The sequence below is a fragment of the Amycolatopsis saalfeldensis genome (assembly GCF_900110575.1).
In the GTDB taxonomy this organism is placed as follows: Bacteria; Actinomycetota; Actinomycetes; order Mycobacteriales; family Pseudonocardiaceae; genus Amycolatopsis; species Amycolatopsis saalfeldensis.
In genome coordinates this window covers 1-57,671 of sequence record NZ_FOEF01000021.1, presented here as the reverse complement: position 1 = coordinate 57,671, position 57,671 = coordinate 1, and the positions used below count along the sequence as shown (strand labels likewise).

Annotated in this window: 50 protein-coding genes and 1 other RNA gene (1 of these 51 running past the window's edge); 37 read left to right on the top strand and 14 right to left on the bottom strand. The window is 71.8% G+C overall.

Features of this window, described 5'->3' with window-relative positions:
• On the bottom strand, positions 1–357 hold the 5' portion of the coding sequence (locus tag BMY97_RS35690) for a siderophore-interacting protein (protein WP_091626084.1). The gene continues 462 nt to the left of window position 1, outside the view; only the first 357 of its 819 coding nucleotides appear in the window; the start codon lies at positions 355–357; the stop codon falls past the left edge of the window.
• Between the two features lie 14 nt (positions 358–371).
• On the bottom strand, positions 372–698 hold the full coding sequence (locus tag BMY97_RS35685) for an MGMT family protein (RefSeq protein ID WP_091626081.1): 327 nt from the start codon (positions 696–698) through the stop codon (positions 372–374).
• Positions 699–854: 156 nt separating this feature from the next.
• Here BMY97_RS35685 and BMY97_RS35680 point away from each other — a divergent pair, with 156 nt between their 5' ends.
• From BMY97_RS35680 to BMY97_RS35670, 3 genes are read left to right on the top strand one after another with little or no spacing between them, the layout of a single operon-like run.
• Entirely contained in the window at positions 855–4,028 is a 3,174-nt protein-coding gene (locus BMY97_RS35680; protein WP_091626078.1) for an ATP-dependent helicase, read from the top strand.
• A gap of 5 nt (positions 4,029–4,033) precedes the next feature.
• The gene (locus BMY97_RS35675) at positions 4,034–7,435 is read left to right on the top strand and encodes an ATP-dependent helicase (protein ID WP_091626387.1); all 3,402 of its coding nucleotides are present in this window, start codon (positions 4,034–4,036) and stop codon (positions 7,433–7,435) included.
• Between the two features lie 24 nt (positions 7,436–7,459).
• Entirely contained in the window at positions 7,460–7,810 is a 351-nt protein-coding gene (locus BMY97_RS35670; RefSeq protein ID WP_091626075.1) for a VOC family protein, read from the top strand.
• Positions 7,811–7,813: 3 nt separating this feature from the next.
• Here the strand turns inward: BMY97_RS35670 and BMY97_RS35665 are convergent, their stop codons facing one another.
• Positions 7,814–8,197: a DoxX family protein gene (locus tag BMY97_RS35665; protein ID WP_091626073.1), complete on the bottom strand. Its 384-nt coding sequence runs from the start codon at positions 8,195–8,197 to the stop codon at positions 7,814–7,816.
• A 95-nt stretch (positions 8,198–8,292) separates the two neighbouring features.
• On the opposite strand from BMY97_RS35665, the gene BMY97_RS35660 reads away from it, so the two are divergent.
• Positions 8,293–9,375, top strand: a complete 1,083-nt coding sequence (locus BMY97_RS35660; RefSeq protein ID WP_091626070.1) for a potassium channel family protein — start codon at positions 8,293–8,295, stop codon at positions 9,373–9,375.
• Between the two features lie 81 nt (positions 9,376–9,456).
• Positions 9,457–9,930 (top strand): hypothetical protein, encoded by a 474-nt coding sequence (locus tag BMY97_RS35655; RefSeq protein ID WP_245787672.1) that lies wholly within the window; start codon positions 9,457–9,459, stop codon positions 9,928–9,930.
• On the opposite strand, the gene BMY97_RS35650 is transcribed toward BMY97_RS35655, so the two are convergent.
• The gene (locus tag BMY97_RS35650) at positions 9,923–10,873 is read right to left on the bottom strand and encodes a neutral zinc metallopeptidase (protein WP_245787680.1); all 951 of its coding nucleotides are present in this window, start codon (positions 10,871–10,873) and stop codon (positions 9,923–9,925) included. The two genes, BMY97_RS35655 and BMY97_RS35650, sit on opposite strands and share 8 nt — an antisense overlap.
• A 489-nt stretch (positions 10,874–11,362) precedes the next feature.
• Here BMY97_RS35650 and BMY97_RS35645 point away from each other — a divergent pair, with 489 nt between their 5' ends.
• From BMY97_RS35645 to BMY97_RS35625, 5 genes are read left to right on the top strand one after another with little or no spacing between them, the layout of a single operon-like run.
• On the top strand, positions 11,363–12,754 hold the full coding sequence (locus tag BMY97_RS35645; RefSeq protein WP_091626068.1) for a DUF7847 domain-containing protein: 1,392 nt from the start codon (positions 11,363–11,365) through the stop codon (positions 12,752–12,754).
• Positions 12,748–13,383, top strand: a complete 636-nt coding sequence (locus BMY97_RS35640) for a DUF4129 domain-containing protein (RefSeq protein WP_091626065.1) — start codon at positions 12,748–12,750, stop codon at positions 13,381–13,383. The genes BMY97_RS35645 and BMY97_RS35640 overlap by 7 nt, the downstream gene beginning before the upstream one ends.
• The gene (locus BMY97_RS35635) at positions 13,380–14,519 is read left to right on the top strand and encodes a DUF4350 domain-containing protein (protein ID WP_091626062.1); all 1,140 of its coding nucleotides are present in this window, start codon (positions 13,380–13,382) and stop codon (positions 14,517–14,519) included. The genes BMY97_RS35640 and BMY97_RS35635 overlap by 4 nt, the downstream gene beginning before the upstream one ends.
• Positions 14,516–15,490, top strand: coding sequence for an AAA family ATPase (locus BMY97_RS35630; RefSeq protein ID WP_091626060.1), 975 nt, complete (start codon positions 14,516–14,518; stop codon positions 15,488–15,490). Before BMY97_RS35635 ends, BMY97_RS35630 begins: the two co-directional genes overlap by 4 nt.
• Positions 15,491–15,494: 4 nt before the next feature.
• Entirely contained in the window at positions 15,495–16,787 is a 1,293-nt protein-coding gene (locus BMY97_RS35625; protein WP_091626057.1) for a DUF58 domain-containing protein, read from the top strand.
• Positions 16,788–17,118: 331 nt separating this feature from the next.
• Here the strand turns inward: BMY97_RS35625 and BMY97_RS35620 are convergent, their stop codons facing one another.
• The gene (locus BMY97_RS35620) at positions 17,119–18,123 is read right to left on the bottom strand and encodes a stage II sporulation protein M (RefSeq protein ID WP_091626055.1); all 1,005 of its coding nucleotides are present in this window, start codon (positions 18,121–18,123) and stop codon (positions 17,119–17,121) included.
• Positions 18,124–18,175: 52 nt separating this feature from the next.
• Here BMY97_RS35620 and BMY97_RS35615 point away from each other — a divergent pair, with 52 nt between their 5' ends.
• The 12 genes from BMY97_RS35615 (at position 18,176) to BMY97_RS35560 (ending at position 32,611) form a co-directional block, all read left to right on the top strand.
• Entirely contained in the window at positions 18,176–19,033 is an 858-nt protein-coding gene (locus BMY97_RS35615; protein WP_091626053.1) for an RDD family protein, read from the top strand.
• Between the two features lie 22 nt (positions 19,034–19,055).
• The gene (locus tag BMY97_RS35610; RefSeq protein WP_245787671.1) at positions 19,056–20,318 is read left to right on the top strand and encodes a DUF2207 domain-containing protein; all 1,263 of its coding nucleotides are present in this window, start codon (positions 19,056–19,058) and stop codon (positions 20,316–20,318) included.
• Positions 20,315–21,904, top strand: coding sequence for a DUF2207 family protein (locus tag BMY97_RS35605; RefSeq protein ID WP_091626051.1), 1,590 nt, complete (start codon positions 20,315–20,317; stop codon positions 21,902–21,904). Before BMY97_RS35610 ends, BMY97_RS35605 begins: the two co-directional genes overlap by 4 nt.
• Positions 21,905–21,913: 9 nt before the next feature.
• Positions 21,914–23,209 carry a M16 family metallopeptidase gene (locus BMY97_RS35600; protein ID WP_091626048.1) on the top strand — a complete coding sequence of 432 codons (1,296 nt, stop codon included), beginning with the start codon at positions 21,914–21,916 and terminating at the stop codon, positions 23,207–23,209.
• Positions 23,206–24,585: a M16 family metallopeptidase gene (locus BMY97_RS35595; protein WP_091626045.1), complete on the top strand. Its 1,380-nt coding sequence runs from the start codon at positions 23,206–23,208 to the stop codon at positions 24,583–24,585. The genes BMY97_RS35600 and BMY97_RS35595 overlap by 4 nt, the downstream gene beginning before the upstream one ends.
• Positions 24,585–25,604 carry an NAD(+) diphosphatase gene (nudC, locus tag BMY97_RS35590; RefSeq protein WP_091626043.1) on the top strand — a complete coding sequence of 340 codons (1,020 nt, stop codon included), beginning with the start codon at positions 24,585–24,587 and terminating at the stop codon, positions 25,602–25,604. The genes BMY97_RS35595 and nudC overlap by 1 nt, the downstream gene beginning before the upstream one ends.
• 278 nt (positions 25,605–25,882) lie before the next feature.
• A complete protein-coding gene (locus tag BMY97_RS35585; protein WP_091626040.1) occupies positions 25,883–27,094 on the top strand; it encodes an ROK family transcriptional regulator in 1,212 nt (403 codons plus the stop codon).
• Positions 27,095–27,131: 37 nt separating this feature from the next.
• Entirely contained in the window at positions 27,132–28,505 is a 1,374-nt protein-coding gene (locus BMY97_RS35580) for an extracellular solute-binding protein (RefSeq protein ID WP_091626037.1), read from the top strand.
• Entirely contained in the window at positions 28,502–29,491 is a 990-nt protein-coding gene (locus BMY97_RS35575) for a carbohydrate ABC transporter permease (RefSeq protein ID WP_177231695.1), read from the top strand. Before BMY97_RS35580 ends, BMY97_RS35575 begins: the two co-directional genes overlap by 4 nt.
• Complete coding sequence (locus BMY97_RS35570; RefSeq protein WP_091626034.1) at positions 29,488–30,378, top strand: carbohydrate ABC transporter permease; 891 nt, start codon at positions 29,488–29,490, stop codon at positions 30,376–30,378. The genes BMY97_RS35575 and BMY97_RS35570 overlap by 4 nt, the downstream gene beginning before the upstream one ends.
• Positions 30,375–31,634 carry a 6-phospho-beta-glucosidase gene (locus BMY97_RS35565; RefSeq protein WP_091626031.1) on the top strand — a complete coding sequence of 420 codons (1,260 nt, stop codon included), beginning with the start codon at positions 30,375–30,377 and terminating at the stop codon, positions 31,632–31,634. The genes BMY97_RS35570 and BMY97_RS35565 overlap by 4 nt, the downstream gene beginning before the upstream one ends.
• Positions 31,631–32,611 (top strand): N-acetylglucosamine kinase, encoded by a 981-nt coding sequence (locus tag BMY97_RS35560; RefSeq protein ID WP_091626371.1) that lies wholly within the window; start codon positions 31,631–31,633, stop codon positions 32,609–32,611. Before BMY97_RS35565 ends, BMY97_RS35560 begins: the two co-directional genes overlap by 4 nt.
• Before the next feature lie 57 nt (positions 32,612–32,668).
• On the opposite strand, the gene BMY97_RS35555 is transcribed toward BMY97_RS35560, so the two are convergent.
• The 4 genes from BMY97_RS35555 to BMY97_RS35540 all read right to left on the bottom strand — a co-directional run bounded on the left by BMY97_RS35555 (position 32,669) and on the right by BMY97_RS35540 (position 35,448).
• Positions 32,669–33,181 (bottom strand): SRPBCC domain-containing protein, encoded by a 513-nt coding sequence (locus BMY97_RS35555; RefSeq protein WP_091626029.1) that lies wholly within the window; start codon positions 33,179–33,181, stop codon positions 32,669–32,671.
• Positions 33,178–33,504 (bottom strand): ArsR/SmtB family transcription factor, encoded by a 327-nt coding sequence (locus BMY97_RS35550; protein ID WP_091626027.1) that lies wholly within the window; start codon positions 33,502–33,504, stop codon positions 33,178–33,180. The genes BMY97_RS35555 and BMY97_RS35550 overlap by 4 nt, the downstream gene beginning before the upstream one ends.
• An 85-nt stretch (positions 33,505–33,589) precedes the next feature.
• Entirely contained in the window at positions 33,590–34,957 is a 1,368-nt protein-coding gene (locus tag BMY97_RS35545; protein WP_091626024.1) for a GntT/GntP/DsdX family permease, read from the bottom strand.
• Entirely contained in the window at positions 34,954–35,448 is a 495-nt protein-coding gene (locus BMY97_RS35540) for a gluconokinase (RefSeq protein WP_177231694.1), read from the bottom strand. The genes BMY97_RS35545 and BMY97_RS35540 overlap by 4 nt, the downstream gene beginning before the upstream one ends.
• Positions 35,449–35,550: 102 nt before the next feature.
• On the opposite strand from BMY97_RS35540, the gene BMY97_RS35535 reads away from it, so the two are divergent.
• Entirely contained in the window at positions 35,551–36,246 is a 696-nt protein-coding gene (locus tag BMY97_RS35535) for a FadR/GntR family transcriptional regulator (RefSeq protein WP_091626020.1), read from the top strand.
• A 43-nt stretch (positions 36,247–36,289) separates the two neighbouring features.
• Entirely contained in the window at positions 36,290–37,216 is a 927-nt protein-coding gene (locus BMY97_RS35530) for a cobalamin biosynthesis protein CobD/CbiB (protein WP_091626017.1), read from the top strand.
• 5 nt (positions 37,217–37,221) lie between these two features.
• Here BMY97_RS35530 and BMY97_RS35525 read toward each other — a convergent pair whose 3' ends face one another.
• The 3 genes from BMY97_RS35525 to BMY97_RS35515 form a co-directional block, all read right to left on the bottom strand.
• Positions 37,222–37,650 carry a hypothetical protein gene (locus BMY97_RS35525; protein ID WP_091626015.1) on the bottom strand — a complete coding sequence of 143 codons (429 nt, stop codon included), beginning with the start codon at positions 37,648–37,650 and terminating at the stop codon, positions 37,222–37,224.
• 452 nt (positions 37,651–38,102) lie between these two features.
• Entirely contained in the window at positions 38,103–38,933 is an 831-nt protein-coding gene (locus BMY97_RS35520) for an SURF1 family cytochrome oxidase biogenesis protein (RefSeq protein WP_091626012.1), read from the bottom strand.
• Positions 38,934–39,011: 78 nt separating this feature from the next.
• Positions 39,012–39,473, bottom strand: a complete 462-nt coding sequence (locus BMY97_RS35515; RefSeq protein WP_091626009.1) for a low molecular weight protein-tyrosine-phosphatase — start codon at positions 39,471–39,473, stop codon at positions 39,012–39,014.
• A 44-nt stretch (positions 39,474–39,517) separates the two neighbouring features.
• Here BMY97_RS35515 and BMY97_RS35510 point away from each other — a divergent pair, with 44 nt between their 5' ends.
• The 4 genes from BMY97_RS35510 to BMY97_RS35495 all read left to right on the top strand — a co-directional run bounded on the left by BMY97_RS35510 (position 39,518) and on the right by BMY97_RS35495 (position 44,122).
• Complete coding sequence (locus tag BMY97_RS35510) at positions 39,518–40,345, top strand: Nif3-like dinuclear metal center hexameric protein (RefSeq protein ID WP_091626368.1); 828 nt, start codon at positions 39,518–39,520, stop codon at positions 40,343–40,345.
• Positions 40,342–41,079 carry a zinc ribbon domain-containing protein gene (locus BMY97_RS35505; RefSeq protein ID WP_091626006.1) on the top strand — a complete coding sequence of 246 codons (738 nt, stop codon included), beginning with the start codon at positions 40,342–40,344 and terminating at the stop codon, positions 41,077–41,079. The genes BMY97_RS35510 and BMY97_RS35505 overlap by 4 nt, the downstream gene beginning before the upstream one ends.
• Before the next feature lie 8 nt (positions 41,080–41,087).
• A complete protein-coding gene (locus BMY97_RS35500) occupies positions 41,088–42,197 on the top strand; it encodes a bifunctional RNase H/acid phosphatase (RefSeq protein WP_091626365.1) in 1,110 nt (369 codons plus the stop codon).
• Between the two features lie 182 nt (positions 42,198–42,379).
• The gene (locus BMY97_RS35495; protein ID WP_091626002.1) at positions 42,380–44,122 is read left to right on the top strand and encodes a glycosyltransferase family protein; all 1,743 of its coding nucleotides are present in this window, start codon (positions 42,380–42,382) and stop codon (positions 44,120–44,122) included.
• 4 nt (positions 44,123–44,126) lie between these two features.
• On the opposite strand, the gene BMY97_RS35490 is transcribed toward BMY97_RS35495, so the two are convergent.
• Together BMY97_RS35490 and sfnG are read right to left on the bottom strand one after the other, a co-directional pair.
• Positions 44,127–45,371: an SLC13 family permease gene (locus BMY97_RS35490; protein ID WP_091625999.1), complete on the bottom strand. Its 1,245-nt coding sequence runs from the start codon at positions 45,369–45,371 to the stop codon at positions 44,127–44,129.
• Between the two features lie 412 nt (positions 45,372–45,783).
• Entirely contained in the window at positions 45,784–46,911 is a 1,128-nt protein-coding gene (sfnG, locus tag BMY97_RS35485; RefSeq protein ID WP_091625996.1) for a dimethylsulfone monooxygenase SfnG, read from the bottom strand.
• 77 nt (positions 46,912–46,988) lie between these two features.
• Between sfnG and rnpB the strand changes: the two genes are divergently transcribed.
• From rnpB to BMY97_RS47365, 9 genes are all read left to right on the top strand, one after another.
• Positions 46,989–47,393, top strand: an RNA gene (gene rnpB / locus BMY97_RS35480) — RNase P RNA component class A.
• Positions 47,394–47,478: 85 nt separating this feature from the next.
• Positions 47,479–48,339, top strand: coding sequence for an SCO6745 family protein (locus BMY97_RS35475; RefSeq protein ID WP_091625993.1), 861 nt, complete (start codon positions 47,479–47,481; stop codon positions 48,337–48,339).
• 636 nt (positions 48,340–48,975) lie between these two features.
• Positions 48,976–49,242, top strand: coding sequence for a hypothetical protein (locus BMY97_RS35470; RefSeq protein WP_091625991.1), 267 nt, complete (start codon positions 48,976–48,978; stop codon positions 49,240–49,242).
• Positions 49,243–49,254: 12 nt separating this feature from the next.
• Positions 49,255–49,743, top strand: coding sequence for a hypothetical protein (locus BMY97_RS35465; RefSeq protein ID WP_091625988.1), 489 nt, complete (start codon positions 49,255–49,257; stop codon positions 49,741–49,743).
• Between the two features lie 3 nt (positions 49,744–49,746).
• The gene (locus BMY97_RS35460) at positions 49,747–52,731 is read left to right on the top strand and encodes an ATP-binding protein (RefSeq protein WP_091625986.1); all 2,985 of its coding nucleotides are present in this window, start codon (positions 49,747–49,749) and stop codon (positions 52,729–52,731) included.
• Positions 52,732–52,867: 136 nt separating this feature from the next.
• Positions 52,868–54,946, top strand: a complete 2,079-nt coding sequence (locus tag BMY97_RS35455) for a hypothetical protein (protein ID WP_091625983.1) — start codon at positions 52,868–52,870, stop codon at positions 54,944–54,946.
• Positions 54,947–54,949: 3 nt separating this feature from the next.
• The gene (locus BMY97_RS35450) at positions 54,950–55,543 is read left to right on the top strand and encodes a hypothetical protein (protein WP_091625981.1); all 594 of its coding nucleotides are present in this window, start codon (positions 54,950–54,952) and stop codon (positions 55,541–55,543) included.
• 5 nt (positions 55,544–55,548) lie between these two features.
• Positions 55,549–56,547: a C40 family peptidase gene (locus tag BMY97_RS35445; RefSeq protein ID WP_091625979.1), complete on the top strand. Its 999-nt coding sequence runs from the start codon at positions 55,549–55,551 to the stop codon at positions 56,545–56,547.
• A 744-nt stretch (positions 56,548–57,291) separates the two neighbouring features.
• The coding region (locus tag BMY97_RS47365) for a hypothetical protein (protein WP_177231693.1) at positions 57,292–57,671 on the top strand (380 nt) is incomplete at its 3' end.

Here is a 57,671-nt window from a genome sequence, read left to right as displayed (position 1 = left end):
GGCCCGCGCCGCCCACACCGATGCCGGGCCGCCGTCGTCCTCGTGCAGCACGAAGTCGACGTCCACCTCGCCGGTGCCGGGGCGGGCGGCGCGCACGGTGTACGTGCGCATCGGCGGCCGCACGTCGTCGGGCATCGCCAGGTAACTGCCGCGGTACCAGGACCCCACCTCGCCGTTGACCGGCGGCGGCAGGCGAGGCTCGGCTTCGCCGGGGAGCGGGAAGAAGACCTTCAGGTACCCGTCGGGCGCGACCGGTCCCGCCGAGGCGAGGCTCGGGGCGGCGAACGTGATCCTGGCCATGTGCGGAGTCAGCCGGCGGACCGCGGTGACCCGGGCGCGATGGTAATCCAAGCTCATTAGGCGAGCCTAACCTAAAACAAACCGTCCGGGCCATCCTCCTCGGCGACGCCGTCCGGGCGCCAGCGGTACTTGCGCAGGTCGACGCGCTGGCCGTCGGCGAGCACGCCCTCGCCGCGCAGGCGCTCCAGCTGCTCGTGCGCCAGGTGGGGAGCCGGGGTGCCGTTCGCGCGCAGGATCCGTTGCCACGGCAGGTCGTGGCCGTCCTCCGCGAGGACCCGGCCGACCAGCCGGGGTGAAGGCGCGCCCGAAAGCGCCGCGATGTCCCCGTAGGTAGCGACGGTCCCCGCCGGCACGTCCGCGATCACCGAGCGGATCCGCTCGTGCAGTTCGTCGTCCATGACCACGCACTCTGCCGCACCACACCGACACTCTGTCGGGCAACACCGTGCCGCACCGGCCCGCCAAGTGCGTGCCGGTGCACCACCCCGGCCGAGCGGCGTGGTTCCATCGCTGGTGTGAACGGGCGGAGAACGGCGCAGGGACAGGCGCGGCTGGTGCGCCCGCCCGTCGTCGGCGCGCCGTCGTTCACCTGGGACGCGGGCGCCCGGCGAGTCCTCGCGGCGCCCGCCGGTTTCGTGCGGGTGCTCGGCGGGCCGGGCACCGGGAAGACCTCGCTGCTCGCCTCCGCGGCGGCGCGGCGGATCGCCGACGGCGCGGACCCGGAGAGCGTGCTCGTGCTGACCACCTCACGCAAGGCCGCGGACACGGTGCGTGCCGACATCACCCGGCGGCTCACCGCCGACCCCGACCAGGCGTCGCCGTTGCCGCGCACGGTGAGTGAACCGCTGGTGCGCACTGTGCACTCGTACGCGTTCTCATTGCTGCGCCTGGAGGCGCGCGCCGAAGAGCTGCCCGCGCCCCGCCTGCTGGCCGGTGCCGAGCAGGACGTCGTCGTGCGCGAGCTGCTCGAGGGCGACCTGGAGTCGGGCGCGCTCGATTGGCCCGAGCAGCTGCGCCCGGCGCTGGTGGTGCCCGGGTTCGCCGAGGAGCTGCGTGACCTGCTGATGCGCGCGGCCGAGCGCGGCCTCGGCCCCGGGGACCTCGAAGAGCTGGGGCACCGCAAGGACCGTGAGGAGTGGGTGGCCGCCGGGCGGTTCTGGGCGCAGTACGAGGAGGTCACGCAGCTGCAAGGCGCGGGCGGCAACGCGCTCGGCGTCCGCGGCGCGCCGGCCCTCGACGCGGCCGAGCTGGTCACGTCCGCGCTGCTCGCGCTGGAGGACGACGACGAGCTGCGCGACCGTGAGCGCGCCCGCGTGCGGCACCTTTTCATCGACGACGCGCACCACCTCGACCCGCTGCAGACCCAGCTGATCCGGCTGATCGGGCACACCGCGGCCGAGTTCGTGGTGGCCGGGGACCCGGACCAGTCCGTGTTCTCCTTCCGCGGCGCCGACCCGAGCCTGTTCGCCGACGCGGACACCGACGGCGACTGCACGGTCATGCTGACGACCTCGCACCGGCTCGCCCCGACCGTGCGCGAGGCCGTGACGCGGCTCGGCGCCACGCTGCCCGGCGCGTCTCAGCATCGGAAACTCGTTACACCGCAAGGAAAGCGCGGCGGCAAGGTGCGCGTGCGACTGATGCCGACACCGGCCGCGGAGGCCAGCTGGATCGCCGACCAGCTTCGCCGCGCCCACCTCGTCGACGGGGTGCCGTGGACCGAGATGGCCGTGCTGGTGCGCTCGCCCGCGCGGACTTTCCTGGTGCTGCAACGAGCCCTGCGAGCCGCGGGGGTGCCGATCGGCTCGGCGACCGAGGAGCTGCCGCTGGCCCGGCACTCCGCCGTCCGCCCGTTGCTCGCCGTGCTGCGGATCGCCGCCGAGCCGGAGCTGCTGGACGTGGACCTCGCCGAAATGCTGCTCTCGTCGGCGCTCGGCGGCGCGGACCCGCTGGCGCTGCGGCGGCTGCGACGCGGCCTGCGCCGGCTGGAGCTGGCCGGCGGCGGGCAGCGCTCCAGTGACGAACTGCTCGTGGAAGCCCTGCGCGGCGGCGACATCCTGGCCGGGCTCGCCGATGCGGAAGCCCTGCCCGTGCGCCGCGTCGGCTCGCTGCTGAGCGTCACGAACCAAGCGGTGCAACGCGGCGACGGCGTCGAGCAGGTGCTGTGGGAGCTGTGGCAGGCCAGCGGGCTGCAGGAGCGGCTGCTTCGGATGGTCGAGCGCGGCGGTTCGCTGGGCGCGCAGGCCGACCGCGACCTCGACGCCGTGGTCGCGCTGTTCGACTCGGCCGGTCGTTATGTCGACCGGCTGCCGCGTGCGAGCGTCGCGGCGTTCGCCGACTACCTGTCCTCGCAGAACATCGCGGGTGACACCCTCGCGCCCGCCGCGATCCCGGGTGACGGTGTCTCGCTGCTCACCGCGCACGCCTCGGCCGGTCGCGAATGGACAGTGGTCGCCGTCGCCGGCGTGCAGGAGGGCGCGTGGCCGGACCTGCGGTTGCGGGGTTCGCTGCTGGGCGTGGAACGGCTCGTCGACCTGCTGTCCGGAGTGGACGACAACGACAAGGTCTCCGCCATCGCGCCGATCCTCGCCGAGGAGCGGCGGCTGTTCTACCTGGCCGCCAGCCGCGCGCGCCGGACGCTGCTGGTCACCGCCGTCGCGGGGGAGGACGAGCAGCCCTCGCGCTTCCTCGACGACCTGGAGGAGAACGGCGCCGACGACGGCGCGCTCGATTCCCGGATGAAGCCGGCCGGCCGGTCGCTGGTGCTGGCCGAGCTGGTCGGCGAGCTGCGCGAGGTGGTCTGCGACGACAAGTCCGAGCCCTCGCGCCGGGCCCGCGCGGCGAAACAGCTGGCGCGGCTGGCGAACGCCGGGGTGCCCGGCGCGCACCCGAGCACCTGGTACGGCCTGCTGCCGCCGTCCACCGACCGGCCGGTGCACGGGCCCGGCGACCTGATGCGGATCTCACCGTCCACTGTGGAGATCCTGGTCAAATGCCCGTTGCGCTGGCTGATCGAGCGGCACGGCGGCAGCGACCCGGCGCAGCTCGCCGCCGTCACGGGCACGCTGGTGCACGGCCTCGCGCAGGCCGTCGCGGGCGGCAGCACCGACGACCAGATCCAGGCGGCGCTCGACGACGCGTGGGTGCGCGTGGACGCCGGGGCCCCGTGGTTCTCCCGTCGCGAGCGCGGCCGGGTGGAGAAGATGCTGCGCAACTTCGTCACCTGGCTGGAAACCAGCCGCCGGGAGCTGATCGAGGCCGGGGTCGAGCAGGACATCGAGGTCGAGCTGCCGATGGGCGACGACGAGGTGCGGGTGCTGCTGCGCGGGCGCGTCGACCGGGTCGAGCTCGACAAGGACGGCCGGCCGGTGATCGTCGACATCAAGACCGGCAAGGTGCCCGTGTCCGCCGCCGACGCCGAGCAGCACCCGCAGCTCGCGGCGTATCAGCTGGCTGTGCTGCTCGGCGCGATCGAGGGCAAGAACACGCCGGGAGGCGCGCGGCTGGTGTACGTCGCGAAGTCCAACAAGCAGACCGGCTCGACCCAGCGCGACCAGCTGCCGCTCGACGAAGACGGCGGCAAGCAGTGGCTCGAGCTGGTGCGCTCGGCGGCGAACGCCGCGGCCGGGCCGGACTACCAGGCCAGCGAGAACCCGGACTGCGACCGCTGCCCGGCGCGCGGCTGCTGCCCGCTGCGCCCGGAGGGCCGGCAGGTGACCGGACCGTGAGCCCGTTGAGCCCGCTGCTGATCGCGAACCCGGTGGAGCCGGCGGAGATCGCCGACGCGCTGGGGCTGCACCGTCCGACGCCGGAGCAGGCGACGGTGATCGCGTCGCCGGTCGAGCCGTCGCTGGTGGTCGCGGGCGCCGGCGCGGGCAAGACCGAGACGATGGCCGCACGGGTGGTCTGGCTGGTGACCAACGGGATCGTCAGCCCGGAACGCGTGCTGGGCCTGACGTTCACGCGCAAGGCCGCACGGCAGCTCGGTGAACGCGTGCGGGCGCGGCTGCGGCGGCTGGCCGGATCGGGGCTGCTGGAGCGGCTCGACCCGACGGGCGGGCTGCGCGCCACCGTCGTCGCCGGTGAGCCGACGGTGCTGACCTACCACGCGTACGCGGGCCGCCTGCTGAGCGAGCACGGGCTGCGGCTGCCGGTGCAGCCCGGCGTGCGGCTGCTTTCGGAGACGTCCTCGTGGCAGCTGGCGCACCGCGTGGTGTCCACATGGGACAATGACCTGGAGACCGACCGGGTGCCGTCCTCGGTCACCGCGCAGCTGCTCGCGCTGGCCGGGGAATTGGGCGAGCACCTGGTGTCCACCGAGCGGCTGGGCGAGTACACGTCGTGGCTGTGCGAGGTGATCGAGAACGCGCCGCGCGCGAAGGGGCAGCGGGCGTCGCTGCCGGTGAAGCTCATGGAAGTGATGGCGGCGCAACGGTTCCGGCTCGAATTGCTGCCACTCGTCGAGGCGTACCACCGGCGTAAACGGGCCGAGGGCGCGCTCGACTTCGCCGACCAGATGTCGCTGGCGGCGCAGCTCGCCGACCACTACCCGGCGGTGGTGACCGGCGAGCGGGAGCGGTACGGCGCCGTGCTGCTCGACGAGTACCAGGACACCGGCCACGCGCAGCGCGTGCTGCTGCGCTCGCTGTTCGGCGGCGGCGGGCACCGGCCGATGCCGGTCACCGCGGTCGGCGACCCGGCCCAGGCGATCTACGGCTGGCGTGGCGCGAGCGCGGCCAACCTGCCGCGGTTCACCACCGACTTCCCGCGGCACAGCGGGGAAAGATTGGAGCCCGCACACGAATTCGGGCTGCTGACCAGCTTCCGGAACCCGCCCGAGATCCTGGAGCTGGCCAACGCCGTGGCCGAGCCGCTGCGGGCACGCGGGCTGGGCGTCGAGCGGCTGCGGGCGCGAGAAGGCGCCGGGCCGGCGGACATCGCCGTCTCACTGCAGCCGGACGTGCGCGCCGAACGCGAGTGGGTCGCGGACGCGCTGGCTCGCCGCTGGTTCGCGGAGAAAGAGGAGTCCGGCAAGCCGCCGACCGCCGCGGTGCTGGTGCGCCGTCGTGCGGACATGGCGCCGATCGCGAGCGAGCTGCGAATGCGCGGGCTGCCCGTGGAGGTCGTCGGCCTCGGCGGGCTGCTGGACGAGCCCGAGGTCGCCGACCTGGTCAGCACGCTGCGGGTGCTGGCCGACCCGCTCGCGGGCAGCGCGGCCGCGCGGCTGCTGACCGGCGCTCGCTGGCGGCTCGCGGCGGCGGACCTGGCGGCGTTGTGGCGTCGGGCCAACGAACTTTCCTCGCCGGCACCGTCCGGTGGCGCCGGCGAAGAGCCGACGCTGGTCATGGAACGCGCCGAACAGGCGGGTCTGATCGACGCCGTGGACGAACCGGGCTCACCCGAGCGTTACTCCGAGGACGGCTACCGGCGGATCCGGCGCGTCGGCGCCGAGCTGGCGGCGTTGCGGCGGCGGCTGGACCAGTCGCTGCCCGAGCTGGTGGCCGACGTCGAGCGGACGCTGCTGCTGGACGTCGAGTCACTGGCGCGGCCGGGCTCGGCGGGGCGGGCGCACCTGGACGCGTTCGCCGAGGTGGTCACCGACTACGCCGAGACGGCGCCGACCGCCACATTGTTGTCCTTTGTGGACTACCTGAACACGGCCGCGCACGCGGAGGACGGCCTGACGCCCGGCGAGGTCGAGGTGGTGCCGGACCGCGTGCAGGTGCTCACCGTCCACTCGGCGAAGGGGCTGGAGTGGGAGGTCGTCGCCGTTCCGCACCTGGTGGCCGACGTGTTCCCGAGCAAACGGCGCTCGTCCTCGTGGCTGCGCACATCCACGGCGCTGCCCGCGATTCTGCGCGGCGACTCGGCGGACCTGCCGGAGCTGCGCGTCTCCGAAGGCTTTGACCGCAAGGAAGTCCAGGAAGCGCTGGAGCTGCACGAGGAGGGCTTCGCCGAACGGGAAGCCGACGAGGAGCGGCGGCTCTGCTACGTGGCGCTCACTCGCTCCGAGCGCGCGCTGATCGTTTCCGGGCATTGGTGGAACGAGAGCAGCACGCGGCCCAAGGGGCCTTCGGTGTTCCTGACCGACATCGCGGAGGTGCTGCGCGCTTCGGACCCGCCGATCGGCTCGCTCGCGTCGTGGGCCGAAGAACCGGCTGCGGACGACGAGAACCCGCTGGTCGCGGACTCCCGGACCGGCCGCTGGCCGCTCGACCCGCTGGGCGACCGGCGGACCGGGGTGTCGACGGGGGTGGAGCTGGTCTTCGCGGAGATGGCCGCCGCGCCGCCGGAGCCGGACCCGGCAACTCCGGTCGCGCCGGTCGAAACGCCGGTCGAGACGGCCGCCGCGGACTCGGACGAAGAATGGCCACTGCCGCCGGAGCCGGAGGAGTTCTCCGAGGAAGAACCGTTCGAAGAGTCCGAAGAGGACCCTTCCGACGAGGTCGACCCGGAGGACCCGGACGGCTGGGCGTCGGACACCGACGTCCTGCTTGCCGAGCGCGCCCGGGCTCGGGCCACTGTGGACCGCGTGGTGCTGCCGTCGCAGCTGTCGGTGAGCCAGCTGGTGGAGCTGGCGGCCGACGCGGACGCGCTCGCGCAACGCCTGCGTCGCCCGCTTCCGTTGCCGCCCAACAGTTTCGCTCGCCGCGGCACGGCCTTCCACGGCTGGCTGGAGCAGCGCTTCTCCGGCGACCGCCTGCTGGAGATCGACGACCTGCCCGGCGCCGCCGACTTCGGCGAGGCCCCGGACAGCGACTTCGAGGAACTGCAAGAAGCCTTCGAACGCAGCGAATGGGCCGAGCGCGTCCCGCTGGCCGTCGAGATCCCGTTCTCGGCCGATGTCGAAGGCATCACCGTCCGCGGCCGGATGGACGCCGTGTACGCCGACGCCGACGGCGGCTGGACCGTGGTGGACTGGAAGACCGGCGGGGTGCCGTCCGCCGAGCGGCTGCCCGCGCTCGCCGTGCAGCTGGCCGCGTACCGGCTCGCGTGGGCGGCGCTCAAGGGCGTGCCGGTCGAACGCGTGCGCGCGGCCTTCCACTACGTCCGCCCCGGCCACACGCTGCGCCCGGCGGACCTGCTGGACGCCGAAGGCCTGCGTGACCTGCTGCGGAACGTGCCCTCGGAGTAGCCCCGGAGGACTTATCCTGGCTGCGTGATCAATGGTGCGCACGTCATCGTTTACAGCCGTGACGCGGAAGCGGACCGGGCCTTCTTCCGGGAGGTGCTGGACTTCCCGCACGTGGACGCGGGCGGCGGCTGGCTGATCTTCAAGCTCCCACCGGCCGAGGTCGCCGTGCATCCCACGGAGGGCCCGGATGCGCAGGAGCTTTACCTGATGTGTGACGACGTCGACGCGACCGTGGCGGACCTGGCCGCGAAGGGCGTCGAGTTCACGGAGCCGGTCACGGACGCGCGCTGGGGACGGCTGACCAGGCTTCGTCTGCCGGGCGGCGGCGAAGTGGGGCTGTACGAACCCCGCCACGAGCGAGCCACCGAGCTGTAAGGCTCAGCCGCGGTCGCGGACCGTCAAGGCCCACCGGACCAGCGGCCACTGCACCGGCAGCCGCAGCCAGGCGATGGCGCGGTCACGGGCCGGGCGGCCGTGGCGCTGGGAGTCGAGCGCCATCTTGACGTTGCCCGGGAACACGCCGACGAACAGCAGCGCCGCCGCCAGCCCGCCGAGACGCCGGGTGCGCGGCATCACGATGCCCGCCGCCACGCCCAGCTCGGCGACCCCCGAGCCGTACGTCCAGGCACGGCGCGTGCCGGGCAGCTCCTTCGGGATCAGCGCGTCGAACGGCTTCGGGCGAAGGAAGTGCAGGGCGCCGGACGTCGCGAGCAGGCCGGCGAGGAGGTAGGCGGGCCGTTGCGAACCGCGGGAATCGGGCATGCCCTCACCCTGCCACAGCGACGGGTGTGCGGCGGGTGACCTTGGGCTAGGCTCCCCGACGTGAGTGACGCCGAACACCCGCGGGGAGCCGGTGCATGAAGGCCCTCAAACGGCTACCGCTGAACGTCCGGCTGAACGACCGCCCCGATCACGAGCTCGTCGGCGTGATCCGGATGCCGGAACTGACCGTCAGCCCGATGCGCTCGATCGTCAAGCGGGTCATCGGCGCGCTGCTCGCGCTGCTGGCGACGGTGCTGATCGTGTACGCCGACCGCGGCGGCTACCGCGACGTCAACGGGGACGGCGTTTCGTTCCTGGACGCCATCTACTACTCCACCGTCTCGCTTTCGACCACCGGCTACGGCGACATCGCGCCGGCCTCGGCGACGGCGCGGCTGGTCAACATCGTGGTCATCACCCCGCTGCGGGTGCTGTTCCTCATCGTCCTCGTCGGCACCACGCTGGAAGTGCTCACCGAGCGCTCCCGGCAGGCATTCAAGATCCAGAAGTGGAGGACGAAGGTGCGCGACCACACCGTCGTCGTCGGGTTCGGCACCAAGGGCCGGTCGGCCGTCAACGCGCTGCTCGGCGACGAGGAGGTCCAGCCGAGCCGGATCGTGGTGGTCGACACCGACCAGCAGGCGCTGGACGCGGCGAGCGCGCTCGGCCTGGTCACCGTGCACGGCTCCGCGACCCGCGCGGACGTGCTGCGGGTGGCGGGCGTGCAGCACGCGCGGGCCGTGGTCGTCGCGCCGAACCGTGACGACACCGCCGTGCTGGTCACGCTGACCGCGCGTGAGCTGGCGCCGAAGTCGCACATCGTGGCGTCGGTGCGGGAGGCGGAGAACGTCCACCTGCTCAAGCAGTCCGGGGCCAGCCAGGTGGTGGTGTCCAGCGAGACCGCGGGACGGCTGCTCGGCCTGGCCACGTCCACCCCGCTGGTGGTCGACATGGTCGAAGACCTGCTGACGCCGGAGTCGGGCCTGGCCATCGCGGAACGCGCGGTGGAGCCGTCCGAGGAGGGCGGCTCCCCGCGGCACCTGCCGGACATCGTGCTGGGCGTGGTCCGCGATGGCGTGCTCTACCGCGTGGACGCCCCGCAGTCCGACGCCATCGAGCCCGGCGACAGGCTGCTGTACGTCAAGAAGGTCACCCAGGTCGACAAGGTGGAACGCTAAGGTCCCGCAGGCCGGCGCGGGGGTCACCCGGGGCAGGCGTCACCTTCACTGGGTTTTGCCAGTGCTATCTGGAACCATGGCGTGGTGCTGTCTTCCGACCCGGCGAGAAAGACCTCCCTGCAGCGCTGGCTGCAGGTGGGCATCCCCACGGCCGCCGGTGTGCTTGTCGTCGTGCTGGCCTGGTTCGCCGGGCCCGGCCTCTTCGGCATCACCGTGAACGACGGGGGAGTGCCCACGCCGGCGGAGGTCACCAAGCCGGCGGCCTGCACGGCCGCGAACCCGGTGGAGACGGTCAAGTTCACCCTCGGTGGCAAGCCGCGCGAGGGCACGCTGAACGCCTGCGGTCACGCCCAGGGCGACCACGTCGAGGTCGGCGTCCCCTCGGACGCCCCGGCGAGCGGCCCCATCACCCTCCGCGCGTCCGACACCTCGGCCGGTTCGCAGGACTTGCGCGGCCCGATCGCGTTGGTGCTGCTGGTCTTCGCCTGCTTCGCGGGCGGGATGTACGCGTTCCTGGTGATCAAGGGGCCCGGCCGGCTGGCCCTGCTCAGCTGACGTCGGAGGCCGGGGCCGCGAAGGTGTTGCAGTCCGCGATCCGGTTGCTGCGCGCGCCGGCCCGCCACCACTGCGCGTAGTGGGCGTTGGTGCCGTGGTCGTGGCTGTGCGAGGTGTTGTCGCCGCGGGTTTCCTGGTCGTTCCAGGCCTTGTTGTACATGTCGCGGGTGACGGTGCCGCCCTGGTCGACGTGCGCGCCGAGGAACATGCCCGAGAAGCACTGGGCCTGCAGCTCCTTGCGGCGCGACATGTCCAGGCCGTCCGGGCTGTTCTGGCCGGCCGCGTAGATCTTCTGCCACGCGGCGTCCATGATCCCGGCGACCTCTTGCACGTGGTGGCCGTACTCGTGCGCGAACAGGGCCAGGTACACGCCCGGGTTGTTGCCGTACTGGTCGGTCTGCAGGCCCTTGAACGGCACGTACAGGTTGTTCTCGCAGTAGTACGCGGCCGTCGCGATGCCGACCTGGATGGTGCCGCATTCGGTCTCGAAGCTCGGCCCGGTCGGGAAGTGCAGCGCGGGCGAGGTGAACGGCAGGTTGTAGGCCTGGAGGAACGGGCCCCACGCGGCGTCCAGGCACTTGCTGGCCGCGGTGAAAAACGCCTCGGCGCCGTCCTGCGTGCTCACCCACGGCGGCAGGTTGCAGACGCGGTTCTGCAGCCCGGCGTTCGGGTCCTGGAGGATCGGGTGGTCGGCGAGCTTGAGGATCTTCTGCGGGCCGGTCGAGCTGGGCGCGCTGCTGGGCGCGTCCGAAGTCGACGGCTCCGACGACGGGGTCGACGAGCCGTTGTTCGGCGGCAGCTCGAACGGGCTGCTCGGCACGGGCGTCGGGGTGTTCTGGTAGCCGGCGTTGGTGACGTCGGAGCCGGACCCGTTCAGCGAGACGATCCCGACCACGCCCAGCACCAGCACGGCCACCGCGCCGAGGCAGAGCCCGACGATCAGGCCGGTCGAGCGCCGCTTCGGCGGCGGGAAGTCGTGCTGCTGCTGACCCCACGGCGCCTGCGGCGGCGGGCCCTGGTTGTACGGGCCGGGCTGCCCCTGCGGAGCGCCCTGATACTGCTGGCCCGGGTACTGCTGACCGGGGTACTGCTGCTGGCCGGGGTACTGCTGGCCCTGGTAGGGCGGCTGGCCCGGCGGCCCCTGAGGCGGCTGGACCGGCCCACGGCCCGGTACCGGGGGCGGTTGAACGGTCCCGCGTGGCGGCACTGGGCCGTAGGGCGGTTGCGTCATCAGGGCAGTCCCGGTGGGTCTCGGCGGGAAGCCGGGCGGCCCCCGGCTTCCGTTCAGCATATCGGGGGAACGGGCCGCTTCCCCAGCACTTGCCGAGACTGGTCACCCGTCCCGGTCGTCACCCCAGGTCTGGCCGGGTTTGGGGGGCTCTGGAAGAGTGAGCGGGGAGTTGATGACGGGTCGTGAGGACTAGGGGTTTCGATGACAGACACACCCGGCTCGCCCGGGCCCGGTGCGGACGACGAAACGCCCACCCCGAGCCAGGGCTTCCCGAGGCCCGAAGTTCCCCCCGCGACCGCCCCGGCCGAAGCCGGCGGGCCTGCCCCGGTCACGCCGCAGCAGGGCACGGCGGGCGACGGCTCCGGCCCGGCGCCGCAGGTGACGCCCGGCAGCGCGACCTCGCCGTCCGGCGCGACCGCTGAGTCCGCGTCCGGCGCGAGCACTGAGGCGGCGGCTTCCGGCGCGAGCACCGAGACCGGCGACGACGCCAAGACTCCGCCTTCGGGTCTCCCGCAGCAGGCGCCGCCGTCCGGGAGCACCCCGGTGCCGCCGCAGGCCCCGCCGTCGTTCGGCGCCCAGAGCAGCGCGCCCGGTCAGCCGAGCGGGCAATGGCAGTCACCCGGCCAGCAGTCGATGCCGCACTACCCCGGTGGCGCGTACGGCCGGCCCGGCGGTGGCTGGAACCCGCAAGGACTCGGCAAACCCGGCGTGATCGCGTTGCGCCCGCTCAACATCGGCGACATCCTCGACGGCTCCATCACCGCCATCCGCCGCTACCCGTTGCTGGTGCTGGGGGTTTCGGCGGTCGTCGCGGTGGTCGTGGCGGCGCTGAACCTGCTGATCTCGCTGACGCTGCTGCCGGACGTCACGCGGGTGAGCACCCTCGGCCCCGGCGCGACCCAGCAGGAGCAGCTCGACGCGGTGTACAACCTGCTCGGCAGCACCCTGCTCACGCTGATCCCGGCGTTGATCATCACGATCCTCGGCCAGACGTTCCTCACCGGCTTCCTGACCGTGGTGATGGGCAAGGCCGTGCTCGGCCGTCCGGTCGACTTCCGCACGGCGATGCGCGAGGCCGGCCCGCGGCTGCTGCCGCTGCTGGCCCTGACCCTGCTGTACACGCTGGCCACCATGGTCGCCGCGATCTTCTGCCTGCTGCCGGCGGTGATCCCGTACGTGTTCTGGGCGCTGGCCGGTCCGGCGCTGGTGCTGGAGCGCGGCACGATCCGCCAGGCGTTCGGGCGCTCGCGCCGGCTGGTGTCGGGCTCGTTCTGGCGGGTGCTCGGCATCCTGCTGCTGGCGGCCCTGATCGGCTGGCTGATCACCTCGATCATCAGCGTGCCGTTCAGCCTCGGCTCGGGCGCGTTCTCCGGGCTGTTCGACCCGCAGGCCGGGGTGCCGAAGCAGAGCACCGGCGGCCTGGTGCTGCAGTCGGTGGGCACGGTGATCGCGTCGACGATCGTCACGCCGTTCACCGCGCTGGTCACCGTGGTGCTCTACATCGACCAGCGGATGCGGCGCGAGGGCATGGACATCGAGCTGGCGCGGGCCGCGGGCATCAACCCGCAGGCGCCGCCGCAGCAGGCGTGGTGACGTTCCGGCTCACCGACGTCCCGGTCGACATCGACCGGGACCCCGCCCGCGCGCAAGCGGCCCAGGAGCTGACCGATCCCGGCTACCGGGCCGCCGAGCCGAGCCTGCTGGAACGGCTGACCCACTGGCTCGGCCAGCTGTTCGGCAGGCTGCTCGACGCGTTGTCCGGCGTGCCCGGCGGTCCGCTGGGCGTGCTGCTGGTCGTCGCGCTGCTGATCGTGCTGGTCGTGGTGGTACGGCTGCGCGTCGGCAAGGTCGGCCGCGCCGGGCAGGCGGCCAAGCAGGTCTTCGCGGGGCGGCGCCGTTCTGCCGACGAGTACCGCCGGGCCGCCGAAGAGGCCGCGGCGCGCGGAGAATTCGCTGACGCCGTGCGGGAACGCTTCCGTGCGCTCGTCCGCGGCCTGGAGGAACGCGCGCTGCTCGACAGCCGCTCCGGCCGGACTGCCGACGAGGCCGCCGCCGAAGCGGGCGCGTTACTGCCGAACCTGGCCGCGGACCTCACCGCCGGCGCCCGGCTGTTCGACGACGTGCACTACGGCGGCCGCCCCGGCACCGAGGACGGCTACCGCGCGCTGACCGAGCTGGACAGTCGCGTCCGCCGCGAACGGCCGGTTCTGGTGGGCGCGTGAGCACCTCTGTATCGCCCGATCTGCGCCGGATTTGGCGCGGTGTCAGGATTCCGCTCGCCTTGCTGTTGCTGATCGTGCTGACCGGCCTGGTGCTGGTGCTCAGCCGCGGCGATCAGACGAGCGGCCAGCTGGAGCCCGGGTCCTACGAGCCGGGCGGCAGCCGCGCGCTCGCCCAGCTGCTCGGCCGACAGGGCGTGGACGTCCATCCGGCGCACACCATCGACGAGGCGCTGCAGCAGGCCGACGGCGGCACCCTGCTGGTCACCGCGCCGGATTTGGTGCCGGGTAACGGACTTGCCGAGTTGCGTCGCCGGGTCGCGCACCTCGTGCTGATCGCGCCGGGGCCGGAGGCGTTGCGCGCGGTGCTGCCCACCGTCACCGCCGCGGGGAGTGGGGACGTGCGGACACTGGAGCCGGACTGCACGGTCGGCTCGGCCGTCGCCGCGGGCTCGGCTTCACTCGGCGGCACGCGTTACCGCACCACGGACCCGTCCGCGCGGTCCTGCTACCGCGACGGCGAAGACCCGACGTTCGTGCAGTTCGCCGACCGGACGGGCACCGTCACCGTGCTGGGCACGTCCGCGCCGTTGACCAACGAGCGGCTCGCCGACGAGGGCGACGCGGCGCTCGCCATGCGCGTGCTGGGCGACCACGGCCGGCTCGTCTGGTACCTGCCCTCGCCCACGGATCCCGCGCTGGCAGGCAGCCAGAAGCCGTTTTTCGACCTCATCCCGGCGGGCTGGCGCTACGGCGCGCTGATGGCCGGGATCGCCGTGGTGCTGCTGGCTTTGTGGCGGGCGAGGCGGCTGGGGCCGGTGGTGCGCGAGCCGTTGCCGATCGTCGTGCGCGCGGCGGAGACGGCCGAGGGCCGCGCGCGGCTGTACCGGCGGGGCGGCGCGACCGGGCACGCCGCGGAGACGTTGCGGGAGGCCGCCCGCGCCCGGCTGCGGTCGAGGCTCGGCCTGCCGGGTGACGCCGATCCGGCGTCGCTGGTGGAGACGGTGAGCACGCGCACCGGACGCGCGCCGGCCGAGATCGGCGCGGTGCTGTACGGCCCGCCGACGGGCGCCGAGGCCGAATTGGTGCGGCTGGCGGACGAACTGGACAGGGTGGAACGAGAGGTGGAGCGGTCTTGAGTACCGAACAGACGCAGGCGCCGGTCGACGCGCGGGCGGCGCTGATCTCCCTGCGCGCCGAGGTCGGCAAGGCCGTGGTGGGCAACGACGCGGCCGTCACCGGGCTCATCCTGGCGCTGCTCTGCCGGGGGCACGTGCTGCTCGAAGGCGTGCCCGGGGTGGCGAAAACGTTGCTGGTACGGGCTTTGGCGGCGTCGCTGGACCTGAAGACCACCCGCGTGCAGTTCACCCCGGACCTGATGCCGGGCGACGTCACCGGGTCCATTGTGTACGACGCGCACAGCGGCGAGTTCTCCTTCCGCGAGGGCCCGGTGTTCACCAACCTGCTGCTGGCCGACGAGATCAACCGGACCCCGCCGAAAACCCAGTCCTCGCTGCTGGAGGCGATGGAGGAGCGGCAGGTCTCGATCGACGGCCGCTCGCACCCGCTGCCGGACCCGTTCGTGGTGGTGGCGACGCAGAACCCGGTGGAGTACGAGGGCACCTACCCGCTGCCCGAGGCGCAGCTGGACCGGTTCCTGCTCAAGCTGACCATGCCCGCGCCCTCGCGGGAGGACGAGATCGGCATCCTGTGGCGGCACGCGCAGGGATTCGACCCGCGTGACCTCGCGGCCGCGGGCCTCCGTCCGGTGGCCGGCGCGGCGCATCTGACGGCCGCGCGCCAGGCGGTGGCGCGGGTGACCGTCGGGCCCGAGGTGATCGGCTACGTCGTGGACCTGTGCCGCGCGACGCGTGAGCTGCCTTCGGTGCAGCTGGGCGTTTCCCCGCGTGGCGCAACGGCTTTGCTCGCCGTGACCCGGGCGTGGGCCTGGCTGGCCGGGCGCGACTACGCGACCCCGGACGACGTCAAGGCGCTCGCCCGTCCGGCGCTGCGGCACCGGCTGGGCGTGCGGCCGGAGGCCGAGCTGGAAGGCGTGACCGCGGACGGCGTCCTCGACCGGGTGCTGGCCTCCGTGCCGGTGCCGCGCTGAGCCGATGGCGCTGACCGGGCGGCTCGGGCTGCTGGCCCTGCTGGGCGCGCTGGTGGTCGGGCTGCTGGCGCCGTCCGGCACCGGCGTGGCGGCCGTGCTCCTGGCGCTGCTGGTGCTGGTGGTGGCCGACCTGGTGCTCGCGGGCAGCGTGCGCGCGCTGCGGTTTTCGCGCGCTGGAACGACTTCCGTGCGGCTGGGCGAACCGGCCGAGGTGACGCTGACCGTCACCAATCCCGGGCGGCGCGCGGTGCGCGGGTGGCTGCGTGACGCGTGGCCGCCGAGCGCCGCGGCCGACGACCGGCACCGGATCGCTGTCCCATCGGGGGAGCGGCGCGCGTTCACCACGCGCCTGCTGCCGACGCGGCGCGGCGACCGGCCCGCGGTCCGCGTGACCGTGCGCGCGGTGGGGCCCTTGGGTTTGGCGGCCCGGCAGGGCTCGCACGAGGTGCCGTGGTCGGTGCGGGTGCTGCCGCCGTTCCACAGCCGCAAGCACCTGCCGTCGCGGCTCGCGCGGCTGCAGCAGCTCGACGGGCGCAACGCGGTGATGATCCGCGGCCAGGGCACGGAATTCGACTCGCTGCGCGAATACGTGATCGGCGACGACGTGCGCTCGATCGACTGGCGCGCCTCGGCCCGCGCGGCCGACGTGATGGTGCGGACCTGGCGCCCGGAGCGCGACCGGCACCTGGTGCTGGTCCTCGACACCGGCCGCGTCTCGGCCGGCCGCGTCGGCGACGCCCCACGACTCGACGCGGCGATGGACGCGGCGCTGCTGCTGGCCGCGCTGGCTTCCCGCGCGGGCGACCGAGTGGACCTGCTGGCGTACGACCGTCGCCTGCGCGCCGCGGTGCAGGGCTCTTCGGCGACCACACTGCTGCCTTCGCTGGTGAACGCGATGGCGCCGTTGGAGCCGTCGCTGGTCGAGACGGACGCGCGCGGCATGGTCGCGGAGGTCCTGCGCCGCACCCGTCGCCGGGCTCTCGTCGTGCTGCTGACGGGTCTCGACCCGGCGCCGTTGGAGGAGGGTTTGTTCCCGGTGCTGGGCTCGCTGACTTCACGGCACGAGGTGATCGTCGCGTCGGTGGCGGACCCGCGCGTCGCCGAGATGGCCCGTGGCCGCGGCGACGCCGAAGCGGTGTTCGACGCTGCCGCGGCGGAGCGGGCGATGGCCGAGCGTGCGTCCGCGGTGGCTCGGCTCGGGCAGCGTGGGGTGGCGGTGGTGGATGCTGTGCCGGAGGAGCTGCCCCCGGCCTTGGCCGACCGTTACCTGGCCCTCAAAGCCGCCGGACGGTTGTAGGTCAACCGGCTTCGGGCAGGGCGTCGTGATGGTGTGGTTGCGGCGACGCCGCGGCGGTGGAGCGCGTGATGGTTGTGTGCGTTTGGGGTGGCTGGGCTCGGGCGGCGTGGAGTGGCTGTGCCGGAGGAGCTGCCCCGGGCGTGGCCGATCGTTACTTAGTCCTCAAGCCGGTCGGGCAGGGCGTGGTCGTGGCGACGCCACCGCGGTGGAGCGGGCGATGGTTGTGTGCGTCTGCGGTGGCTCGGTTCGGTCGTCGCGGGGTGGCCGTGCCGGAGGAGCTGCCTCCAGCCTTGGCCGACCGTTACCTGGCCCTCAAAGCCGCCGGACGCCTTTAGCCGGCTTCGGGCAGGGCGTCGCCGGTGTGTTGGGTGTCCAGGTCGCCGACCTCGCCTTCGTGGGCGGCGCGGCGGCCGAGGGTGAAGACGTAGGTCAGGAAAAGCAGTTCCACCGCCGCGCCGATGCCGATGCGCAGCCAGGTCGGCCAGCCCGAGGGCGTCACGAAGGCCTCGATCACGCCCGAGACCAGCAGCACGCACGCCAGCCCCAGCGCGATGACCACCACGGAACGGCCCTGTTCGGCCAGTGCGGCGCTGCGGGAGCGGCGGCCGGGGTCGATCACCGTCCAGCCGAGTTTCAGGCCGGTGCCCGCGGCGATGAACACGGCCGTCAGCTCCAGCAGGCCGTGCGGCAGGAGCAGGCCGAGCAGCACGTCGCCGCGGCCGGCGGAGGACATCAGGCCGATGGCGACGCCCGCGTTCAGCGAGTTCAGCCACAGCGCGCTGATCACCGGCAGGCCGAGCGCGACGCCGAGGAACAGGCAGGTCGCGGCCACCCAGGCGTTGTTCGTCCACACCTTCGCCGCGAACGAGGCCGCCGGCCCGGTCGAGTAGTACGTCTCGTACTGGCCGCCGGGCGCGGTCATCGCCTTGACCTCGTCCGGGGAGATCAGCGACGCGCGGACCTGCGGGTCGCCCGCGATCCACACGCCGAGCACCGCCATCAGCGCCACCGAAGCCAGCGCGGCGGGAATCCACCAGCGCCGGCTCAGGTAAACCGCGGCGGGGAACCGGCGGGTGAAGAACAGCGCCACCTCGCGCCACGCCGGGCTGTGCGAGCCCGTGACCGCCGAGCGCGCCCGCGCCACCAGCGCGGACAGGCGCGCGAGCAGGGCCGGGTCCGGCGCCGTCGAGCGGATGATTGACAGGTGCGTGGCCGTGCGCTGATACAGCGTCACCAGCTCGTCCGCCTCGGCGCCGCTGAGCCGGCGGCGGCGCACGAGCTCACCGAGCCGCGACCACTCCGCGCTGTGCGCCGCGACGAAGACGTCGACGTCCACCTGTCACCTCCGTTTCGCTGAACCCCAGCCTAGGGCTCACTAGACTGACCCGGTGCAGGAAGAGTCCGATCTCGTCACCGGCGAAGCCGTGGTGCTGGACCTGCGGGTGGCCAAGCTCGCCAGCCGCGGGGTCGCGATGCTGCTCGACGTCCTCGTGCAGGGCGCGCTGCTGCTGATCGCCGTGCTGGTGCTGGTGTTCGCCATGCCCAGCGCCGACTCGTCGCTGACGGTCGCCCTCCTGCTCACGCTGTTCGTGCTGATCGTGATCGGCTACCCGGTGCTGTTCGAGACGCTCAGCCGCGGCCGCTCACTCGGCAAGCTGGCGCTGGGCCTGCGCGTGGTTCGCCTCGACGGCGGCCCGATCCGCTTCCGCCACGCGCTGACCCGCGCGCTGGCCGGGTTCTTCGTGGACTTCTGGGCACTGGGTTTCCTGGGCGCGGTGGCCGTGATCGTCTCGCTGGCTTCGTCGGACGGCCGTCGTGTCGGCGACTTCCTGGCCGGCACGCTGGTGATCCGCGAGCGGGTGCCGCACAGTGCGCAGGCGTACGTCGTGATGCCGCCGGGTCTGGAGGCGTGGGCCTCGCAGCTGGACCTCAGCCGCCTGCCCGACGACCTGGCGCTGGCGTCCCGCCAGTTCCTGGGCCGCTATCACGAGCTGCGCCCGGAAGCGGCCGCGTCGCTCGGCCAGGGGCTCGCGTACCAGGTGGCGAACGCTGTCGGGGTGGCGCTTCCGTACGGGATGCCGCCGTGGACCTTCCTTCAGGCCGTGCTGGCGGAACGCCGCAACCGCGACCAGGCCCGGTTCGCTCCGGCGTACGGGCGCCCCGCGCCGCAACCGGCTCACGCACCTCAGCCCGTGCCGGAGCCGCCGCGCGCCGAACCGGAGAACCCGTTCACCCCACCAAGCTGACCGGGGGCTCTACGCTGTCGCCGTGCTGACCGAACTGGCCGTGGCGCTGGTGCTCGCGCCGTCCGGCGGGGTGACCGACGACGTCGCGGTGACGGCCGCGCGGAACGGCTCGCTCACCGTGACCGAACGGGTCACCACCAGCGGGCCCGCCGTCCACCGGATCCCGCTGCGGGTGCCCGCCACCGAGGAGCAGGACCGCGTCTACGCCGTGGACAACGTCCGCATCACCGGTGGCCACGTCGAAACCGGCGCCGACGGCGTGGTGGCGGCCTTCGACGGCGGCCCCGCCACCCTGACGTACACAGTGGACGGTGCGGTCGACGACGCCGGCCAGCTGCGCTGGCAGGTCACCGGCGGCTGGGACGCCGGCTTGGCCCGCGTGACCGCCGCCTTCACCCCGCCCGTGCCCGGAATGTCCACTGCGGACTGTTTCGCCGGCTCGCCCGGATCCGCGCGGCAGTGCACGTTCTCCGAGATCGGCGACCAGGGTGTGGTCCGCGTCGAGCAGGACGGCCTCGCCCGGGGCGACCGCATCGACCTCGCCGTGCGCCTCCCGGCCGGGGCGCTGCCCGCCAACGCCCGGTTCGTCCCGGTCTCGACGGTCGCCGCGGCCTTCGTCTTCGGCCCGCTGACGGCCGTGGGGCTAGGCGTCCTGGTGGTCCTGCTGTTGCTCGGCGCGCTCGCCGTCTGGTGGCTGCGCCGCCGGGACCGGACCACAACCGCGACCACCGTCGTCCCACCCGCGTACGCCGCGATAGTTGCCGAAGACCGTCTCGACCTCTCCGGCACGGCGTTCGACCTGGCCTCTCGCGGTCACCTGCGCTTTGCCGAAACGGACGGTGCCGACTGGCTCGTCACCCGCGGCGAAGGCGACGGACTGCGGGACTTCGAACGCACCGTGCTCGCGGCGTTCGACGTGCCCCGGCTGTCGGAGGTCCGCGCGCTCGACCCCACGGCGTTGCGCGGCCGCCTGCTGGCCGACGCCGTCCGCGAAGGCTGGCTGTCCCGCTTGCCCGGCCGCGCACGGCGAAGTGGCCTCGGCCTGATCGCGCTGGGCTTGGTCGCGATGGTCGTGCTCACCTTCACCGTCGGGTACGCGCTGCTGGGAGTCGCGGTGGTCGTCGCCGGTCTCGCGCTGGTCGCCGCCGCGCCGAGCCTGCCCCGCCGCACCGCGCGCGGGCGGACACTCGCCGCCCCGCCCAGACCCGACGACGAAGCCCTCGCCGCCGCGCTGGACGGCGTCCTCGCCCTGTCCGAACGCCGTCGCGCGCTGGAGTTCGCATGAGGCGCACCGTTTTCCTGGTGGTACCGGCGCTGCTGCTGGCCCTCACCCCGGCCGCGTTCGCGCAGGATCTGCCCGCGTTGCCGCAGAGCGCGGAGGTCACGCTGAAGGTGCAGCGCGACGGCAGCCTGTCGGTCACCGAGGCCGTCTCCGTGCCCGAAGGCACCTCGATGACCCGGCGCATCGCCCTGCGCGCGCCGGCCGACGACAACCAGGATCGCCTGCTCACCGTCCGGGACCTGAGCATCGAGGGCGCGGGCAGCTCCGAGACCTCGGCCGACGCCGTGACCCTGGACCTGCGCGGCGGCACCTCGATCGTCCAGTACACGGTGGACGGTGCGGTCGGCGCCGGCCGTGGCGTCGAGCGGGTCACGTGGGACCTCGCCGGCGGCTGGGACACGCGGCTGGAGCTGGTGCGGGCGACGTTCGCCGCGCCGAGCGTGCCGGACGCGCTGAGCTGCCTCGCCGGTCCACCCGGGACGGTCAGCCCGTGCGGGGCCGCGCAGATCGACCACTCCGGGCTCACCCGGGTCTCGGTGCCGAACCTCGCCGCGGGCCAGCGCGTGGAGCTGACGGCCGAACTGCCCGGCGGCACCGTGCCGGTCACCGAGCGGCTGGTGCCGGCGAAGACCGTGGCGGGCGCGATCTCGGCGTCGGCCCCGGTGTGGTGGGCGTGGGGCGCCTTCGCGGTACTGCTGCTGGCGGCGCTGGCGTTGGTGGGTTTCCTGCGCCGCCGTGACGCCGCGCCCGCCGTCCCGCTGCCGGTGGACCTGCTGTCGGACGGCCAGTTCTCCTCACCGGACGGCGTGCTGCCCGGCCACGTCGGACCGCTGCTCACCGGCCGCGCCGGCGCCGTCGACCTCGCGGCGACCGTGCTGGACCTGTGCGTGCGGAACTACATCTGGGTCAGCGAAGACGGGCCGCGCGACTGGGTGCTCGTCCGCCGGAATCCGCCAGACGAGCAGCTGGGCCGGTTCGAGCGCGCGGTGTACGAGGCCGTGCTGCCGGGTGAGTCGGTGAAGGTGTCGTCCCTGCACTCTTTCCAGACGGGCGTGCTGGCTGACGTCGTCCGTCGCCGCTGGCTCTCCCGGCGCGGCGCGAAGCTGTCACGAGCCGGTGCGCGACTGAGCCTGTATGGCGTGTTTCTGACGGTGCTGCTCACCTTCACCGTCGGTTACGCCCAGCTCGGCCTCGTGGTGATTGCCTGCGGCGTAGTGCTCTCGCTCGGTGCCCGTTTGCTCCCGGCGCGGACCACGTCGGGCCTGCTTCTACGCCGCCGCCTGCTCGGCCTGCGCGCCCGGCTGGCCGCGCCGGACCCCGCGCGTCTCACCGCCGCGGATCGCGAGCTGCTCTTCTCCCGGGCCCTCCCGTACGCACTGGCTCTCGGCGAAGCCGACCAGTGGGTGGCGGCCTTCGCGGCGCCCGGCCGTTCGCCACAGGCGTACTGGTACGGGACGGCCGCCGAAGGCCCGGCCGCGGTGGCCGCGACCAGCGGTTTCGCGACCGCATTGGTGGCCGCGTTCGCGTCGGCGGACCACGAGGTGAGAGGCATCCGACCGGACGCACCGAGGGACCCCGCGCCTGCGTAGGGTGGGGGCATGGCCGATCCCGAACTCGTCCGCTTCACCACCGACAACGGTCTGCGCGTGGTGCTCGCCCCGGACCCGACCGCGCCGGTTGTCGGGGTCAGCGTGCACTACGACGTGGGCTTCCGTTCCGAGCCGGAGGGGCTGACGGGGTTCGCGCACCTCTTCGAGCACCTGATGTTCCAGGGCAGCGAGAGCCTGGAGAAGCTCGCCCACTTCCGGCACGTGCAATCCAGCGGCGGGACCTTCAACGGGTCCACCCACCCGGATTACACGGACTACTTCGAGGTGCTGCCGTCGGCGGCGCTCGAGCGCGCGCTGTTCCTCGAGGCCGACCGCATGCGCGCGCCGAAGCTGACCGCGGAGAACCTGGCGAACCAGATCGAGGTCGTCAAGGAGGAGATCCGCCTCAACGTGCGGAACCGGCCGTACGGCGGCTTCCCGTGGATCCTGCTCCCGCCGGTGCTGTACAACACTTTCGCGAACGCCCATGACGGTTACGGCGCGTTCGAGGACCTCGAGGGCGCCACCCTGGAGGACTGCGCGGCGTTCTTCGACACCTTCTACTCCCCGGCGAACGCGGTGCTCACCGTCGCCGGCGACTTCGAGGTGGAGAACGCCAAAGCGCTGATCGAGAAGCACTTCGGCGACGTCCCGCACCGGCCAGCGCCGCCGCGCCGCTCGTTCGCCGAGCCCGCGCCCACCAGCGAGCTGTACGGGGAGCACCAGGACGCGCACGCGCCGCTGCCCGCGCTCGCCGTCGGCTACCGCATGCCGGACCCGATCAACGACCTCGACGGCTACCTCGCGTACCTGGTGCTCGCCAGCGTGCTGACCGACGGCGACGGCTCCCGGCTGCAGCAGCGGCTGGTGCACCGCGAGCCGCTGGTGGTCGACATCGGCGCGGGCGCCGGGCTGTTCGGCCCGTTCGAGGCCCGCGACCCGGACACGTTCACCATCACCGCGATCCACCCGCCGGACGTGTCGCGCGAGCGCGTGCTCGCCGCGCTCGACGAGGAGCTGGAGAAGCTCGCGGCGACGCCGCCGGACGAGCAGGAACTCAAGAAGGTCACCGCGCGCTGGGCCGCGAGCCTGCACTCGGAGCACGACCGGCTGGTGTCGCGCACGCTGGCCTTCGGCGCGTTCGAGCTGCTGTACGGCGACGCGACGCTGGTGCACCGGCTGGCCGACCGCATGTCGGCGATCACCGGCGAGGCGGTGTCGGCCGCGGCGAAGGCGCTGCGCCCGGACTCGCGCGCCGTGCTGGTCGTGAAGCCGGCCAACTCTGAAGGGACTCAAGAACAGTGACTTCGGCTACGCATCGCAGTGCGGCGGAGATCGGCCGCACGGCCACGGGGCCGCGCCCGCTGCCCCCGCTGGGGTCGCAGTCCTCGGCCACCGAGCTGTCTCATGTGGACACCACGCTGAGCAATGGCCTGCGGGTGGTGGCCGTGCGCAAGGCGACCGTGCCGCTGGTCGAGGTCCGCGTGTGGATCCCGTTCGCGGGCGAGGACAAGCTGCACCCGGCCACCGCGGAGGTGCTGGCGGAGACCCTGCTCACCGGCACCGCGCGCCGCGACCGGGTCGAGATCGACGCCGAGCTGGCGCTGATCGGCGGCGACCTCGGCACCGGCGTCGACCCGGAACGCCTGTACGTCACCGGTTCCGCGCTGTCCAGCGGCCTGCCGACGCTGCTCGACGTGCTCGGCGACGTGTTCACCGGCGCGGCGTACACCGACGCCGAGGTGGGCCGTGAGCGTGAGCGGCTGATCGAGCGCATCGCGGTCTCGCGCACGCAGCCGCGCACGATCGCGCGTGAGGCGTTGCAGAAGCAGCGTTACGGCGACCACCCGGCCACCCGCGAGGTGCCGGAGGCCTCCGACGTGGAGGTGGTGACGCCGGAGCGGGTGCGGGCGCTGCACGCGGCTTCGGTGCTGCCGCGCGGTTCCGTGCTGGTGATCGTCGGCGACATCGACCCGCAGACCGTGCCGGGCGACCTCGAGCGCGCGCTCGGCGGCTGGGCGTCGGACCGCTCCGCGCCGCGGCTGCCCGCGCTGCCCGAGCTGACCGGCGGCAACGTGCTGCTGGTGCCGCGCGCCGGCGCCGTCCAGTCGCAGATCCGGCTGTCCGCGCAGACGGTGCCCCGCACCGACCCGCGTTACGCCGCGGTGCAGCTGGCGAACCTGGCGTACGGCGGCTACTTCTCCTCGCGTCTGGTGGAGAACATCCGCGAGGACAAGGGTTACACGTACGGCGCGCATTCCGGCTTCGAGTTCACCGACCAGAACGCGACGGTGAACGTCGACGCCGACACGGCCAACGAGGTGACCGCCGCGGCGCTGCTCGAGACGCGTTACGAGCTGGGCCGCCTCGGCCTGGTGCCGCCGACCGGCGAGGAGGTCGAGTCGGTGCGGCAGTACGCGATCGGCTCGCTGCTCACCTCGACGTCCTCGCAGTCCGGCCTGGCCGGGCAGGTGATGGCGCTCGCGTCGACCGGCCTCGGCGTCGAGTGGCTGCAGGAGCACCCGGCACGGGTCGCGGCGGTGACGGAGGAGGAGGTCGCGCAGGCGGCGCTGGACTTCTTCGCGCCCAAGCGGTTCACCGGCGTGGTCGTGGGCGACGCGGACCTGCTGGCCCCGAAGCTCACCGCGCTCGGCGACGTCACGGTGGGCGAGCAGGACTGATGACCGCCCCGTACACCCTCGGTTCGCTCCCGACCGTGTCCCGGTCCACTGTGGACCGCCAGGAAATGTTGCGCACCAACACGGAGCGGCTCGTCGCGAAGTGGCCGTCGGCCCGGGTGGTGCTGCTCGACGACACCGGGCGCACCCCGGTCGTCGAGGGCACCACCTCCCTGGCCACGCGCAAGGCGGCCAACTACGGCACTGAGCCGCCGGCCGACGCGGTGTTCCTCGGCGAGTGGGAGGACACCGACTACTGGTCGCTGCCCGGCCGCGCCGAGGGCGACGCGGACACCGTGCGGATGGCCGGCAGCTGGGGCTTCGTCGAGGAGGTCCCGCGCGTCGACGGTGAGATCTGGGTCGAGCTGCGCGGCCACGGCGACCTGCTGGACGACACGTGGGCCGGCCTGTTCACCACCGCCCAGGCCCTGCGGAACTGGCGTCGTCAGGCGAAATTCTGCACCCGCGACGGCTCGCCGACCGAGCTGATCCAGTTCGGCTGGGCCAGCCGCTGCGAGGCGAACGGGCACGAGGAGTACCCGCGCACGGACCCGGCGGTGATCTGCCTGGTGCACGACTACGAGGGCGTCAACGGCTCCCGCGTGCTGCTCGCTCGCCATCCGATGTGGCCCGCGGACCGCTACTCGGTGCTGGCGGGCTTCGTCGAGGCCGGCGAGTCGCTGGAGGGCTGCGTCGAGCGGGAGATCCTCGAGGAGGTCGGCACGAAGGTGTCCGACGTGCGGTACCTCGGTAGCCAGCCCTGGCCGTTCCCGCGCTCGATCATGCTGGGCTTCACCGCCCGCGCCGACCCGTCGGTGCCGCTGGTCCTCGCGGACGGCGAGATCGAAGAAGCCGTGTGGGTCACCCGCGAGGAGGTCCGCGCGGCCTTCCGCAACAGCCAGCTCCGCAACGAAGGCGCCGTCCCGACCCCCATCGCGGGCGGTGCGGCCGAGATCATCCTCCCCGGCAACTCCTCGATCGCCCGCGTGATGCTCAAAGCCTGGGCCGACGCCGAGGAATGACTCAGCAGAAGTAGCGGCCCTGCTCGCTGGCCGGCCGCTGTGCCTGTGCCCGTTTCGCTTGTCGCGGGCCGATAAACGCCGACCCCGCTCACGACCGGCAGTCGATCAGTCACTGTGAGCGCCGGTGTAAAGCGCTGGTTTCGCACCGGGCTCGAAGCGTTACCCGCCCGTTCCCGATGACCATTGACGAGCTGTGGCCGCGCTCACTACAGTCCCCGGAAACCGTCTGTAAAGTATCCTAATTAAGGAGACCGAGGGTGCGAGCCGGCAGTCCGCGGATGCTGCGTGAGATCAACGATCGCGCGGCGATCGAGGCGCTCCTGCGGGCTGGGCCGTTGACGCGGTCCGAGCTGGAGGTCGCCATCGGGCTGTCGAAGCCCGCCACCGCGCAGCTGCTGACCCGGCTCGAGCAGGAGAAAGTCGTTGGCAAGGCCGGAGAACGCGGGGGTGGCCGCGGGCCGCGCGCGCAGCTCTGGGCGGTCAACGGCGGGCTGGCGCACGTGGTCGCCGTCGATCTCACGCCGCACCTCGCGGACTTCGTCGTCGCCGACGTCGCCGGGACCGTGCTCGCCGAGTACCAGGTGCGGCTGCCCGTGCACGAGGGTGCGGACGTCGTCGGCACGTTCGGTGAGGCGCTACGACACGTCACCGCGGCGGCCGGGCTCCGGCTCGCCGATCTGGCGAACGTCGTGATCGGCGCGCAGGGCGCGTTCGACCCGCGCACCGGGCTGCTGTCCTCCGCTCCGCACATTGCCGGCTGGCTCGGCTTCGACGTGCCGGCGCGGCTTTCCGAAGAGCTCGGCATCGCCGTCACCATCGAGAACGACGTGAACCTCGTCGCGGTGGAGGAGATGAGCGAGGGCAAAGCCCAGCACGTCGACGACTTCGTCATGGTCTGGCTCTCCGAAGGCGTCGGCGGCGCCGTGGTCATCGGCCGCCGGCTGCTGCGCGGCGCGACCGGCGGCGGCGGGGAGATCGACTGGATGCGCGTGCCCGATCCGGCCACTGTGGACACCGGCGACCAGTGGCCCGAGGCCGGCGCGCGGTTCGGCAACCTCGTGGACTCGCCCGCCGTGACCCGCCTGGCGAAGGCCCACGGCATCACCGCCGAGGCCGGCTGGGACGCCGTGAACCAGGCGAAATCCCTGCCGGACAACGGTTTCCTCGACGATTTGGCGCGCCGGGTCGCGGGCGGCATCGCCAGCCTCGTCGCCGTCGCCGACCCGCAGCTGATCCTGCTCTGCGGTGAGACCAGCCGCGCCGGCGGCGAGGAGTTCGCCGCGAACGTCGCGGAGAAGCTGCACGCACTGGTCCTGCCCCGCACGCCCGTCGGCGTCGCTTCGGTGCAGGGCAACGCGGTGCGCGCGGGCGCGTTGCAGTCCGCGCTCGCCACCGCCCGTGAGGACGTCTTCGGCGTCGTCACCCCCACGCTCCTCGGGTCTCGCAGGCCCGCGGGGGGAACGCCGTCCGCGGCGCTCCCGACCGAGTAGTCCCCACCGAGTAGTCCCACCGATGAGGAGGAGGGTCATGCCCCTCACGACCCGCATCCGGAGAACCGCCCGAAGGCGCGGCTCCCTGCTGCTCTGCGCCGCGGCCGCCACCGCGCTGCTCACGTCCGCCTGCGGCGCGGCCGCGCCGACCGCCTCGGGTGACGCCGCCGCGCCGCCGGGCAAGGACGACAAGCTCACCATCACCGTCTACAGCAAGTTCACCGACCGCGAGTACGGCGTGGTCACCGCCGCGCTGAACAAGCTCAAGGCCAAGTTCCCCAACATCACCATCAACCACGAGGGCAACCAGGACGACGACAAGCTCACCCAGTCGATCCGCGGTGGCAACCCGCCCGACGTGGCGATCTCGTTCTACACCGACAACCTCGGCGCCTGGTGCTCCACCGGCAGCTTCCAGGACCTCAAGCCGTACCTCGACCGCGACAAGATCGACCTGAACCAGATCCCCGAGGCGGTCCGGAACTACACGTCGTACCAGGGCAAGCGCTGCGCCATGCCGATGCTCGCCGACGTCTACGGGCTGTACTACAACAAGGACAAGTTCGCGGCCAAGGGCATCACCTCGCCGCCGAAGACGACCACCGAGCTGCTCCAGGACGCCGAGAAGCTCACCGAGTTCAACCCGGACGGCTCGATCAAGACCGCGGGCTTCATTCCCGCGATGCCGTTCTACGCCAACCAGGCGCAGTACTGGGCCCCGAACTTCGGCGCGCAGTTCATCGGGCCGGACGGCAAGTCCTCGCTCTCGTCCAGCCCCGGCTGGAAGGCGATGTTCGAGTTCCAGAAGAAGCTGATCGACTTCTACGGCGGCCACGACAAGGTCGAGAAGTTCAAGGCGGGCCTCGGCGACGAGTACTCGGCCGACAACGGCTTCCAGACCGGCAAGCTGGCGATGATGTACGACGGCGAGTTCCGCACCGCGTTCATCAAGGATCAGACGCCGAAGCTGAACTACGCCACCGCGCCCGCGCCGGTGCTCGACAGCATGGCCGACCACTACGGCGGCGGTTTCGCCACCGGCACCATCATCGCCATCCCCAAGGGCGCCAAGAACCCCGGCGCGGCCTGGGAGCTGATCAAGCAGGCCAGCCTCGACACCGACACCCTGGTGGACATGGCCAACGGCCTGAAGAACGTGCCCAGCACCAAGGATTCGCTCTCCTCCCCGAAGCTCGACGTGCCGCCGCAGTTCAAGACCTTCCTCGACATCTACGGCAGCGGCAAGATGGTCGCGAACCCGTCCACCCCGATCGGCGACGCCTTCCTCAAGGCGGTCAACGACTTCGCCGAGAAGTGGCAGGCCGGCTCCGTGCCCGACCTCGACGCCGGCCTCAAACAGGTCGACGCGCAGGTGAACGACGAGCTGGCGCAGAAGGGCTCGGGCGGATGACGTCGACGCTGCCCGTCGAGGCGAGCGCCCCGCCCGCACCCGCGAAGGTGCGGGCGGGGGCCCGCCGGGCGAAGCGCAGGCGGACGGTGTTCTTCTTCATGGCACCGGCGTCACTCGGGTTCCTGATCTTCTTCGGCTACCCGCTCATCGCCACCGTCTACTACTCCTTCACCCGCTACGACCTGATCAACCCGCCCCAGTGGATCGGGTTCGAGAACTACGTGCGGATGTTCACCAGCGAGCCGCTGGTGAAGACCGCGGCATACAACACGCTGTGGCTGGTCATCATCCTGACCGTCTGCCGGGTGCTGTTCTCGCTCGGCGTCGCCTCGGTGATCTCGCGGCTGAAGTCGGGCGTCGGCATCGTCCGCACGCTCTGCTACCTGCCCGCGCTGGCCCCGCCGGCCGCGGCGACGCTGGCGTTCGTCTTCGTGTTCAACCCCGAATTCGGCCCGGTGAACCGGTTCCTGCGCCTGCTGGGCATCGACGGCGGGCTGTGGTTCAACAGCCCGGAGATGTCGAAGCCCGCGCTGACGCTGCTGGCGTTGTGGGGCTCCGGCGAGCTGATGATCATCATCCTGGCCGCGCTGCTGGACGTGCCCGCCGAGCAGTACGAGGCGGCGGAGCTGGACGGCGCCGGCCCGGCCCGCCGGTTCTGGCACGTGACGCTGCCGTCGATCTCGCCGGTGCTGCTGTTCGGCGTGGTCAATTCGATGATCTACGCGCTGCAGTTCTTCACGCAGGCGATCGTCGCCTCGTCCGCTTCGGCGGGCACGGCCGACGTCGCGGGCAACTCGAAGCTGATCGGCGCGCCGGAGAACTCGACGCTGACTTACCCGATCTGGTTGTACGTCCAGGGTTTCCGCTACTTCAACATGGGTTACGCGGCGGCCATGGCCGTGCTGCTGTTCATCGTCTCCGCGGGCTTCACGTGGATTCTGGTGCGGCAACTTCGTAAGGCTCAGCACCAGGAGGAGGGGGCATGACCACGATCTCGGCGCCCGCGCGCCCGCCCGCGTCCGTGCCCCCGCGCGTGCAGTTCAAGCGTCAGTGGGACAAACGCCTCGGCTTCATCGCGACGCACGCCATCGGCATCGCGCTCGGTGTGATCTTCGTACTGCCGCTGCTGTTCGTCTTCCTCACCGCGGTGATGAAAAGCGATCAGGCGATGTCGTCGAGCCTGTGGCCGACGGAATGGCACTTCGAGAACTTCGTCGAGGTGTTCCGCCGGGCGCCGTTACTGGAGTACTTCGGCAACAGCCTGCTCTACTCTTCCCTGGCGACGGTCGGGGCACTGGTCTCGGCCATCCCGGCGGCGTACGGGCTGGCGAAACTGCGCTGGCGTGGCCAGAACCTGTTCTTCATGCTCACCGTGGCCGCGATGATGCTGCCGCCGCAGGTGACCATCGTGCCGCTGTACGACCTGTGGGTGCGGCTCGGCCTCACCGGCACGCTGGTGCCGCTGATCGTGCCGTACTTCTTCTTCGACGCGTTCTCGATCTTCCTGCTCCGGCAGTTCTTCCTCACCATTCCCAAGGACTACCTCGAAGCGGCGAAGATCGACGGCTGCAACGAATTCCAGGCCATGCTCAGGGTGTTGCTCCCGATGGCCAAGCCGGGTATCGCGGCCACCGCGATGTTCTGCTTCCTGTTCACCTGGAACGACTACTTCGGGCCGCTGCTCTACACCGGCGAGAACCAGGACAACTGGCCGCTCTCGCTGGCGATCGCGTCGTTCCGCGGTATGCACCACGTGGAGTGGAACCTCACGATGGCCGCCACCGCGCTGATCATGGCGCCGGTGATCGTGCTGTTCGTGTTCGCGCAGAAGTCTTTTGTCAAGGGCATCACGTTCACGGGAGTCAAGGGATGAAGCTGGCAGTGGTCGGCGGTGGGTCCACCTACACGCCGGAGCTGGTCGACGGGATCGCCGGACGACGCTCCACATTGGACGTCGACGAGATCGTGCTGATCGACCCCGACGCCTACCGGGTGGAAGCCGTCGGCGGGTTCAGCCGGCGGCTGCTGGACCACGCCGGTCACCCGGCGCGGATGCGCACGACCGCGAACCTGGAAGAGGGCGTCGAGGGAGCCTCGGCGGTCCTGATCCAGCTGCGGGTCGGCGGGCAGCGGGCGCGCGCGACGGACGAGACGTTCCCGCACGCGTGCGGCTGCCTCGGCCAGGAGACGACGGGCGCGGGCGGGCTGGCGAAGGCGCTGCGGACGGTGCCGGTGGTGCTCGACATCGCCGAGCGCGTGCGCAAGGCGGCGGGCGACGACACGTGGATCGTCAACTTCACCAACCCGGTCGGCATCGTCACGCGGGCGCTGCTGCAGGAGGGGCACCGCGCGGTCGGCCTGTGCAACGTCGCGATCAACCTTCAGCGGAAGTTCGGGAAGCTGCTCGGCGCCGGCACCGGGGACGTCAAGCTCGTCCACACCGGACTGAACCACCTGAGCTGGGAGCGCGGCGTTTTCGTCGACGGCGTCGACCGGCTGCCGGAGCTGCTGTCCGAGCACGCGGAGTTCCTCGGCGAGGAGGTCACGGCGCCGGTCGGGTGGATGCGCCGGATGAACGCCGTGCCGTCGTACTACCTCAAGTACTACTACGCCCACGACGAGCAGGTGGCCAAGCAGGTCAAGGAGCGCCCGCGCGCCGAGGTGGTCAGCGACGTGGAGGAGGAGCTGCTGAAGCTCTACCTCGACCCGGAGCAGGTGACGAAGCCGGATTCGCTGGAGAAGCGCGGCGGCGCGTACTACTCGGAGGCGGCGGTGCAGCTCGTGCACGCGCTGACCGCGGGCGGGCCGCCGGAGGAGCACGTGGTGAACGTGCGCAACAACGGCACGTTCGGCTTCCTGCCGGACGACGCGGTGATCGAGGTTTCCTCCACTGTGGACTCCGGCGGGGCGGTGGCGATCCCGCAGAAGCCCGTTGAACCGCAGTTCTCCGGGCTGATCGCGGCCGTGACGGCGTACGAGCAACTCGCGCTGGAAGCCGCGGTGAAGGGCGGGCGCGACCGGGTGGCCGACGCGCTGCTGGCCCACCCGCTGATCGGGCAGTACGCCAAGGCCGACCACCTGGCCGATTCGCTGGTGTCGATCAACCGTGACTTCCTGCCATGGGCATGAGGCCCGCGGTGGTCGCCATCGACGGGGGCAACAGCAAAACCGAGGTGCTGCTGGTGTCGCGCGACGGGCAGGTGCTCGCCCAGTCGCGCGGCCCCGGCGCCTCGCCGCAGAACGTCGGCGTCGCGGGATGTGTTATGGCGCTTGAGTCTCTGGTGGTCGAGGCGCTGGCTTCGGCCGGGCTGCCGGCGGAACGGCCGTACGGCGTGCACACCTCGGCGTACCTGGCCGGGCTGGATTTCCCGCGTGAGGAAGAACCGTTGCGCGAAGCGCTCCTCGCGCGCGGCTGGAGCACCACGCTGGAAGTCGGCAACGACGTTCTCGCGCTGCTGCGGGCAGGCAGCTCGGACGGCACCGGCGTCGCCGTGGTCTGCGGCGCGGGAATCAACGGCGCGGGCGTCGGCCCGGACGGCCGCGTGCACCGTTTTCCCGCGCTGGGAAGGGTTTCCGGCGATTGGGGCGGCGGCTACCGGCTCGGCGAGGAGGCCCTGTGGTGGGCCGTCCGCGCGGAGGACGGCCGTGGTCCCCGGACGGAGCTGCAGACCGCGGTGGTGGGCTTCTTCGGCCTGCCGACGCTGCTCGACGTGGTGCAGGGCCTGCACTTCGGCGAAATCGACTCGGCGTCGATCCACGGCCTGTGCCCGCTGCTGTTCGAGGTCGCGGCCGACGGCGACGAGGTGGCGCAGCAGGTGGTCACGCGGTTCGTCGAGGAGGTGAGCGTGCTGGTCGCGGTGATCCTGCGGCGGCTGGACCTCACCGGGTCGGCCCCGGAGGTGATCCTCGGCGGCGGCGTGCTCACCGGCGTCGGGGCGCCGGTGATCGCGGAAATCGAGCGGCGCTGCCTGAAGGTGGCGCCGCTCGCGGAGGTACGGGTGGTCGACGTGAACCCGGTCGTCGGCGCGGCCCTGTTCGGCCTCGACGCGTTGGGCGCGCCCGCCTCGGCGAAGGCCGCGCTGAAGGCCGCCACCCAGCGGGCCTGACCTGCTCGTGAGTGTTCCGGACGGTTCTCACCGTCCGGAACACTCACGAGCCTGGGGTCAGCGGAGGGCGACGGTCTCGCCGGTTTCCAGCAGGGACTTGAGGTCCGAGAGGACCCAGGCCCAGCCGCCGCCCGCGTTCTGCCCGGGGCCGGCGTTGATGTCCTCGTGCACTCCCGCGACCATCGCGGCGTGGTTCGGCGCGCCGGTGAGGTCGTGGGTGACGGTGAGCCGGGTGCCCGTCGACTTGGTTTCCTCGATGTCGTAGGTGAGCGTGGTGTACGGCTCCGCGATCAGCGACGGGTCCATCGTCAGCCGCCAGGTGATCACCAGTCTGCGCGGCGGGTCGACCTCCACGACCTCGCCGTCGAGCAGGTCTCCGGTGAACCCGGAGTCGATGAACGCCTGCGTCGGGCGGACGCGGTGCTTGCCGCCGGGCGTGAGGTCGAAGTCGGCCAGGCCGCCGTAGCCGTACTTCTCGGTCCACTCGGGCTTGGTGATGGCGTCCCAGATCGCCTGCGGGCTCGCCTTGATGTAAACGCGGTTGACCTGCACGGTCTTCGTCTCGGTCATTCCGGTGACTCCTTCTCCAGTTCGGCTTTGAGGTCGAGCAGCGCCGCGGTGTGGCGCGCGGTGTACTTGCCGATCCACCGGTCGTGGATCTGCCGGATCGGCACCGCGTTCAGGAAGTGCCGCTTCTCGCGCCCTTCCTTGCGGCTGGTGACCAGCCCGGCCTCCTCCAGCAGTTTCAGGTGTTTCATCACGCCGAAGCGCGTCATGTCCACTTCGGACTCCAGCTCGCCCAGTGTCCGGCCGTCCCCGGCGAACAGCAGGTCGAGCAGGAACCGCCGGGTGGGGTCGGCCAGAGCCTTGAACACCAGGTCGTCCTCCGGCATGAGCCGAGAATAGGTGACCAAAAGGTCACATGTCAACCAGTGCGGCGCCGCAGGACCATTCGCGGTCCCGCGGCGCTGTCGCGGGCTACAGCAGGGCGCCGAGCGGGAGGATCAGGCCGATCGCGACCACGGAGATGATCGTCTCCATCACCGACCAGGTCTTCAGCGTCTGGCCGACCGACAGGCCGAAGTACTCCTTGACCAGCCAGAACCCGGCGTCGTTCACGTGGGAGAAGAACAGCGAGCCGGCGCCGATGGCGAGGACCAGCAGGGCGTTGTGCGTCGGGTCGAGGGTGGCGGCCAGCGGGGCGACGATGCCGGCGGCGGACACCGTCGCGACCGTCGCCGAGCCGGTGGCCAGCCGGATCGCGACGGCGACCAGCCAGCCCAGCAGCAGCGGGGAGAAGTGGGCGCCGGTGGCGAGGCTGGTGATCACGTCGCCGACGCCCGCGTCCACCAGCGTCTGCTTGAACCCGCCGCCCGCGGCGACGATCAGCATGATGCCGGCGATCGGGCCCAGCGAATCGCCGATGATCGAGCTCAGCTTGGCCCGGTTGAGCAGCGCGGGGCGGCCCAGCACGACCATGCCGACGAGCACGGCGAGCAGCAGGGCGACCAGTGGGTCGCCGATGAAGTCGAGCACCCGTCGGACGCCGTTTTCCTTGCCCGCCAAGATGTCCGCCAGCGCCTTGGCCAGCATGAGCACCACGGGGAGGAGCACAGTGGACAGTGTCGCGCCGAAGCTCGGCCGGTGCTCGGCGTCGCTGCGCTCCGAATCGGGCACGAGCCGTTCGGGCGGCGTGGCGTCGGGCACGAGCTTCGCGGCCAGGCGGCCGAACAGCGGGCCCGCGATGACCACCGTCGGCAGGCCGACGAGCAGGCCGAGGGCGAGCGTGATGCCGACGTTGGCGTTCAGCGAGCCGGCGGCCGCGAGCGGCCCGGGGTGCGGCGGGATCAGGCCGTGCAGCACCGACAGCCCGGCCAGCGCCGGAACTCCCAGCAGCAGCACGGGTTTCCCGCTGCGCTTGGCGACCAGCAGCACCACCGGGATCAGCATCACCAGGCCGATCTCGAAGAACATCGGCAGCCCGATCAGCGCGGCGATCAGCGCCATCGCCCACGGCAGCCCGCGGCCGCGCACCCGGCCGAGCACGGTGTCCACGATCCGGTCGGCGCCGCCGGAATCGGCCAGCAGCTTGCCGAGCATCGCGCCGAACGCGATCAGCACGCCCACCGACGCGATGGTGCTGCCGACCCCCTTCTCGAAGCTCGCCAGCAACTTGTCGACCGGCATCCCGGCGACCAGGCCGAGCACGCCGGAGCCGAGGGTGAGCGCGAGCAGCGGATGCAGCTTCGTCTTGCTGATCAGGAAGACGATCACGGCGATGGCGAGCACCGTCGCGGCGATCAGGCGGGTGTCGTGGCCGGTCCAGCCGGCGGCAAGGGTGGTCATGCGCGCTCCCGAAAAGCGGTCAGTGCGGCGGCGGTGAGGTCGGCGGGACTCTTGGCGATGTCGAATACGCGGCCCGGCTCGTCCGGCTGGAGCGGCTCGAGGTCCGCGAGCTGGGAGTCGAGCAGTGAGACGGGCATGAAGTGGCCGGTGCGGGTTTTCATCCGCTCGGCGAGGACGTCCCGGTCACCGTTCAGGTGCAGGAACCAGACGCGGCCCCCGGTTCGCAGGACGTCTCGGTAGCGGCGCTTGAGCGCGGACGACGTGACCACGCCGCCGGCCTCCTGGTGTCGCCGGATCCACTCGGCGATGGCCTCGAGCCAGGGCGCGCGGTCGGCGTCGGTGAGCGCGTGGCCCGCGGTCATCTTGTCGATGTTGGCCCGCGGGTGGAAGGTGTCGGCCTCGGCGTATTCGACGCCCAGCTGCTCGGCCAGCGCAGTGCCGACCGTCGTCTTGCCGGATCCCGAAACACCCATCACCACGATGACGGTCATCCGCACCTCCCACGTCCTTGTGCCCGGAGCAGTCAAACTCAAAAGTACTACTTAATCAAGAAGAAGTAGTACTTAATCGAATCAGAGGGCTAGATTGATCGAATGGGGAGTGACAGGCACGAGGAAGTCCTCGACGCGCTGGGTGCGGCGATCGCGGGTGGTGAGCTGGTGCCGGGCTCGGTGCTGCGTTCCGACGAGCTGCAGGAGCGCTTCGGCGCGTCGCGGACTGTCGCGCGCGAAGTCGTGCGCGTGCTGGAGACGATGCGGCTGACCAGCAGCCGGCGGCGCGTCGGCGTGATCGTGCGCGAACCGTCCGAGTGGAACCACTACGACCCGCGGCTGATCCGCTGGCAGCTGGACGGCCCGGGCCGCGCCGTCGCCCTGCGGACGCTGACCGAGCTGCGGTCGGGCGTCGAGCCGTGCGCCGCGCGGTTCGCGGCCCTGCGCGCGACCCCGGAGGACCGCGGCCGGCTGCGCGCGCTGGCAGCGCACCTCGAGCGCACGGCGCGGGAACGGGACCTTTCGACGTTCCTCGGCCACGACGTCGCGTTCCACGATCTGCTGCTGTCGGCCTCGGGAAATCCGATGTTCGCGCAGCTGTCTTCGGTGGTCGCCGAGGTGCTGGCGGGTCGCACCGAGCACGGCCTGATGCCCGCGGAGCCGCAGCCGGAAGCCGTCGCGTGGCACGTGGAGGTCGCCCACGCCGTCGACGCGGGCGAGGCCGACCGGGCCGAGCGCGCGATGCGCGACATCGTCGACCAGGCACGCGACGAGATCGCCGCCGCCGTGGCCGGGTAATCTCGGGCCCGCACTCGAACTTTCACGAATCCGGGGGGCTTCTGTGAGCGCGGCGCGCGCGATCGGCTTGATGCTGGGCCTGGCGGCGGACGGCGCCTTGGGCAACCCCCGGCGACGCCCTCCGGTCACCGCCTTCCGCCGCCTGGCTTCGGCGCCTCTCGGCCCCGCGTCGGTGCGGTCCGTGGTGGCCGGATTGGGCGTGGCGGCCGCGGCGGTGGGCGCCGGGGTGGCCGTCGAGCGGGCCGGCCGGGGACGACCGGTGGTGCAGGCCGCGACGACGGCCGTGACCACGTGGGCGGTCGTCGGCGCGGCCGGGCTCGTCACGCAGGGCACCGAGCTGGCGCGGGACCTCGAGGAAGGCCGTCTCGAACCGGCCCGCGGCACACTGTCCGAATTGGACACCCGGGTCGCGGACGGGCTCGGGCTGATCGGGCTTTCCCGTGCCGCCGTGGAAACCCTGGCGGAGAACACGTCCGAAGTGGTCGTCGCGCCGCTGCTGTGGGGCGCGCTCGCGGGGGTGCCGGGCCTGCTGGCGTCCCGGATGATCAGCGTGCTGCGGCAGACGGCCAGGGGCACCGGCAGGCACCACTGGGCGGTCGAGCGGATCGACGAGCTGATCCACCTGATCCCGACCCGCGCCGCGGCGAGCCTGACGGTGCTGGCGGCCCCCGTCGTCGGCGGCTCCGCGGGCGGCGCCTGGCGAGCCTGGCGCCGCGACACGATCGCCCACCCCAGCCCGAACGCCGGCCGCGTCGAAGCCGCTTTCGCCGGCGCACTGGAAATCCGCGTCGGCGGCCGCACGGTGTACCCGCACGGCGTCGTGGAACTCCCGGTCCTGGGCGTCGGCCGCAACCCGGACGCGGGCCACGTCACCCGAGCCGTCGAGCTCTCCCGGGTGGTCGGCTGGCTCGCCGGCGCTACTTCGGTGGTGGTGGCCCTGACGGTGGGGCTGCGTCACCGGAAGGGTTGAGCTGCTCAACGTTGGGTCAGCGCCTTCAGCTCGACGGCCAGCGCGGGAGACGCGTAGGTCTTCAGGACATCGGCACGTGCTGGGCAGACTTCCAGGTTCGGACAGGCGAGCGGGATGAGCGCGCGGAGTGCTTTCGTGAGGTGACCGACCGGGAGAGCTGCGAGTAGCTTCTTCGTGCCGAACGCCGACGCTGCACCCAGCGTCGTCGCCATGAACTTCGGGAGCCCGAGCGCGAGGAGCCCAGCACTCACCGGTTGCTGGAGCAGCTGGGCGTAGGTCGCCGGATCGAGCCCTTTCGCGAGGCCGTCGAGCTTGAGGCAGAGGCCGTGGCCATGGCGGAACGCCGGGCGGTACCAGGGCGCCTGGTCCAAGAGCCGGTTCGCGAGGCGGACGTAGAAGCCGTCCTCGTCGAAGACGTAGGTAACTGCGTCCATCGAGACCGCGGAGGGCTTCTGTTTCAGTACTTCGCGGGCACGGCCACGCCGTTCCTTTCGCTGGTCGCGCGGCGGTGCGGGAGTCGGCGCGGCGGCAGGGCGTGGGCCGGTTCCACCTCGTGACGCTGTCCGAGCTGCAGTCGGGTTCCGGGGAAGTGAGTGAGCGCTGCGGTCGGCCCTTCCGGTCGCGTTCTGCCGCAGTGCTCGCCTCTCGCACTCCTTCTCCCTCTCGGAGTTCCGGACGTGGTTGTGCGATTCATACCGACAGGGGCGTTCGCCCGCGCGCGGCGGCTTGCGTTTTGCCATTTGTTTCACGCTACGAACGAGGCCACCGCAGGTCACTCTGCTGATGCGGTTGATCCGGAACGACCCAGGCTTACGCGTTGTCGACCGGCTGCGCCTTGTGGGCTACGGCGTTCCCCCGCGTGAGTGCATCGGAACCAGCACCCCACCTACCGGACCGCAGTGAACTCCTCGTCGTCCTCGGCCAGCATCTCGGCGACGGACTTGCGGCGTGTGCGGTCGGCCTTCTCGACGGTCAGCGCGCCGCCCGGCTTCAGCTCGCGGATGGTGAAGTACAGCCAGCCCAGCACGGCCATGGTGCCGAACGCGATCCACTGCAGCGCGTACGAGAAGAACGGCCCCGAGTCCAGCTGCGGCAGCGGCAGCGCGCCCAGCACGCCGGGCTGGTTCTGGTCGAGCTGGAAGTAACCGGGCCGGATCGTCAGGCCGGACGAGCGCGCGACCACCTGCGAGTCGACGGTGTAGCTCTGGAGCTTGCCTTCGGTGGACGCGTCCGCGAAGGCGTTGCGGTGCTTCGGGTCGGCTTCGTCGCTGCGGATGCGCGCGACCACCGTCACCTGCCCGCCCGGCGCGGCGGCGTACGGGAGCACGCCGGACTTGTCGTCGAGCCGCACGTAGCCGCGGTCGACGAGGTAGACGGTGCCGTCCGTCGCGCGAAGCGGTGTCAGGACCTCGAACGCGGCTTCGCCCTGTACGGTCCGCAGGCGCGCCACGACCTCGGCGGACGGGATGTACGTGCCGGTCAGCGACACCAGGTGCCACTCGTTCTGCTGGTTCGGCGCGGCGCCGGGCGCCAGCAGCTGCGAGACGGCCGCCGGCTGCGCGGTGAACGACGCGGTCAGCGCGTTGTTCTGGGCCGACTGCTCGCCGTCGCGCCGGAACTGCCACGGCGCGAGGAGCGTGAAGCAGCAGACGGCGAAGGTGAACACCACCACCGTCAAAGCCAGCCAGCCGGGCCGGAGCAGAAAGCGCAACCGCACCCCTCCACGGTAGGCGGTCGCCGTCACCGGGTGCGCGGCGACCTCTCCAACAGGCGCGTTCGGGTGGGACAAAGCGCGCTAACCGTGCGCGCGCACCCAGTCGACGAGGGCGGGCATGGCGCGTTCGATCATGCCGAGCACCTCTTCGAACCCGCCGTCGGCGCCGTAATACGGGTCCGGCACCTCGGAGCACGGCGGCGCGACGGGGTCGAAGTCCCTCAGCAGCCGAACCCGCCCAGGCTCGGCGACGCGCGCCTGCAGGAACTCGAGGTGCCCTTCGTCGGCAGCCAGCAGCAGATCGGCTTCGAGGTCTTCATCGCTCACCTCCGCCGCGACGTGCTCCGTGGGGTAGCCGTGCGCTTTCAACGTCGCCCGCGCCCGCCGGTCCGCCGCCTCCCCGGCATGCCACGGCCCAGTCCCGGCACTCGACACCCGTACGGCCCCATCGAGTCCCGCCTCGGCCAGCTTCGCCCGGAACACCATCTCCGCCATGGGAGACCGGCAGATGTTGCCGGAGCACACGAACACCACATGAGTCACGGGCGTGAGTCTTCCAGAACCCGGTGACGTGGGAAGATCCCCTCGTGCCCGCCCTAGCCGAGATCATCGAAGCCCTCGAACGCAGCTACCCGAAGGAACTGGCCGAGAGCTGGGACGCCGTCGGGCTCGTGTGCGGGGATCCCGCGGACGAGGTGACGCGGGTGTTGTTCTGCGTGGACCCCGTCGAGGCGACCGTGGCCGAGGCCGAGGAGCTGGGCGCGCAGCTGATCGTCGCGCATCACCCGTTGTTGCTCCGGGGGGTGCACGGGGTGCCGGCGGACACGCCGAAGGGCGGTCTCGTGCACCGCATGATCCGGGGCGGCATCGCGCTCTACTGCGCGCACACCAACGCCGACTCGGCCGACCCCGGAGTGTCCGACGCGCTCGCCGAGGCCATCGGGCTCACCGTGCGAGGGCCGCTGGACCCCCACGTTCCCGGTGGCCGCACCGGGATCGGCCGGATCGGGGAGCTGGCCGACGCCGAGCCGTTCGCCGCGTTCGTGCGGCGGGTGGCCGAGGCGTTGCCCGCGACGCTGCCCGGAGTGCTCGGCGCCGGCGATCCGGACCGGCCGATCCGCACCGTCGCGGTGTCCGGCGGGGCCGGCGACTCCTATCTCGCCAAGGCCGCCGCGGCGGGCGTCGACGCCTACGTCACCGCGGACCTGCGCCATCACCCCGCCGGGGAGCACCTCGCCGCCACCGGGGGAGCGCCGGCGCTGGTCGGGCTCACCCACTGGGCCAGCGAATGGCCCTGGTGCAGGCAAGCCTCGGCCATTGTCGGCGCGGCCTTTGCGGGTAACGTCGACAGCCACGTCTCCACGCGGTGCACCGACCCGTGGACCGTCCGCGCTAGCCAACAAGGAGCACCGTGAAGGCCGACCCCGCCGTCCAGCGCCAGCTGCTCGAACTCGCGAAGGTGGACGCCGAGCTTTCGCGCACGGCGCACCGTCGCCGCACCCTCCCCGAACTCGCCGAGATCGACGCGGGGGAGAAGACCGCGCGGGACAAGCGTGACGCCCTCGTGTCGGTCCAGACCGCCGTGTCCGACCTCGACCGCGAGATCGCCCGGCAGGAGAAGGAGATCGAGTCGGTGCGCGCCCGCGAGGACCGCGACCGCAAGCTCCTCGAGTCCGGTTCCGTGAACTCCAAGCAGATGACCGACATCGAGCACGAGCTGCAGACGCTCGGCCGTCGCCAGGGCGCGCTGGAGGACGACCTGCTGGAGCTGATGGAGCAGCGCGAGGCACTGGAGCTGGACGCCCAGCGCACCGGCGCCGAGGTCGACAAGGCGGAGCAGGAGGTCGCCGCCGCGATCGTCCGCCGTGACGAGGCGTTCAAGGACCTCGACACCACCCGCGCGCGCCGCGACGAGGACCGCGCGAAGCTGCTGCCGCGGTTCCCGGAGCCGCTGCTGAAGCTGTACCAGCGCACCCTCGAGCACAAGGGCATCGGCGCGGCCCTGCTGCGCGCCCGCCGCTGCGGCGCCTGCCAGCTGGAGCTGGACCGCAACACGATCAACGAGATCAAGGCCACCGCCGAGGACGCCGTCGTGCAGTGCGAGAACTGCGGGGCGATCCTCGTCCGCACCCTGGAGTCGGGCCTGTGACCGAGCGGGTGGTCGTCGAAGCCGACGGCGGCTCGCGCGGCAACCCCGGCCCGGCCGGGTACGGCGCCGTGGTCAAGGACGCGGTGACCGGCGAAGTCCTCGTCGAGCGGCACGAGTTCCTCGGCGTGGTCACCAACAACGTGGCCGAGTACTCGGGCCTGATCGCCGGGCTCGCCGCGGCCGCCGGGACCGGTGCGTCCATTGTGGACGTCCGGATGGACTCGAAGCTCGTCGTGGAGCAGATGTCCGGCCGGTGGAAGATCAAGCACGCCGCGCTGCAGCCGCTCGCCGCGCGGGCGCGTGAACTCGCGGACGCGTTCGACCGTGTCAGTTACATGTGGATCCCCCGCGCCGAGAACTCCCACGCCGACCGGCTCGCCAACGTCGCGATGGACGGCGGCACCGGCCGTCCCGCCAAAACCGCTCCCGCCCGGGTCACCGAGCCGGACCGGGTCTCCCCGGCCGGCTGGACCGGCGCCCGCGGCACCCCGACCAAGCTGCTGCTGCTGCGCCACGGCCAGACGGAGATGTCGGTCGACCGCCGTTACTCCGGCCGCGGCGACGTCCCGCTCACCGAACACGGCCGTGGCCAGGCCGCCGCCGCGGCGAAGCGGCTGGCCACCATGCCGGGCCTGATCGGCGAGGACGGCGAGGCCGCGCCCATCGTCGCGTCGCCGCTGACCCGGACGAAGCAGACCGCTCAAGCCGTCGCAGACGCGCTCGGCGGCCGCGTCGAGACGCACCCGGGCCTGATCGAAACCGACTTCGGCGAGTGGGAGGGCCTCACCTTCGCCGAGGCCGCGGAACGCGACCCGGAGCTGCACCGCTGCTGGCTGTCCGACCCGTCGTGCGCGCCTCCCGGCGGCGAGAGCTTCGACGCGGTGTACGTGCGCGTCCGCGGGGCCCTCGACGATCTGGTCGAGCAGCACGCCGGCCGCACGGTCGTGGTGGTCAGCCACGTGACGCCGATCAAAACGCTGCTGCGGCTGGGCCTGGACGCCGGGCCGTCGCTGCTGTTCCGGCTGCACCTGGACCTGGCGTCGCTCTCGATCGTCGAGTTCTACCCCGACGGCAACGCCTCCGTCCGGCTGGTCAACGACATCTCGCACCTGAGCTGACCGGCGCCGGATGTGCCGCGGATCACGCCCAACGGTGACGCGTGGGAACCGGCCGGTGAGGTATTGGCTAGAGTGCTCAGTCGACCGCGGCGCCGCGGCGCGGATCCCCGGGGATCCTCACAGGGGGGCGCAGGCTCGTGCGTTTCTCGGCAAGATCTGCGAGTAGAAACAGTGACGAGGACATGACGGCTAGCGCACTCAGCGAAGCATCCGAACGCGACCTGCCCGAGCAGGACGCGCCCGAGACCGCCCGCGGCCTGCGCCACGGCTGGATCGCCGCCACGCTGGCGGTGCTCGCCGGGGTGGCCGCGGTCGCCTGGCACGCCACCCGCTACGGCCACTGGATCGTCGACGACGCGGCCATCACGTTCTCCTACTCGCGCAGCTTCGCCGACGGCCTCGGCCCGGTCCTGCAGCCCGGCGCGCCGCCGGTCGAGGGCTTCTCCGACCCGACCTGGATGCTGCTGCTCGCGCTCGGCAAGGTGGCCGGCCTGTTCGACCACGGCCTGTTGTTCGGCATCCCGGACTACGTGCTCTTCCCGAAGCTGCTCGGCCTGCTGTTCACCGCGGGCATCCTGATCCTCTGCCACGTGGCCGCGCGCCAGCTCTTCCCGCGCCGCGCCTGGGTGGCCACCCTGGCCGTCGGCCTCACGCTGGCCACCATCCCGTCGTTTGTCATCTGGGTGGTCTCCGGCCTGGAGAACTCGCTGTTCGCGTTCGCCGTGCTCGGCCTGGCCGTGCTGCTGTTCACCGCGGTGAACAAGGAGCGCGCGCTCACGCCGAAGGTGGCGATCGCGGCGGGCGTGATCGTCGCGTTCGCCGCGCTGACCCGCCCGGAAGGCCTGATCTACGCGGCCGCGTACCCGATCGTCCTGCTCTTCGGCGTCCGGCGAGAGGGCTTCTGGCGCAGCTTCCGCTTCGCCGCGCTGTCCATCGCCTCCTTCGCCGTCCTGTTCGGGGCCTATGTGGCCTGGCGCTACAGCGAGTTCCACCGGCTGCTGGCGAACCCGTCGGTGGCGAAGAAGCAGGGCCTGCCCGACCTGATGTCGATCATCCGGCCCGGCAACCTGATCGCGTACGCCGGGATCGCGGGCACGATCGTGCTCGCCGCCGTGGTGATCTGGGCGCTGGCCAAGGCCCCGTGGCGCCGGGCGCTGGTGGCGTTGATGACGCCGTTCGCGCTGGGCGTGATCGCCTTCGGCGTGATGATCCCGGACTGGATGGCGCAGAACCGCTTCGCGACGCCGGTGTGGGTGCTGGGCGCGCTGGGCGGGACGCTGGCGTTCGGCGAACTGCTGCGCACGGTCAAGGTGCGCTGGCGCGCGGTCGCCTCGGTCGTGGTGGTGGCCGCGGCGATCCCGTCGCTGGTCGGGTTCACGCACGCGTCCGACGAGTTCATCAAGAGCCCCACCATCCCCGCGTGCCTGGTCGCCGACCGCTTCGGCCGCGGCTTCAACACTTATGCCGACATGCTGGGCCTCCAGCAGGCCTCGCTGCTGCTGCCGGACCTCGGCGGCTCGTCGATGACCAGCCGGCTGCACCTGGTGGACATGGCGGGGCTGGTGAACGCGGACATCGCGGACCTGACCAAGAACGACGACATCGCCGGCCTGCGCGACTACGTGTTCGACTCGGTCAAGCCGACCTTCATCCACTCCTGGGGCCCGTGGGCGGCGGGCAACGGGATCACGGTCGACCCGCGCGTGGACCGCGACTACTACCCGATCTTCGTCTACCCCGGCCCCGGCCCGCGCAACGGTGACTTCGTGCGCAAGGACGCCGTCACGGACATGGCCAAGCTCAAGGCCGTCCAGCACTACGCGGCGACCACGATGATGGACGTCGAGGCGTACCGGTTCGGCGACGGCCTGAACGACTGCGGCCCGACGATGGAGCCGGGCCAGACCATCCCGCCGCGTCCCTGAGTTTTCAGGGGAGCACCAGCCAGAGCGCCGCGGTGGCCGCGGCGAGGGAAAGCGGCGTGGTCAGCACGCCGAGCTTCAGGAACTCCCTCGCCGACGGCCGGTGCCCGGCTTTCGCGAGCACGCGGCGCCACAACAGCGTGGCGAGTGAGCCGAGGTAGGTCGCGTTCGGGCCGATGTTCACCCCGAGCAGCACGGCCAGCAGGATGCCGGTGTTCGGGTGCGGGCCCAGCACGCTCAGCAGGATCAGCGTGGCCGGCAGGTTGTTGACGACGTTGGCGAGCACGGCCGCGATGGCGGCGGTGGCCAGCAGCTCGGGCAGCCCGGCGGTGTCCGGCAGCAGGGTGCGCAGCACGCCGCCCAGCAGGTGTTCCGACACGGCCTCGACGACCACGGCCAGCCCGAGCACGAAGAGGATCAGCATCGGCGAGGCCTCGGTGACGAGCTGCCAGGGCTTGATCTTGCGTTCCGCCAGCGCCTTCGCGCCGAGGATGAGCGCGGCCAGCGCGGCCACCCAGACGGGCTCGACGTGCACCAGCTGCCCGGCCCCGAACCCGATCAGCGTGCCCGCCAGCACCACGAGCGCGAACACCGGCGCCTCACGGTGTTCCGGCGTCCGGGTGCTCGGCTCGGCCTCGAGGTCCTCGCGGAAGAACCGGGCGAACACGGCCAGCTCGATGGCCAGCGTGACCAGCCACGGCAGCGCCATCAGCGCCGTGAACCCGGCGAAGGTGAGCCCGGAGGCGGCGAAGGCGAGCAGATTGGTGAGGTTCGAGACGGGCAGCAGGGTGGACGCGGAGTTCGCGAGGTGCGCGCACGCGTAAACATGGGGCTTCGACTCGAGCCGCAGCCCCTCGGCAGTCGCGAGGACAACGGGCGTGAGCAGCACGACGGTCGCGTCGAGGCTGAGGATCGCGGTCACCCCGGCCGCCGCGGCGAACGTGAGCACCAGCAACCGCCGCGGCCGCCCGCGGCAGAGCTCCGCGAGCCTGGTCCCGAGCCAGCTGAACACCCCGTCCTTCGCGGCGAGATGGCTGACGAGCAGGATCGCCGCGAGAAACCCCATCGTCGGCAGAATCTCGACGACCCGCTTCCCCGCCTCCGCGGGCGTCGCCAGCCCCAGCAGCAAGGCCACCCCGGCCAACGGCACGGCGGCCACCGCCTCGGGCCACCCCCGCGGCCGCACCATGGCGAACACCAGCGTGGCAGCCAGCAGGATCAGGCTGGCCACTGCCGCCGCGGTTCCGGTCACCCCCGAACGCTAACCGGCGCGGTCCGGCACGCGGCCCACGAGGGCCGATCACGGCACACGGGAACGTGCCGCGCCTGATGTGCGGGTACGCGGTGTTGACATGCATGTTGAACGCCTTCGCGGCCGTGGCCAGGTCGACCGCCGGGAACGATGGACAAAGGCGAAGGAGGCCCGGGGCATCGCCCTGCGCGTTCACACGGCCTCACCCGGCCGGCCGTTGTGCGGGCCGATCAACCGGCTGTTTCGGCCGCCCAACACGTGCCGGGACCAGACAGCGGAACGTGTGGCGCCGAGAAGGATTTCGACACCGGCAGTGCTGCAGTAGGTGGATGTGCTCACTCCATGCGGTGGTGCAACTGGGCCGGATGTGCGTGACCTCGCGATCCGACCGGCTGAATCCGCCGCGTAACCCTCAGACCCGGCCCGTAGCCGGTTCCGGAGCCCCCGCGCCGCGGGCCAGGTCCCGTTCCTTGGCGCGGATGACCGGCAGCACGTCCGACCCGAAGTGGGCCACGTCCTCCAGATAGTGCAGGAAGCCCAACAACAGGAGGTTCGCGCCGCGGCGCTTGTATTCGATGGCGCGGTCCGCGATCTGTTCCGGGGTGCCGATCAGGCCCGTGCGGAAGCCGTCGTTGTACTGGACCAGGTCCTGGAACTCCGAGTCCGCCCACATGCCCTTCGTGTCCGAAGTGGACTTTCCGGCCTGTTTCACCGCGGAGCGGAAGCCCTCGACGGCGTCCACGTTGGCCTTCGCGACGATCTCGCGCAGGACGTCGCGCGCTTCGGACTCCGTTTCACGGGCGATGACGAAACCGTTGAGTCCGAAGCGGACAGTGTGGTCGTTCTCCGCCGCGTAGCCGGTGACCTCTTCGACCTGTTCGGTGAAGCCGTCGAAGTCCTTGCCGTTGCTGAAATACCAGTCGGAGACGCGGCCGGCCAGTTTGCGGGCCGCGGTGGAGTTTCCGCCCTGGAAGATCTCCGGGTGGGGGCGGCTCTCGGGCTTGGGTTTGATGTCGAAGTCGTGGATCCGGTAGAAGTCGCCGCCGAATTCGGCGTGGTCGTCGGTCCAGAGTTCCTTGAGGACGCGGATGAACTCCTCCGTGCGGCGGTACCGCTCGTCGTGCTCCAGCCACGGCTCGCCGAGCTTCGTGAACTCGTCCTTGAACCAGCCGCTCACCACGTTGACCGCGGCGCGGCCGCCCGAGATCACGTCGGCGCTCGCGATGAACTTCGCCAGCACGCCCGGGTGCCACAGCCCCGGGTGGACCGCCGCGATCACCTTCAGCCGCTGCGTCGCCAGCAGCAGCGCGAGACTGAAGCCGGTCGACTCGTGCTGGTAGGCGGCGCCGTAGCTGGCGGTGTAGCGGACCTGGCTGAGCGCGTACTCGAACCCGTTGTCCTCCGCGAGCACGGCCAGCTTCCGGTTGTACTCGTACCCCCAGTCGGTGCGCTGCTCGATGTCGCTCGTGACCAGGCCGCCGCTCACGTTCGGCACCCAGTAGGCGAATTTCAGTGGCTCGTGCGGGTCTGGTGCGGACATGCGGCCGAGTGAACAGCGGGGCCCCGGGACCGTCAACGGTCGTCCACGCGATGAGACCGGTACGATTCACCGGCGGACGAGCTGGCAGGACGGTCGCGGCCCGGGGAAACCCGGTCCGAGGAAAGTCCGGACTCCGCAGGGCAGGGTGGTTGTTAACGGCAACCCGGGGCGACCCGCGGGACAGTGCCACAGAAAACAGACCGCCCCCGTCACCGTTGGATTCGACGGGGGTAAGGGTGAAACGGTGGTGTAAGAGACCACCAGCATCCCGGGTGACCGGGATGGCTCGGTAAACCCCACCCGGAGCAAGGCCAAGAGGGAGCTCACGCTCCTGCGCAGGCGTTCGAGGACGGCCCGTCCGATGCCTGCGGGTAGGCCGCTGGAGCCTGCCGGCGACGGCAGGCCGAGATGGATGACCGTCGCCCGGTCGCACCGCGAGGCGCGCCCGGGAACAGGATCCGGCTTACATGCCAGCTCGTCCGCCCCGAACCCCCATCGGGGCGCTCCGGGCCGACTCCTGCTTCCGGCGGTGCGCGCCCGTGGTTACCGCGCGGTAGGGTTCCTGGCATGGGTGATGCCACGGACGTCGCGAACCAGTTCAAGGGCACTTTCGACACGCTGCACTCCCTGGTGTACTTCGTGCCGGAGACGGAGGAGTACCTCACCGCGGCGGGGCTGCGGCCCGGCCGGATGTGCTACTTCGCCGGGCGGTCCGCGCCGATGGGCGCCGTCGGGCCGGCCGTGGTGGCCGCGACGTTCTACAACTTCAACCCCGACATCGTCGCCCGGCACATCCCGCGCGCCTGGACGCTGGCGACGCCGGAGGCCGTGCTCGTGGCCCGGCTCGAGGCCGTCGACGCGACGTACCGGCGCCTGCTCGGCGACGAGGTCCTCGCATCCGACGACGTGGCCGAGGCCGCCGAGCTGGCGCGCGAAGCCACGGGCGGTTGCCGCGCGGAAGGCCGTCCCCTCTACGCCGGGCATGCGAGCCTGCCCTGGCCCGACCGGCCGCACCTCGCGCTCTGGCACGCCGTCTCGCTGCTGCGCGAGTACCGCGGCGACGCGCACGTCGCCGCCCTGATGCTGAACGGCCTGAGCGGGATCGAAGCCCTCGTCACCCACGTCGCGACCGGCGCCGGCTTCACGCCGGAGGCCGCGAAGCAAACCCGCGGCTGGAGTGACGAGCAGTGGGACGCCGCCGTCGCCGGGCTGGCCGACCAGGGCATCCTCGGCGCGGACGGCGGCCTCACCGAGCGCGGCGCCGAGCTGCGCGAGCGGATCGAGGCCGCGACGAACCTGGCGTCCGAAGGGCCGTGGACGCGCCTCGGCGAGCAGAAGTCGGCGCGCCTGTACGAGCTGTGCCGCCCGCTGAGCCGCGCCGTGGTCAAGGCCGGCGCGTTCCCGCGCGCGATCACCCGGCCGTCCTGAGCCGACCTGGTCGGACCAGTTCCGCGGCCTGCGGTCGTCGGTGCCACGGCCGCCGAACGGTGCAGGTCACGCTGGTTCGGGCGGTCGAACGTGTACCCGGAGTGAGCGCGGCCCGGTGCCGGGAACCGGGCTTTCCCGGCTCGGAACGGGACCGAACACCGCTTTCGGCAGCGCCGGTCCCCGATGTCCGATATCACGCTATGTAGTGAAAAACGGCGCCCGGCTTGCGCGTATCGTGACAAGAGCCTCACTGCTTGGTGGTCGCATTTGGGCCACGATCGCAGCGTGGCGCTCACTCAGCGGACTCGCTAGAGGCGGCCGAATGGGGCATGCCACACTGGTTCCGGCCTCATCACGTCGGCACCGAGAGCACCGAGAGTGAGCAAAGTGCTCCCGGCGGAGTGAGTTCGTCGGTCCACTGCGAAATCCGGGTGTCCGGGGTTAATCCCGAGCACCCTTGCCACCATGATGGAGGGCGAGGAATTCTGACCAGACCGCTCCGACCCGGCGCCCTGCCCACAAGTCGACATTTACAAAGCGCGCTTTGACCATTACCCCTTGTGACGCCATGATGTTGTTCGAAGCTTCGCCCAAGCCAGAACCGCGCGGCCCCCTCCGCGCACCGGGAGTATCGCGATGATGACCATGACCACCCTCGAGACGCTGGCTGCCGGCGAGCTCGGCACCGGCAACGTCCGTAGCTGGTTGATCGACAACGTCATCCCCCTGGTGCTGCTCGCCGTCGCGCTCCTGCTGCTCTGGCTGGGCGGCGGCAAGGGTGACAACGCGGGTGTGATGCGCCGGCTCGCCGGTGTGGTCATCGCGCTCGCGATCATCGGGCTCGCGGTCAGCGGCGCCGGCGTCAACGTGGGCCAGTGGATCGCCGGCCTGTTCACCGGCTGAGGCGGGGCTGGCGTGCGTATCAGGACAGATGACGAGGTCTACCGGGTCGACGCCGTCTGGCTCGGCCCGCCGAAGGCGACTTTTCCCTGGAGGGCCCGCTACGTAGCGTGGCTCATCGGCATACCGGTCTTCCTGCTCGTGCTCACCGTGGAGCGGTGGGCGGGCTGGAGCTTCGGGTTCTTCTCCACGGCGTGGGCGTTTGTGATCACGATCGTGATCACCAGGCTGATCACGGCCAAAATCAGCCACGAACGCCCGTTGGGCGCGGTGGTCGGGATGGCGGGCCGTGAGCTCAACACGCCGCGGGAGCGGGGCACGGGCACGGGTGGCGCGGTCAGCGCCAGCCGGATCCGCGTCCGGGCCGAGCGCCCGGTTCCGAAGCACAAGAAAAGGCGGCAGTACCAGCACCACGGCTACGGCCAGGTCGCCGGAGCACAGGCCGGGGCACAGGGAGCACCACGAGCGCGCCGGAGCCGCCCCGCGGCTCGGGCCGGGAGGTAGTCGTTGTTCGGTCGCGGCGGAAGCCGAGGGAAGCGGGATCAGGACGTGCCGGTGGGCGCTTGGCAGACGCCCCAGCAGGTCCGGTCCGCGAATGCCAGGAACACCTCCTCGAACGGCAAGGGCGGGAAACGCCTGACGGGTGAGCAGGCCATACCCGCCTACACCCCGTCGATAGCCGCCCGCAGCATCGACGGGCACCTGCTGCGCACGGGGTATGAGGTGTATGCCTGGTACCGGCTGGCGCCACAGCGCTGGTCGTTCCGCTCCGACTCGCAGCGCCGCGACCTGATCGCGGCCATCGCCGGCCAGTACGCCGAGCTGCAGGGCCGCTGGCTGCACCTGCGGGTGACCAACCGGCCGTACCCGATCCGGATGTGGGCCGAGGCCCACGTGCACAACGCGGTCGGACGGCCGGGCGACGTGCCGGGCGCGCTGTCCTTCGACGATTACCTGATCGGCGAGCAGCAGCAGCTGATGGGCCGGTCGATGGCGGAGAAGGAGGTCTACCTCGGCGTCCAGGTGCAGACCCGGCGCATGGTGGACCGCGCGGTCGAGCGCGCCGCGCCGGTGCTGCGCAAGATCCTGCCCGAGGCCGTCGACGCCGAGCTGGCGGCGCTGGACTCCGAGGTCGAGCACCTGGACCAGGTGATCGGCAGTGCCGGGCTGGAGGGCCGCCCGGTGCACGCCGAGGAGATGTCCTGGCTGATGCACCGGTCCTGCTCGCTGGGCCTGCCCGCGCCGCGGAACATGCCCGCCGTGCCGGGCGCCGCGTGGGAGCCCGAGGACCTGGCCAGCTTCACCGACGCCGCCGACTTCTACGCCGACCCGTACGCCCCGACGGTCACGGTCCGCGGCCGGACCGGCTCCAACGCGGGCGTCTCGCGGCACCTCGCCGTGCTCACCGTCGGCCAGATGCACGGCCTGCAGATCCCCGAGGTCGACGACCCGTGGATCCAGCACGCCGACCGGCTGCCCGCCGCCGTCGAGGTGTCCGCGCGGATCTACGTGCGCCGCCCCGAAGAGGTGTCCGGCGAGCTGCAGCGCCAGATGAACAAGGTGCGCTCGCAGGTCAAGCACTACACCGACGAGCACGAGCTGGAGCCGCCGCAGTCGCTTTCGCGCCAGGCCGGGCGGGTGCTGGAGATCGACGACGAGATGACGTCGGGCTTCACCGCGCTCGCCACGCGCGTGCGTTCGTGGTGGCGGCTGGCGGTTTCCGGGCCCACCGAGCGTGACGCGCTGCGGCTGGCCCAGCAGCTGCTCGATCTGTACAAGCCGAAGGTCGCCATCGAGCACCCCGAGGCGCAGTACGCGATGGCGCGGGAGTTCATCCCGGGCGAGCCGCTGGCTTCGGCCGCGTACATGCGCCGCGGTTCCGTGGTGTGGGGCGCCTCCGCGGTGCCGACGGCCACGGCCGAGGTCGGCGACCGGCGCGGCATCCTGCTCGGCGAGACGGTCACCGCGACCCGGCGTCCGGTGGCCTGGGACCCGTGGATGGCGCAGGAGATCCGCGACGGCTCGGGCCTGACCGCGATGGTGGCCGGGCTGGGTGGCGGCAAGTCGTTCCTCGGCGGCGGCATCGTCTACAAGACCCTGCGCGCCGGGGCGCACTGGACGATCCTCGACCCGTCCGGCCCGCTCTCGCGCCTGTGCGACCTGCCCGAGCTGCGCCCGTACGCGCGGCCGATCAACCTGCTGAACGCGCAGCCCGGCATCCTCAACCCGTACCGGGTGGTCGCGGATCCGCTGCTCGAGCACTTCATGGACGAGGACGACCCGGAGCGGTCCTGGCGCCGGGAGAAGGCGCTGGCGGGCGCGACGCGGCGCCGCCTGGTGCTCGACGTGCTCACCGGCGTGCTGCCGTACGAGGTGTCGCGCATGGCGCAGACGCGGATCGTGCTGCTGCGGGCCGTCCGCGCGGTCGGCGGCCGGTTCGACGCCGACCCGGGCCAGGTCATCGACGCGCTGCGCCGGGACTCGAGCGAGCACCACGAGCACGCCGTGGTCGTCGCGGACTTCCTGGACGAGATGCGCGAGCGCATGGCGTTGCTGATTCCGGAGGACGACGCCGACCCGTACGCCGAAACCCGCGACGACCGCATGACGGTGCTGACCATGGCGGGCCTGACCCTGCCCAAGGACGGCGTGCCGCGCGAGTACTGGACGGACGCGGAGTCCCTCGGCGTCGAGATGCTGAACCTGGCGGCGTGGCTGACCCAGCGGTCGGTGTACGAGAAGCCGAAGGAACTGCGCAAGGGCGTCTGGATCGACGAGGCGTTCTTCCTGTCCGAGGTGCCGACCGGGCGCGTGCTGATGAACCGCTTCGCGCGTGACTCGCGCAAGTGGAACGTCCGCGTGCTGCTGTCCTCGCAGATCCCGGCGGACTTCCTGAAGATCCAGGGTTTCGTCGCGCTGCTGGACTCGGTTTTCGTCGGCCGGCTGGACGACGACGATGCCCAGGCGGACGCGTTGCGCCTGCTGAAGGTGCCCGTCGGGGTGGGCTACGAGCAGGTCGTCGCGGCGCTGGGCCGCCGCCCGGGCTCGCAACGCGGCCTGGAGCGCGACGTCGAACCCCGCCAGTTCATCTTCGGCGACGGCGCCGGCGGCGTGGAGCGCATCCGCGTCGACTTCTCCGGCCCGCACCTGCAGCAGCTGCGGTCGGTCATGGACACCACCCCGGGCTCGAAGGACGCGTACACCAAGCCGGGCACCGACCTGGTCGTGCCGCACCCGCCGGAGGAAGAGCCCGCCCCGTACGTCCCCACCCCACCGGAAGACGACGAGCTGGAACACGACTTCGAGCTCGAGGCCGAGCTCGAAGTCGGCTTGACCGACGAGGAGCTCCTCGGCTCGCCGGACCCGCTCGCGTCCGAGACCGGCGAGGTGGAGGGTGCGGTGCAGCAGAACGGAAACGGCGCCAACGGACGTGGTCCGGGCCAGCCCGCCCGGACCGGCGGCAAGGGCGGCACCGGCAGGGATGCCGCGTGAACCCGCCGGAACCGGGCCGCGCTCGCCGCGGCCGCACCAGTGCGCGCCCCGGCGGCCCGGCCGGGGCGAGTGAACCGGGCGACGCCGGTCGACCGCGGCCTGCGGGGACCGCGTGGGGCTCCGCGGGGAGGACCGCGTGAGCACCGTCCTGACGCTGGCGTTCGTGCTTTCGTTCGCCGCCGCCTGGCACGCCCTGCGCCGGCGGATCAGGCAGGGCCCCAAGCCGGGCAAGCACAGGCCCAGCCGGCGGGCCACCATGATCGCCGTCATCGCGGTCCTCGGTATGCAGACGGTGCTGCTGGCGCCGTCCGCGAACGCCGCCGCCTGCGGCGACTCGCCGAACCCCGAGCGGCCGGGCTCCGGCATGGTCGGCGCGATCGACCCCGCCCAAGGCAACGGCGAGGCCGGCAGCGCCTACATCGACTACAGCTACGCCGGGCTGGTCTGGGACACCTTCCAGACCGACTGCTCGCCGCTGTCCAGCCTCGCGTCGCCGAGTTCCACCATCGACACCTGGGCCGGCAACCAGCTGTTCAACGTCGGCAAGAACATCGTCGGCGCCACGAACTCGCTGCACTACACGGTGCTCGAGGGCGGCCTGCTCAACCCGATCTACAACGCGGTCAAATCCGGCGCGGAGAAGGTCTACAACAACATCTACGCGCAGTTGTTCGGCCTGGTCGCGCTGATCCTGTCGATCATGCTGTTCCGCAACATCTGGCGGGGCGACCTGGCCGCGGTGAGCAAACGGGCGCTCTACGCGCTGGCCGCGGTCTGGCTCGCGGCGTCGTCACTGGCGATGCTCAGATACTTCGACCCCATCGACAAAGCGATCGTCCAGACCACCACGAACATCCAGGCCGGCTTCGTCGACGAGTCGGAAAACCGCGTGGTCCGGCACATCCTGCCGACCGAGCTGCACAACGAGATCGTCTACAAGAACTGGCTGCGCGGCGAGTTCGGCGCTCCGAACGCGCCGCAGGCCGACCAGTACGGCCGGCCGCTGCTCGACGCGCAGGCGTTCACCTGGCAGCAGATCCGCGACGGCGACGACGGCAAGCAGAACGTCGTCGACGCCAAAAAGGCCGCGTACAAGGACATCTCCACCAAGCTCGGTCCCGCGACCGGGTACTTCACCGGGGAGTCCGGCGGGCGGACCGGGGCCGGGTTCCTGGCACTGGGCCAGAGCATCGTCTACTCGCTGTTCCAGTTGCTGGCCAAGGCTTCCGTGCTGCTCGCGCAGGTGCTGATCCGGCTGTTCGCGCTCACCGCGCCGTTGATCGGGCTGGTGGCGCTGCTGCACCCGGACATCCTGCGGCGCGTGCTGAAGGTGGCCGGCGGGGTGGCGTTCAACCTGGTGGTGCTGTCCGTGCTGGCCGGGGTGCACGCGTTGCTGCTGCAGGCGATCTTCGACGCCGGCAACTCGCTGAACATGCTGACGCAGATGGTGCTCGCCGGGCTGGTCACCGTGCTGCTGTTCATGGTCGGCCGTCCGGTGCGGCGGCTGTGGCAGATGGTCGAGATGTCCGTGAGCATGGTCGGCGCCGCGGTGCCGTCGCCGTCGGGCGGGATCTTCTCGCGGTTCCGCAAGGGCGCGAACGGGCCGACGCCGCAGGATTCGTTCTGGCAGAACGTGCGTGAGACCGACGACGTGGTGGACGGCGAAACCCGCGGGCCCATGGGCGCCACCGTCGGCGGTGGGCGCTACCGCCCCGAGGCGACGGTTTTCGCCAGCTCCCAACGGCTCGACAACGGCTCCGGCGCGGTCCGGCCGGCCGCCGCGTGGTCCGGGGCGCCGTGGCCCGGCGCCGTGGGCTCGGGCGGTTCGGCGGGCGCGCTTCCGGCGGGACGCGGAGGCTCGCCGGTTTATGGCCAGTACAACCCGGTTTCCGGCGAACCCGGCGATTACGTCGTGGGCAGCCGGCGGCTGCCCACGCAGGAGAGCCGCCGCGTCGACACCTCGCCGGTCGCCGACCTGCGCTGGAGCGACGAGCCGGAGCCGGTGGTCGTGCCGTCCCGGATGAACAACGCCGACCGCGGTTACGTGACGCCGGAGTCGGTGCCGGGCCAGGCCAACGTGTACACCCCGCCGGGCATCCGCGCGCAGCCGCGCCGGGTGGACCCCGAGGTCGTGGCGGGCAAGCCGGTGTTCGTGCTCTACCGCCCCTCGCGGGGCATCGAAGTGCGCGACACCGACCAGGTCATGGGGCGGTGACGGATGCCGATCCGCACCAACCGCGGCCGGACCGCGGTCTACCGGCGCCTGTGGGGCTGGCCGCTGCGCTCGCCGCGGCACCTCGTCGGGACGCTGGTGTTCCTGGCCATCCTGGTCACCGTGCTCGGCATCGTGCTGCCGAAGACGATGGGCAAGCCGGCCACCGCGCAACCCGCCCCTTCGGCGACCAGCTCCGCGCGGGGGCCCGGCCTCGCCGCGCCGGTGCCGACCCCCTCGACGCTGCCCACGCGGCTGTCCAGCCCGCTGGCCACGCCGACGTCCGCGCCGCCGAACCCCGAGGCCGTCAACGTCGCGAAACAGTGGGCCACGGCCTGGGTGAACCATCCGGCGGGCATCTCGAACGCCGACTGGCTCAACGGGATGCGCGCGCTGACCACCGACGAGTTCCTGCCCGTCATGTCCACTGTGGACCCTTCGAACATCCCGGCCACGCGCGTGACCGGTGACGCGGCCGTCACCTCCTCCTACACCAGCTCCGTCCAGGTCGTCGTCCCCACCGATGGTCCGAAGCTCAGCATCACCGTGGTCAACACCGGCGCGGGGTGGCGAGTGGCGGACTACGACCAGGCGAGCTGAGCCCGGTGAAGCTCGGAATCCTCGTCGGGGTGCTGGTCGCGGCGGTGTTCGCGGCGGTGCTGACCACCAGCGCCGTGACCAAGGTGGTGGTGGACCAGCAGCAGGCCGCGGCCGGCGGGCTCACGAACACCTCCTGCGACGCCGCGATCGGCCCGACCCAGCCGGGCCAGCCGCAGCAGGGCGCCAACGACGCGTCGAACCTGGATCAGGAGCAGAAGGGCACCGTCGCGCTGATCATCTCGATCGGCAAGCAGCGCGGCCTCGCGCCGCGCGCCTGGCAGGTGGCGATCCAGGCCGGGATGACGGAATCGGGCCTGCACAACCTCGACCACGGCGACCGCGACTCGCTCGGCATCTTCCAGATGCGCCCGTCGATGAACTGGGGCAGCGCCGCCGAGGTGACCAACCCGAACTACGCGATCAACAAGTTCTTCGACGTGCTGATGTCGGTCCCGGACTGGGCGAACCTGCGCCCCGGCGACGCGGCCCAGTCCGTGGAGCGCTCCGGTTTCCCCGACCGCTACCACAAGTGGGAGGCGATGGCGGCGGTCCTCGTGCAGAACCTGGGCCAGGTCGTCGACGCCGCCGGGTGCGGCCAGGGGCTGGGCGCGGCGCTGCCGCCGAGCCAGGCGGCGGCGCAGGCGATCAAGTTCGCACTGGGGGAGCAGGGCAAGCCGTACGTCTGGGGCGCGACCGGGCCCAACGCGTACGACTGCTCCGGCCTGATGCTGCGCGCGTACCAGTCGGCGGGCGTGATCCTGCCGCGCGTCTCGCAGGACCAGTACAAGGCGGGCGCGATGCTGCCGGTGCGTGACGCGCAGCCCGGCGACCTGATCTTCCTGGCGACCGACCCGGCGAATCCGGCGACGATCCACCACGTGGCGATGTACCTGGGCGAGGGCAAGATCGTCGAGGCCCAGCAGACCGGCGTCCCGGTGCACATCCGGCCGTTCTCCTTCGACGAGGCGGAAGTGGTCCCGCAGGCGGTGCGTCCCGGCGTCTAGCATGGGTTGAGGAGTCACCGGCTCTTGACACCGACCGGGGTGACCGCTATGGCCTGTCCGATGACCCGGCGACGGGCCCGATTCACCCGAAGTCGCGGCCTGTCCACGAGCACGCGGCCGCGCGCTGGCAGAGGATGACACACGTGGCACGGAAATTCGGCAAGCGAGGCAAGCCCGGCCAGGGTGAGCCCCAGGACCCGCGAACGCTGTTCGGCGCACCGCAGCCGCAGCGTCAGTCCGCGCACCCGGCGTCCAGCACGCCGCTGTCCGACCAGCTGAACCACGGCTGGCCCGGCGTCGACGCCGGTTACGTGGTGCTGCCGCGCTCGCTGGCGGAGGGCATGTCGCTGCCCTGGCAACAGCAGATGGCGGCCCTGCTGGCGCAGTTCCACGCCGAGCACGCGCGCCTGACCTGGCCGGTCTACCGCGTGGTGCCGTCCCGTTACGAAAAGCTCGTGGATCTGGACGAGGAGCAACTGGCGGAGGCCGGCTACCTCGTGGAGATCGACACCGAAGGCGAGATGATCTACCGGGAACGCAGCGGCCGCAAGGTCGCGGACCCCCTGAACACCACCGTCCTGGTCTCCTGCCTCGACCCGATCCCGAAGCCCGCCCCGCGCCCCGCCGCCCCTGCCCCGACGGCGGGCCCCCTGGCCGCCCCGGCGGCGATGAACATCGGCCCGGCCCCGGTCTGGCGCACGGTGCCGCATCCGGCCGGGCCTGAAGGCGGGATGGCGGGGTCTGGTGTTCCTGGCCGTGGTCCTGGCACTGGCTCTGGCCCTGGTTCTGGGACTGGCGCGGGTTCCGGGGCTGCTTCTGCTTCTGTTGCCGGTCTCGGCGCTGCTGGTTCTGTGCCTGCTTCTCCCGCTGCTCCCGGTGCGGCTGGTCCTGCTTCGGCTACTGGTCCAGGTGTGGGTGGTCCCGCTCCTGCCACTGGCCCAGGTCCGGATGGTGCGGCTGCCTCCGCTTCTGGCTCCGGTCGTTCCGCCGTCGGCGAATCCAGCGCGGCCGGCTCCGGTGCGGGTGTTCCCGGTGAGCCGGAGGCGCGCGAAGCCGCTGCAGCTGCGCCGGGTGGTGCCAACGCGCCTGGTGCTGCTGCGCCGGGTGGTGCCAACGCGCCTGGT

Bases quoted from the DNA above. Each gene is read 5' to 3' on its own strand.
- BMY97_RS35450 (WP_091625981.1), top strand. From the start codon at position 54,950: ATGCCGATCCGCACCAACCGCGGCCGGACCGCGGTCTACCGGCGCCTG.
- BMY97_RS35470 (WP_091625991.1), top strand. From the start codon at position 48,976: ATGATGACCATGACCACCCTCGAGACGCTGGCTGCCGGCGAGCTCGGC.
- BMY97_RS35565 (WP_091626031.1), top strand. From the start codon at position 30,375: ATGAAGCTGGCAGTGGTCGGCGGTGGGTCCACCTACACGCCGGAGCTG.
- BMY97_RS35555 (WP_091626029.1), bottom strand. From the start codon at position 33,181: ATGACCGAGACGAAGACCGTGCAGGTCAACCGCGTTTACATCAAGGCG.
- BMY97_RS35535 (WP_091626020.1), top strand. From the start codon at position 35,551: ATGGGGAGTGACAGGCACGAGGAAGTCCTCGACGCGCTGGGTGCGGCG.
- BMY97_RS35550 (WP_091626027.1), bottom strand. From the start codon at position 33,504: ATGCCGGAGGACGACCTGGTGTTCAAGGCTCTGGCCGACCCCACCCGG.
- BMY97_RS35645 (WP_091626068.1), top strand. From the start codon at position 11,363: ATGACAGACACACCCGGCTCGCCCGGGCCCGGTGCGGACGACGAAACG.
- BMY97_RS35605 (WP_091626051.1), top strand. From the start codon at position 20,315: ATGAGGCGCACCGTTTTCCTGGTGGTACCGGCGCTGCTGCTGGCCCTC.
- BMY97_RS35570 (WP_091626034.1), top strand. From the start codon at position 29,488: ATGACCACGATCTCGGCGCCCGCGCGCCCGCCCGCGTCCGTGCCCCCG.
- BMY97_RS35685 (WP_091626081.1), bottom strand. From the start codon at position 698: ATGGACGACGAACTGCACGAGCGGATCCGCTCGGTGATCGCGGACGTG.
- nudC (WP_091626043.1), top strand. From the start codon at position 24,585: ATGACCGCCCCGTACACCCTCGGTTCGCTCCCGACCGTGTCCCGGTCC.
- BMY97_RS35540 (WP_177231694.1), bottom strand. From the start codon at position 35,448: ATGACCGTCATCGTGGTGATGGGTGTTTCGGGATCCGGCAAGACGACG.
- BMY97_RS35495 (WP_091626002.1), top strand. From the start codon at position 42,380: ATGACGGCTAGCGCACTCAGCGAAGCATCCGAACGCGACCTGCCCGAG.
- sfnG (WP_091625996.1), bottom strand. From the start codon at position 46,911: ATGTCCGCACCAGACCCGCACGAGCCACTGAAATTCGCCTACTGGGTG.
- BMY97_RS35475 (WP_091625993.1), top strand. From the start codon at position 47,479: ATGGGTGATGCCACGGACGTCGCGAACCAGTTCAAGGGCACTTTCGAC.
- BMY97_RS35625 (WP_091626057.1), top strand. From the start codon at position 15,495: ATGGCGCTGACCGGGCGGCTCGGGCTGCTGGCCCTGCTGGGCGCGCTG.
- BMY97_RS35525 (WP_091626015.1), bottom strand. From the start codon at position 37,650: ATGGACGCAGTTACCTACGTCTTCGACGAGGACGGCTTCTACGTCCGC.
- BMY97_RS35575 (WP_177231695.1), top strand. From the start codon at position 28,502: ATGACGTCGACGCTGCCCGTCGAGGCGAGCGCCCCGCCCGCACCCGCG.
- BMY97_RS35600 (WP_091626048.1), top strand. From the start codon at position 21,914: ATGGCCGATCCCGAACTCGTCCGCTTCACCACCGACAACGGTCTGCGC.
- BMY97_RS35560 (WP_091626371.1), top strand. From the start codon at position 31,631: ATGAGGCCCGCGGTGGTCGCCATCGACGGGGGCAACAGCAAAACCGAG.
- BMY97_RS35580 (WP_091626037.1), top strand. From the start codon at position 27,132: ATGCCCCTCACGACCCGCATCCGGAGAACCGCCCGAAGGCGCGGCTCC.
- BMY97_RS35665 (WP_091626073.1), bottom strand. From the start codon at position 8,197: ATGCCCGATTCCCGCGGTTCGCAACGGCCCGCCTACCTCCTCGCCGGC.
- BMY97_RS35585 (WP_091626040.1), top strand. From the start codon at position 25,883: ATGCTGCGTGAGATCAACGATCGCGCGGCGATCGAGGCGCTCCTGCGG.
- BMY97_RS35660 (WP_091626070.1), top strand. From the start codon at position 8,293: ATGAAGGCCCTCAAACGGCTACCGCTGAACGTCCGGCTGAACGACCGC.
- BMY97_RS35545 (WP_091626024.1), bottom strand. From the start codon at position 34,957: ATGACCACCCTTGCCGCCGGCTGGACCGGCCACGACACCCGCCTGATC.